General features: G+C 58.2%; 57 protein-coding genes, 3 tRNA genes and 1 pseudogene (1 of these 61 running past the window's edge). 29 read left to right on the top strand and 32 right to left on the bottom strand.

Annotated features, from left to right (window positions below; translation table 11 throughout):
* From HMPREF2692_RS09060 to HMPREF2692_RS09050, 3 genes are all read left to right on the top strand, one after another.
* Nucleotides 1-734 carry the 3' portion of a sensor histidine kinase gene (locus tag HMPREF2692_RS09060; protein ID WP_061925605.1) on the top strand. It extends 355 nt beyond the left edge of the window, so only the last 734 of its 1,089 coding nucleotides appear in the window; its start codon lies off the left edge, out of view; it ends in the stop codon at nt 732-734.
* Nucleotides 735-796: 62 nt separating this feature from the next.
* Complete coding sequence (locus HMPREF2692_RS09055; protein ID WP_061925602.1) at nt 797-1,033, top strand: hypothetical protein; 237 nt, start codon at nt 797-799, stop codon at nt 1,031-1,033.
* Nucleotides 1,034-1,039: 6 nt separating this feature from the next.
* Nucleotides 1,040-1,690 (top strand): response regulator, encoded by a 651-nt coding sequence (locus HMPREF2692_RS09050; protein WP_061925599.1) that lies wholly within the window; start codon nt 1,040-1,042, stop codon nt 1,688-1,690.
* A gap of 21 nt (nt 1,691-1,711) precedes the next feature.
* On the opposite strand, the gene HMPREF2692_RS09045 is transcribed toward HMPREF2692_RS09050, so the two are convergent.
* The 5 genes from HMPREF2692_RS09045 to HMPREF2692_RS09025 form a co-directional block, all read right to left on the bottom strand.
* Entirely contained in the window at nt 1,712-2,290 is a 579-nt protein-coding gene (locus HMPREF2692_RS09045) for a hypothetical protein (protein ID WP_070823423.1), read from the bottom strand.
* An 11-nt stretch (nt 2,291-2,301) separates the two neighbouring features.
* Nucleotides 2,302-2,871 carry a hypothetical protein gene (locus tag HMPREF2692_RS09040; protein ID WP_062036461.1) on the bottom strand — a complete coding sequence of 190 codons (570 nt, stop codon included), beginning with the start codon at nt 2,869-2,871 and terminating at the stop codon, nt 2,302-2,304.
* A 56-nt stretch (nt 2,872-2,927) separates the two neighbouring features.
* Nucleotides 2,928-4,214: a hypothetical protein gene (locus HMPREF2692_RS09035; protein WP_070823420.1), complete on the bottom strand. Its 1,287-nt coding sequence runs from the start codon at nt 4,212-4,214 to the stop codon at nt 2,928-2,930.
* 516 nt (nt 4,215-4,730) lie between these two features.
* Nucleotides 4,731-5,387: a rhomboid family intramembrane serine protease gene (locus HMPREF2692_RS09030; protein ID WP_201057343.1), complete on the bottom strand. Its 657-nt coding sequence runs from the start codon at nt 5,385-5,387 to the stop codon at nt 4,731-4,733.
* Nucleotides 5,388-5,460: 73 nt separating this feature from the next.
* Nucleotides 5,461-5,982: a peptidylprolyl isomerase gene (locus tag HMPREF2692_RS09025; RefSeq protein WP_061925588.1), complete on the bottom strand. Its 522-nt coding sequence runs from the start codon at nt 5,980-5,982 to the stop codon at nt 5,461-5,463.
* Nucleotides 5,983-6,059: 77 nt separating this feature from the next.
* On the opposite strand from HMPREF2692_RS09025, the gene HMPREF2692_RS09020 reads away from it, so the two are divergent.
* On the top strand, nt 6,060-6,698 hold the full coding sequence (locus HMPREF2692_RS09020; protein WP_070823477.1) for an HAD family hydrolase: 639 nt from the start codon (nt 6,060-6,062) through the stop codon (nt 6,696-6,698).
* Here the strand turns inward: HMPREF2692_RS09020 and metE are convergent.
* Together metE and HMPREF2692_RS09010 are read right to left on the bottom strand one after the other, a co-directional pair.
* The gene (gene metE / locus HMPREF2692_RS09015) at nt 6,695-8,959 is read right to left on the bottom strand and encodes a 5-methyltetrahydropteroyltriglutamate--homocysteine S-methyltransferase (protein ID WP_070823418.1); all 2,265 of its coding nucleotides are present in this window, start codon (nt 8,957-8,959) and stop codon (nt 6,695-6,697) included. The genes HMPREF2692_RS09020 and metE overlap by 4 nt on opposite strands.
* A complete protein-coding gene (locus tag HMPREF2692_RS09010) occupies nt 8,956-9,879 on the bottom strand; it encodes a methylenetetrahydrofolate reductase (protein ID WP_070455750.1) in 924 nt (307 codons plus the stop codon). The genes metE and HMPREF2692_RS09010 overlap by 4 nt, the downstream gene beginning before the upstream one ends.
* A 309-nt stretch (nt 9,880-10,188) precedes the next feature.
* Between HMPREF2692_RS09010 and HMPREF2692_RS09005 the strand changes: the two genes are divergently transcribed.
* From HMPREF2692_RS09005 to HMPREF2692_RS08985, 5 genes are all read left to right on the top strand, one after another.
* Nucleotides 10,189-11,064 (top strand): GDSL-type esterase/lipase family protein, encoded by an 876-nt coding sequence (locus HMPREF2692_RS09005; RefSeq protein ID WP_168168030.1) that lies wholly within the window; start codon nt 10,189-10,191, stop codon nt 11,062-11,064.
* A 99-nt stretch (nt 11,065-11,163) separates the two neighbouring features.
* Nucleotides 11,164-11,973 (top strand): hypothetical protein, encoded by an 810-nt coding sequence (locus tag HMPREF2692_RS09000; RefSeq protein ID WP_070823416.1) that lies wholly within the window; start codon nt 11,164-11,166, stop codon nt 11,971-11,973.
* Between the two features lie 116 nt (nt 11,974-12,089).
* A complete protein-coding gene (locus HMPREF2692_RS08995) occupies nt 12,090-12,293 on the top strand; it encodes a hypothetical protein (RefSeq protein ID WP_061925575.1) in 204 nt (67 codons plus the stop codon).
* Nucleotides 12,294-12,384: 91 nt separating this feature from the next.
* Nucleotides 12,385-13,959: an ABC transporter transmembrane domain-containing protein gene (locus HMPREF2692_RS08990; protein WP_070823414.1), complete on the top strand. Its 1,575-nt coding sequence runs from the start codon at nt 12,385-12,387 to the stop codon at nt 13,957-13,959.
* Nucleotides 13,956-15,737 (top strand): ABC transporter ATP-binding protein, encoded by a 1,782-nt coding sequence (locus HMPREF2692_RS08985; RefSeq protein WP_070823412.1) that lies wholly within the window; start codon nt 13,956-13,958, stop codon nt 15,735-15,737. Before HMPREF2692_RS08990 ends, HMPREF2692_RS08985 begins: the two co-directional genes overlap by 4 nt.
* A gap of 200 nt (nt 15,738-15,937) precedes the next feature.
* On the opposite strand, the gene HMPREF2692_RS08980 is transcribed toward HMPREF2692_RS08985, so the two are convergent.
* A tRNA-Ala gene (locus HMPREF2692_RS08980) sits at nt 15,938-16,010 on the bottom strand.
* 176 nt (nt 16,011-16,186) lie between these two features.
* Between HMPREF2692_RS08980 and HMPREF2692_RS08975 the strand changes: the two genes are divergently transcribed.
* Together HMPREF2692_RS08975 and HMPREF2692_RS08970 are read left to right on the top strand one after the other, a co-directional pair.
* Nucleotides 16,187-17,035 carry a polysaccharide deacetylase family protein gene (locus HMPREF2692_RS08975; RefSeq protein WP_070823410.1) on the top strand — a complete coding sequence of 283 codons (849 nt, stop codon included), beginning with the start codon at nt 16,187-16,189 and terminating at the stop codon, nt 17,033-17,035.
* On the top strand, nt 17,035-17,583 hold the full coding sequence (locus tag HMPREF2692_RS08970) for a DNA-3-methyladenine glycosylase (RefSeq protein ID WP_070433319.1): 549 nt from the start codon (nt 17,035-17,037) through the stop codon (nt 17,581-17,583). The genes HMPREF2692_RS08975 and HMPREF2692_RS08970 overlap by 1 nt, the downstream gene beginning before the upstream one ends.
* 6 nt (nt 17,584-17,589) lie before the next feature.
* Here HMPREF2692_RS08970 and HMPREF2692_RS08965 read toward each other — a convergent pair whose 3' ends face one another.
* The 8 genes and pseudogenes from HMPREF2692_RS08965 to gyrA all read right to left on the bottom strand — a co-directional run bounded on the left by HMPREF2692_RS08965 (nt 17,590) and on the right by gyrA (nt 22,830).
* Nucleotides 17,590-18,075, bottom strand: a complete 486-nt coding sequence (locus HMPREF2692_RS08965; RefSeq protein WP_061925562.1) for a MarR family winged helix-turn-helix transcriptional regulator — start codon at nt 18,073-18,075, stop codon at nt 17,590-17,592.
* Nucleotides 18,076-18,156: 81 nt separating this feature from the next.
* Nucleotides 18,157-18,390, bottom strand: a pseudogene (locus tag HMPREF2692_RS08960) (succinate--CoA ligase subunit alpha); the annotation flags it as partial.
* Between the two features lie 310 nt (nt 18,391-18,700).
* Complete coding sequence (locus tag HMPREF2692_RS08955) at nt 18,701-19,081, bottom strand: hypothetical protein (protein WP_061925555.1); 381 nt, start codon at nt 19,079-19,081, stop codon at nt 18,701-18,703.
* Entirely contained in the window at nt 19,081-19,290 is a 210-nt protein-coding gene (locus tag HMPREF2692_RS08950; RefSeq protein WP_005325312.1) for a hypothetical protein, read from the bottom strand. Before HMPREF2692_RS08950 ends, HMPREF2692_RS08955 begins: the two co-directional genes overlap by 1 nt.
* Nucleotides 19,291-19,592: 302 nt before the next feature.
* A tRNA-Ala gene (locus tag HMPREF2692_RS08945) sits at nt 19,593-19,665 on the bottom strand.
* 9 nt (nt 19,666-19,674) lie between these two features.
* A tRNA-Ile gene (locus HMPREF2692_RS08940) sits at nt 19,675-19,751 on the bottom strand.
* Between the two features lie 166 nt (nt 19,752-19,917).
* Entirely contained in the window at nt 19,918-20,262 is a 345-nt protein-coding gene (locus HMPREF2692_RS08935) for a DUF3566 domain-containing protein (protein ID WP_062036487.1), read from the bottom strand.
* Nucleotides 20,263-20,265: 3 nt separating this feature from the next.
* Nucleotides 20,266-22,830 carry a DNA gyrase subunit A gene (gyrA, locus tag HMPREF2692_RS08930; RefSeq protein ID WP_070823408.1) on the bottom strand — a complete coding sequence of 855 codons (2,565 nt, stop codon included), beginning with the start codon at nt 22,828-22,830 and terminating at the stop codon, nt 20,266-20,268.
* A 78-nt stretch (nt 22,831-22,908) separates the two neighbouring features.
* Here gyrA and HMPREF2692_RS08925 point away from each other — a divergent pair, with 78 nt between their 5' ends.
* The 5 genes from HMPREF2692_RS08925 (at nt 22,909) to HMPREF2692_RS08905 (ending at nt 25,060) form a co-directional block, all read left to right on the top strand.
* A complete protein-coding gene (locus HMPREF2692_RS08925) occupies nt 22,909-23,121 on the top strand; it encodes a hypothetical protein (RefSeq protein WP_061925542.1) in 213 nt (70 codons plus the stop codon).
* Entirely contained in the window at nt 23,118-23,387 is a 270-nt protein-coding gene (locus tag HMPREF2692_RS08920; RefSeq protein ID WP_061925539.1) for a hypothetical protein, read from the top strand. The genes HMPREF2692_RS08925 and HMPREF2692_RS08920 overlap by 4 nt, the downstream gene beginning before the upstream one ends.
* Nucleotides 23,388-23,513: 126 nt before the next feature.
* Nucleotides 23,514-23,870, top strand: a complete 357-nt coding sequence (locus HMPREF2692_RS08915) for a hypothetical protein (RefSeq protein ID WP_070823406.1) — start codon at nt 23,514-23,516, stop codon at nt 23,868-23,870.
* Between the two features lie 33 nt (nt 23,871-23,903).
* Nucleotides 23,904-24,341, top strand: coding sequence for a DUF6918 family protein (locus HMPREF2692_RS08910; protein ID WP_070518405.1), 438 nt, complete (start codon nt 23,904-23,906; stop codon nt 24,339-24,341).
* Nucleotides 24,342-24,373: 32 nt separating this feature from the next.
* Nucleotides 24,374-25,060: a nitroreductase gene (locus HMPREF2692_RS08905; protein WP_083281222.1), complete on the top strand. Its 687-nt coding sequence runs from the start codon at nt 24,374-24,376 to the stop codon at nt 25,058-25,060.
* An 84-nt stretch (nt 25,061-25,144) separates the two neighbouring features.
* Here HMPREF2692_RS08905 and gyrB read toward each other — a convergent pair whose 3' ends face one another.
* From gyrB to dnaA, 5 genes are all read right to left on the bottom strand, one after another.
* The gene (gyrB, locus tag HMPREF2692_RS08900; RefSeq protein ID WP_070432485.1) at nt 25,145-27,199 is read right to left on the bottom strand and encodes a DNA topoisomerase (ATP-hydrolyzing) subunit B; all 2,055 of its coding nucleotides are present in this window, start codon (nt 27,197-27,199) and stop codon (nt 25,145-25,147) included.
* Between the two features lie 142 nt (nt 27,200-27,341).
* Nucleotides 27,342-27,863 carry a DciA family protein gene (locus HMPREF2692_RS08895; RefSeq protein ID WP_061925529.1) on the bottom strand — a complete coding sequence of 174 codons (522 nt, stop codon included), beginning with the start codon at nt 27,861-27,863 and terminating at the stop codon, nt 27,342-27,344.
* A complete protein-coding gene (gene recF / locus HMPREF2692_RS08890; RefSeq protein ID WP_070518408.1) occupies nt 27,856-29,022 on the bottom strand; it encodes a DNA replication/repair protein RecF in 1,167 nt (388 codons plus the stop codon). Before recF ends, HMPREF2692_RS08895 begins: the two co-directional genes overlap by 8 nt.
* Nucleotides 29,022-30,203: a DNA polymerase III subunit beta gene (gene dnaN, locus HMPREF2692_RS08885; protein WP_082778674.1), complete on the bottom strand. Its 1,182-nt coding sequence runs from the start codon at nt 30,201-30,203 to the stop codon at nt 29,022-29,024. The genes recF and dnaN overlap by 1 nt, the downstream gene beginning before the upstream one ends.
* A 545-nt stretch (nt 30,204-30,748) precedes the next feature.
* A complete protein-coding gene (gene dnaA / locus HMPREF2692_RS08880) occupies nt 30,749-32,293 on the bottom strand; it encodes a chromosomal replication initiator protein DnaA (protein WP_070823404.1) in 1,545 nt (514 codons plus the stop codon).
* A gap of 617 nt (nt 32,294-32,910) precedes the next feature.
* Here dnaA and rpmH point away from each other — a divergent pair.
* Genes rpmH through HMPREF2692_RS08850 form a run of 8 tightly spaced genes read left to right on the top strand, consistent with a single transcriptional unit; the run spans nt 32,911 to nt 37,751 of the window.
* Nucleotides 32,911-33,054: a 50S ribosomal protein L34 gene (rpmH, locus tag HMPREF2692_RS08875; protein ID WP_005530694.1), complete on the top strand. Its 144-nt coding sequence runs from the start codon at nt 32,911-32,913 to the stop codon at nt 33,052-33,054.
* A gap of 2 nt (nt 33,055-33,056) precedes the next feature.
* Complete coding sequence (gene rnpA, locus HMPREF2692_RS12755; RefSeq protein ID WP_062042802.1) at nt 33,057-33,416, top strand: ribonuclease P protein component; 360 nt, start codon at nt 33,057-33,059, stop codon at nt 33,414-33,416.
* Nucleotides 33,404-33,679: a membrane protein insertion efficiency factor YidD gene (yidD, locus tag HMPREF2692_RS12750; protein ID WP_235591096.1), complete on the top strand. Its 276-nt coding sequence runs from the start codon at nt 33,404-33,406 to the stop codon at nt 33,677-33,679. The genes rnpA and yidD overlap by 13 nt, the downstream gene beginning before the upstream one ends.
* A 9-nt stretch (nt 33,680-33,688) precedes the next feature.
* On the top strand, nt 33,689-34,675 hold the full coding sequence (gene yidC / locus HMPREF2692_RS08870) for a membrane protein insertase YidC (RefSeq protein WP_083323826.1): 987 nt from the start codon (nt 33,689-33,691) through the stop codon (nt 34,673-34,675).
* A gap of 14 nt (nt 34,676-34,689) precedes the next feature.
* On the top strand, nt 34,690-35,298 hold the full coding sequence (rsmG, locus tag HMPREF2692_RS08865) for a 16S rRNA (guanine(527)-N(7))-methyltransferase RsmG (protein WP_070823402.1): 609 nt from the start codon (nt 34,690-34,692) through the stop codon (nt 35,296-35,298).
* A 10-nt stretch (nt 35,299-35,308) separates the two neighbouring features.
* The gene (locus HMPREF2692_RS08860) at nt 35,309-36,157 is read left to right on the top strand and encodes a ParA family protein (RefSeq protein WP_061925513.1); all 849 of its coding nucleotides are present in this window, start codon (nt 35,309-35,311) and stop codon (nt 36,155-36,157) included.
* A gap of 8 nt (nt 36,158-36,165) precedes the next feature.
* Nucleotides 36,166-37,176 (top strand): ParB/RepB/Spo0J family partition protein, encoded by a 1,011-nt coding sequence (locus HMPREF2692_RS08855; RefSeq protein WP_061925510.1) that lies wholly within the window; start codon nt 36,166-36,168, stop codon nt 37,174-37,176.
* Complete coding sequence (locus HMPREF2692_RS08850) at nt 37,176-37,751, top strand: hypothetical protein (protein WP_061925507.1); 576 nt, start codon at nt 37,176-37,178, stop codon at nt 37,749-37,751. Before HMPREF2692_RS08855 ends, HMPREF2692_RS08850 begins: the two co-directional genes overlap by 1 nt.
* On the opposite strand, the gene HMPREF2692_RS08845 is transcribed toward HMPREF2692_RS08850, so the two are convergent.
* From HMPREF2692_RS08845 to HMPREF2692_RS08805, 9 genes are all read right to left on the bottom strand, one after another.
* Nucleotides 37,748-38,929, bottom strand: a complete 1,182-nt coding sequence (locus tag HMPREF2692_RS08845; protein ID WP_061925505.1) for an N-acetylmuramoyl-L-alanine amidase — start codon at nt 38,927-38,929, stop codon at nt 37,748-37,750. The two genes, HMPREF2692_RS08850 and HMPREF2692_RS08845, sit on opposite strands and share 4 nt — an antisense overlap.
* 62 nt (nt 38,930-38,991) lie before the next feature.
* Nucleotides 38,992-39,321, bottom strand: a complete 330-nt coding sequence (trxA, locus tag HMPREF2692_RS08840) for a thioredoxin (RefSeq protein ID WP_061925502.1) — start codon at nt 39,319-39,321, stop codon at nt 38,992-38,994.
* A 5-nt stretch (nt 39,322-39,326) separates the two neighbouring features.
* Nucleotides 39,327-40,253, bottom strand: a complete 927-nt coding sequence (gene trxB, locus HMPREF2692_RS08835; protein ID WP_061925499.1) for a thioredoxin-disulfide reductase — start codon at nt 40,251-40,253, stop codon at nt 39,327-39,329.
* Between the two features lie 142 nt (nt 40,254-40,395).
* Complete coding sequence (locus HMPREF2692_RS08830) at nt 40,396-40,935, bottom strand: sigma-70 family RNA polymerase sigma factor (protein ID WP_062036523.1); 540 nt, start codon at nt 40,933-40,935, stop codon at nt 40,396-40,398.
* An 81-nt stretch (nt 40,936-41,016) separates the two neighbouring features.
* On the bottom strand, nt 41,017-43,500 hold the full coding sequence (gene pepN / locus HMPREF2692_RS08825) for an aminopeptidase N (RefSeq protein WP_070823400.1): 2,484 nt from the start codon (nt 43,498-43,500) through the stop codon (nt 41,017-41,019).
* Nucleotides 43,501-43,727: 227 nt separating this feature from the next.
* Nucleotides 43,728-44,255: a YceI family protein gene (locus tag HMPREF2692_RS08820; protein WP_070432476.1), complete on the bottom strand. Its 528-nt coding sequence runs from the start codon at nt 44,253-44,255 to the stop codon at nt 43,728-43,730.
* A 157-nt stretch (nt 44,256-44,412) separates the two neighbouring features.
* Nucleotides 44,413-47,589: a murein biosynthesis integral membrane protein MurJ gene (gene murJ, locus HMPREF2692_RS08815; RefSeq protein WP_070587002.1), complete on the bottom strand. Its 3,177-nt coding sequence runs from the start codon at nt 47,587-47,589 to the stop codon at nt 44,413-44,415.
* An 8-nt stretch (nt 47,590-47,597) separates the two neighbouring features.
* Entirely contained in the window at nt 47,598-49,607 is a 2,010-nt protein-coding gene (locus tag HMPREF2692_RS08810) for a DUF6049 family protein (protein ID WP_070823398.1), read from the bottom strand.
* A complete protein-coding gene (locus HMPREF2692_RS08805) occupies nt 49,604-50,188 on the bottom strand; it encodes an NUDIX hydrolase (RefSeq protein WP_061925480.1) in 585 nt (194 codons plus the stop codon). Before HMPREF2692_RS08805 ends, HMPREF2692_RS08810 begins: the two co-directional genes overlap by 4 nt.
* Nucleotides 50,189-50,216: 28 nt before the next feature.
* Here HMPREF2692_RS08805 and HMPREF2692_RS08800 point away from each other — a divergent pair, with 28 nt between their 5' ends.
* Genes HMPREF2692_RS08800 through HMPREF2692_RS08785 form a run of 4 tightly spaced genes read left to right on the top strand, consistent with a single transcriptional unit; the run spans nt 50,217 to nt 53,274 of the window.
* Nucleotides 50,217-51,620, top strand: coding sequence for a CCA tRNA nucleotidyltransferase (locus tag HMPREF2692_RS08800; protein WP_061925477.1), 1,404 nt, complete (start codon nt 50,217-50,219; stop codon nt 51,618-51,620).
* Between the two features lie 3 nt (nt 51,621-51,623).
* Nucleotides 51,624-52,220 (top strand): YqgE/AlgH family protein, encoded by a 597-nt coding sequence (locus HMPREF2692_RS08795; protein WP_061925474.1) that lies wholly within the window; start codon nt 51,624-51,626, stop codon nt 52,218-52,220.
* A gap of 17 nt (nt 52,221-52,237) precedes the next feature.
* Nucleotides 52,238-52,942 (top strand): AzlC family ABC transporter permease, encoded by a 705-nt coding sequence (locus HMPREF2692_RS08790; RefSeq protein WP_061925471.1) that lies wholly within the window; start codon nt 52,238-52,240, stop codon nt 52,940-52,942.
* Nucleotides 52,942-53,274 carry a branched-chain amino acid transporter permease gene (locus HMPREF2692_RS08785; RefSeq protein ID WP_061925468.1) on the top strand — a complete coding sequence of 111 codons (333 nt, stop codon included), beginning with the start codon at nt 52,942-52,944 and terminating at the stop codon, nt 53,272-53,274. Before HMPREF2692_RS08790 ends, HMPREF2692_RS08785 begins: the two co-directional genes overlap by 1 nt.
* A 20-nt stretch (nt 53,275-53,294) precedes the next feature.
* Here HMPREF2692_RS08785 and HMPREF2692_RS08780 read toward each other — a convergent pair whose 3' ends face one another.
* Both HMPREF2692_RS08780 and HMPREF2692_RS08775 read right to left on the bottom strand, forming a co-directional pair.
* On the bottom strand, nt 53,295-53,606 hold the full coding sequence (locus HMPREF2692_RS08780) for a hypothetical protein (protein ID WP_061925465.1): 312 nt from the start codon (nt 53,604-53,606) through the stop codon (nt 53,295-53,297).
* Entirely contained in the window at nt 53,603-54,562 is a 960-nt protein-coding gene (locus tag HMPREF2692_RS08775; RefSeq protein WP_061925461.1) for a bile acid:sodium symporter family protein, read from the bottom strand. Before HMPREF2692_RS08775 ends, HMPREF2692_RS08780 begins: the two co-directional genes overlap by 4 nt.
* Nucleotides 54,563-54,590: 28 nt before the next feature.
* On the opposite strand from HMPREF2692_RS08775, the gene HMPREF2692_RS08770 reads away from it, so the two are divergent.
* A complete protein-coding gene (locus HMPREF2692_RS08770) occupies nt 54,591-55,655 on the top strand; it encodes an NADH:flavin oxidoreductase/NADH oxidase (RefSeq protein WP_070432497.1) in 1,065 nt (354 codons plus the stop codon).
* Nucleotides 55,656-55,719 lie beyond the last annotated feature (64 nt).

Genomic DNA, 55,719 nt, shown 5'->3' with positions numbered 1-55,719 from the left:
TCGACCTCTTTAGCTTTGTTCTGGTGTCCGCGATCAATTTGCTGGGTATCATTTTCGGCGTTTGGCTAAAAAAGGCGCGCCAACGCAGGCTCGCCGCTGAGCAGAGGAACCAGGAATACCGACACGCGCTGATGACCACGCTGCATGATTCCGTGGCAACGACGTTAACCTCGGTGGTCATGCGCTCAGAAACACTCGGCCTTCTAGAAACCAACCCGAAGGTGGCTGAGAACTCCACAGCCATCGCGGATGACGCACGCAAGGCAATGGGTGAGGTCCGCGATCTGCTGCGCCTTATGAAAAACGAGGACCTTCCAACGTTAAAGAAAGCACGCTCGACCATCGCAGAAGAACTGGAAGAGATGCAGAGCTTCCTGAGAAGCCATGGTTTCGAATGCACTGTGAAAGGAAAGCTCGGGAAATTGGCGCGTTCCATGGCTTTGCCCAACGATCTGCATTTGGTCTTTTCAGAACTTAGCGCCAACTTGATCAAATATGCCGAAGCAGGTTCCGAAATCACCATCCGACTACGACGCAATTACCGCGGTCTCGATATAGAAGTCCATTCACTCATCGCTGAAGCCCAGGCAGATCAACATATGACGACTAGACTGGGTCTTTCAGAAATCGAAAAAAGAGTTGCTGCAGCAAACGGCACTTTCAGCAGCGGCCCCCACAATGGTAAGTGGGTAAGTGCGCTTTATATCCCAATTTCCAACATGGTGCGCAGATAAACTTACCTTGTAGTAGGCTAAGGCCTATCGTCTTTATTTCTCTCCCCAATAGGAGTATCCACATGCGTTTTCGTTCTGCTGCAGCCGCTGCCGGCGCCGTACTGTGCCTTACCAGCACCCCATTTGCTAGCGCTGCTTCTTCCTTCGGTTCTTCCAGTGCCGCTGAGTCTGCTACTCAGACTGAGACCGCCTACACCGGCGGATTTACCTACTACACCTCTCAGGCGGAAGACTTTGCAAACGCTTTGCGTTGCTCCACCAGCCCGCAGCGCTGGTGGTGCGCAAAATACCGCCACTAAGCCTCGATGTCCATAAGAGTCTTTCTCGTTGATGATGACCCGCTGGTCCGCTCGTCACTGCGGCTTTATTTCGAAACCACCGATGACATCGAGGTGGTAGCTGAGGCAGCTAATGGCGCAGAATGCCTCTCGATGCTGGACAACGTTGATGCCGACATCGTCTTGGCAGATATTCATATGCCCACGATGGACGGCATCACTTTGCTGCGCAAAATCAAGGAAAGGCCCTACCCGCCAGTTTTCTTGGCGGTGACATCCTTTGACTCCGATGACACCATGCTCAAGATTCTGCAAGAGGGCGGCGCTGGTTACATTCTGAAAAATCAGCGACCGCAATCCATCATCGATGCTGTCCGGGAGGCCATCCACGGCGGCACCGTCGTTGCACCCGTAGCGATGCACCGCCTGGTGGGATACATCGGGGATGCGCCCCGTAAGGATCCGGTCGCCACCGCCATCGAGACGCATCACCTCAGCACCAACGAGATCAATGTGCTCAAACTGCTGCTACAGGGCAATTCGAATTCCGAGATCGCAGCAGCGCTGGAGATCTCAGAATCTTCGGTGAAAAAGCACGTCTCCAGCCTCATCATCACCTTTAACGCAAGCACCCGCCTAAATCTTGTAACCAAGATTTTAGGCGGGGCAGGTAGCTAGGCACTGAGGCTAGAACACGGCTTAATACACCGGGGCGTCGTCAATGCGTAGCTCCGAATAGCGCGAGTACGGTACGCTGACAAAGTACGGCGCACCCTTTTCTACCCACTGCTGATCCTCAGAACAACGTACATCCTGCGAATCCGCGTCGAGCATCATAAAGCCCCACACGAGCTTGCCTTGCTGATTGGCTTCCAAATCGTAGGGGCCAATCTTTTGACCGAGGCTCCAATGGATCTGGTGGACGAAGTTAAAGCCAAACGTGTTCGACATGTACTTTTCAATGTCACCGATTGGCTTCACCGAAACGCTGACCTCAGTGGTCTGCGTACGCTTATCAGTCACGGTGTGGCTAACTGGAACAGTGTAGTCGTTGCGATTAGCCACGCTGGCAGCGTCAGTCTGCTTAAACCACATGCGCTCCGCCGTGACATAGGTGCCCTGTGCGCCCGGTGTTGCACAGTGCGTGCCCGGCTTGTAGTCATCGTTCCAGCGCTGCGGCAGGCGGTAGGAAGCCGCGCCGTCGACAGCCTGCGCAGCCGGAGTGGCCGTGCTTACTGCCACCAGCAATGCTGCGGCGATGCGTGCAAACTTGCGCACAGTTGCCTCCCTTAGTTGAACTTCATGTTGTCGCGAGTGGAGACCTCAACGTGGCGCTCTGCTGGCAGAGACGCGGTGAAGGTCTCGCCGGTGCCCTGCCAGGTTCCGTCCTGGCCGCACACGGTCTTCTCACCTTCAAAGTCGGAGACAACCCAGCCCGCGCGCATGACGGCGGTCTTGCCAGGTGCAACGTTGTACGGACCGACGGTCTCGCCTACCTCGTAGGTCTGGGAATCGGTGTAGCCAGCGTTGAACTTGATGTTGACCAGCTTCAGGATGTCGAAGTCAACGCCTACGGAAACGTTCCAGGTCTTGGTCTTGGTCTCCTTGATGGCGCGGGTCAGCGGCAGTGGCTCCGCGTTGTAGTTGGAGACGGTCCAGGTGCCTGCGGAACCATCAAAGTAGGTGCGGACAATCTCAACGGTCTGGCCGGTATCGCCTGGGTTGACGCACTTTTCACCGATGGTGGTCGGGTTAGCAGCGCCGTGGTTAACGGCAGGCAGTGCCATTGCTGGTGCAGCGGCGATGGAAGTTGCAGCAATTGCGGATGCTGCCAGTGCGAGAGTGCGGTTAAAGCGCATGGTGTTACTCCTATTTAGTGAGAAAGAAAGTGGGGTTGGTAGGCGGTGTCGTGGTGCTAATAAGCGGTCTGGGTCGCAACTGGTAGGTCACGCCACTCATCTGGGGTGACGTCAACCTTGCGGGTCGAGCCATCCTTGCCGGTGACGGTGGCTTCTGCCCAGAAACCTGCCGGCGCAGAGGCCTGCTTGAAGTCGTGAACGAGGCTGTACTTTCCGTCGCGGCCACAGTGCAGCTCGCTGTAGTTCACGCGCATCATGGTGGTGCCGTATTCGATGCGTGCGCGCTCACCTGGCTTAAGGTCGAGCGGCGCCAGCGCGGTACCCACCGGCATGTAGGCACGCTGTGCGGCACCGATGGAGCCGAGCCAGCCCTCCGGCAAGCGGCCTTTATTGCCCAGCCAATTCATCTGGCCGTTGTACTGCGCGCCCACCAGGTGGTCGGTGATGCCACGATAGGTGTAGTCAGCCTCAGTCCAGTTCATGAAGTCCTGGGAAAAGCCCGGCTTTCGGAAAGTAGGAGCTACGCCCTCAATGGTGTTCGGGTACCACTGCATATCGCCAGCGGTGCACTCTTCACCTTCGCTCGGCCAATTCTCGCGCTGCAGGTCGGTCGCAGGGTTGACCACATGGTCCTGCTTTTCATCGGCAATCTTCTCCAGGCTTGGGCCGGAGACGGCATTGTAGCCACCGTCAACAACCTTGCTGTTCGCACCCGGCGCGCGGGAAGGAATCTCAAGCGCTTGGTCATCAACGGTGCCGTCGGCGTGGATTACGGTTGCCCAGGCATAACGCTCGGCCGGTGCGGTACCACGGATGACATTTGCACCCTGGATATTGGTATAGATGCCATCCTTGCAGTCCACGAACATGGAAATGAAGTCTTTTTCCACGGTGCCGTATTCCACGCGGAAGGAATCGCCAGGCGCAAGCTTGATCGGCCCGATGGTTTCCCCCTCTATCCAGCCGTTGGACAGAGTCAGACCGATGTCTGCCTTTGCGGTGGTGTTCCAGTTGGAAGGCCACTTGGCGGCAGAGTTTGCTTCGATCTCGTGATTAGTACCGGATTCGACGGTGGCGGTGTACGGAACCGTCTGCTTGGTGGTGTTGGTGAACTGGATGGTGCCATCCGAAAGGTAACGGCGGCCAGTTTCACCAAAGTGCCAATCTGGATAGCCCGCTGCATTAGCTTCTGCTGGGCTGCACTCCTGGTAGAGATTCTCAATCGGATAACCCTGTGGCATGGCGGGGATCTCTGCGTGCGCCGCAGCGGGGGCAACGAGGCTTGCCGCAGACAGTGCGGCGGCTGCTACGTAGTAGCTGAGATGGAGGCGGGGAATGCGCATCGCTACGTTTCCTTTTATTCACTATTTTTTGAAGTTTGAGGTTCACAGCGGCGCGGTCTCTCCCTCCACGCGCTGTGAACTACTCACATGACGCTAATCGGCCACCATCGCATCCTTCAATACCTCAGATACTTTCGGATAATTGCCACTTGAGCTTGCATTTTCCAGAATTTTCCCAGCTATTTTTGACTCCGCGCGCAGCCAGAATTGTCCTTTCGTACACACCCGCTTCTGCCCCCTTCCCGAGTTGCCAACAAGATGGGAGGAAAGTTATCCACAGGCTGGGGATAACTCTGTGAAAATCAAATTCCCCAGCTTTCTTCCACAGCTTGTGGATAACTGTTTTCACCCACTTCCACAAGGGCTAAATTACAAGGATGTAAGTTTTCTTGCCTGCGTGATCAGGCAAAACTCCGGCCATGCGTTCGAGAAATTACAAAAATGTAGTTATCCACATTGTGGATAACTACTGTGGAATTCTTTCGCACAAGCGTTTTGGTGAATAACTCGCCGGAGTTATCCCCAAAACCCTGCTTGAAGGCCTAAAAAGAAACTTAAAGCCAAGAAAACCGTGAAAATTCCCGTCCATCGCACTCCCCGACGGCTGTTAAAAACAAAAAATGCGAGAATCACGCCTGTGAACAAACCGCCCAAATGACCCCATAGGGATACGCCGGACATCAAAAACGTGTAAGCCACGTTGGCCGCTACAAGAACAATGGGTGCCCGCAGATCCATACCGCGAGAGTTGTAGAGCCCTACCAGCAAAGCCAGCAGTGCATATATAGCTCCCGAGGCCCCCACCGTCGGTGTTTGATAATCCATCCCCAGCACGGCCGCTGAGGCGCCCAGCAAAGAGAGCAGATATACACAGGCATACAACACTCCGCCTAAGGCCTGTTCGATTTCGCGGCCTACGAGCAAAAGCAGAAACATGTTCACCGCTAGGTGTCCGAGATCGATATGCATAAACCCGGCACTTAGCGCCGTCAACGGCGCAGCCTCAAAGTCCGGGCCCCACAGCGTCCAGTCATAGGCCAGCGAAGAGCCGTAGTAGGACGCAGTAAGCGAATGCGACTGGATGGCGGTAACTGTCCAAACCAGCGTGCACAGGGCGATGACCCCGGCGGTGACCGGCGCTTGTTTTAGGTAGTTGCGCAATGTCTTTTCCATATTTTCCCAAAAAACTTCAATGAGCCCACCGCCACTTTTAATAAGTGGTGGTGGGCTCAGTTGTTAAGAGCTCTTAGGCGATCTCGATGGACTCGATGATGACGTCCTCACGTGGGCGGTCCATGCGGTCCGTATCAACCTTGGCGATCTTGGACACGACTTCCTGGGATGCCGGGTCGGTGACCTCACCAAAGATGGTGTGGTGGTTGTTCAGGTGCGGGGTCGCAGCCACGGTGATGAAGAACTGGGAGCCGTTGGTGCCTGGGCCAGCATTTGCCATAGCCAGCAGGAATGGACGGTCGAACTGCAGCTCTGGGTGGAACTCATCCTGGAACTGGTAGCCAGGGCCGCCACGGCCGGTGCCGGTTGGATCGCCACCCTGGATCATGAAGTTATCAATGATGCGGTGGAAAATTGCGCCATCGTAGAACGGTCCGGACTGCTCGCCCTTTGCGTTCTGGGTGGAGTAGTCCTTCTCGCCCTTTGCCAGGCCGATGAAGTTCTCCACGGTTACCGGTGCATGGTTACCGAACAGGTCGATAACGATATCACCGTGATTGGTGTGCATCGTTGCAGTTGCGGTCTTCTGAGTCATGCCGACTATTGTATGGAATTTCTCGCCCGCGCGCCGCAGATGACATAACGCCCTAAGCGATCACTATGCTTAAGTCCATGATTCGCGCCGTGCTCTTCGACCTCGATGACACTTTGATGGACCATACCTCCGCTATGCGCGAAGGTCTCGACGAATGGTGCCGCGAGCTAGGACTTCCCACTGGCCAACATGAACGCTTTGCCGCCATCGAGCGCAAGTGGTTCGCCGCCTATGAGCGCGGCGAGGTCACCCATCATGGCCAGCGCATCGCCCGCTGCCGCGAGTTTCTAGAAAAAGACCTTTCGGAGCACGACGCATTGCAGGCCTATTCGGGTTATCTTGCCGCCTACCAGCGCAATTGGCGCGCTTTTGCCGACGCCCTGCCCGCCCTGCAGCGAGCCCTGCAAGCAGGTCTTCGCGTTGGCGTCCTCACCAACGGCGCCCGCGAGATGCAAGAAGCAAAGCTGCGCGCCGGCAAGTTAGATCTGCCAGAGGTGCATCTCATCGCCACGGTGGATCTGGGAATCCCCAAACCGCAGGCCACCGCCTACCTGGCAGGCTGCCAGGTGGTGGGTTCTACTCCCGCGGAAACGCTGATGGTGGGTGACTCGCTGGCTAACGACGTCGAGGGCGCCCGCGCCGCCGGGCTGCAAGCGGTGTACCTGCAACGCGACGGCTCGGGCGAGATTTCGAGCTTGGACGAGCTGAGCTTCTAGGCGGGGACGAGTGAGCTGAGCACCTCTTCGCGGGCCAAGACCATGTTGCGCAACGAGGCCTCGGTCTCGGCGTAGCCGCGGGTCTTAAGACCGCAGTCTGGGTTAATCCACAGCCGCTCCGCCGGCACGTGGCGTAGTGCTGCCCGGATGAGCTCGGCCATCTCCGCCACCGAAGGCACGCGCGGCGAGTGGATGTCATAGATGCCAGGGCCGATCTCCGAGTGGAACTTCTCATCGATGTCTTGCAGCAGCTCCATGCGTGAGCGCGCCGCCTCGATGGAGGTGACATCGGCATCGAGGCCTGCCACCGCATCAATGATCTGCCCGAACTCGGAGTAACACAGGTGCGTATGAATCTGGGTGGTCGGTTGCGCCTCGAGGGCAACCAAACGGAAGGCACGCACTGCCCAATCAAGGTAAGCTTGGCGTTCTTCTTGACGCAGCGGCAGCAGCTCCCGCAGTGCGGGTTCGTCGATCTGGATGATGCTGATGCCGGCGTCTTCGAGGTCACGTACCTCGTCAGCCAGCGCCACGCCCAACTGATCCGCGGAGACTGATTGATGCACGTCATCGCGGGTAAAGGACCACGCGAGGATGGTCACCGGGCCGGTTAGCATTCCCTTGACATGCTTTGCAGATAGCGACTGCGCGTACTTGGCCCACTCCACCGTCATCGGCTGCGGGCGGGAGATGTCACCGACAACGATTGGCGGACGAGTACAGCGCGAGCCATAAGACTGCACCCAGCCATTTTCGGTGACCACGAAGCCGTCGAGCAGCTCCGCGAAGTACTGCACCATGTCATTGCGTTCCGGCTCGCCGTGCACGAGTACGTCCAGCCCTAGGCGTTCTTGCAGGTCGATGACCTGCGCGACCTCCTTGCGCAGCGCCTTTTCATAATCGGCGTCGGAAAGCTCGCCCTTGCGGTGCGCGGCGCGCGCGGCACGAATCTCCTGGGTCTGTGGGAAGGAACCGATCGTGGTGGTCGGAAGCTGCGGCAGGTCCAGGGACTTCTGCGCCTCGACGCGCTCGGCAAACAGCGGCTGACGTTGGACCTGCCCTTCCGGCAGCCCGGCCGTGCGCTTGGCGACGTCCCGGTTATGCGTGCGCGCCGATTCCGCCCGGGTACGCACCGCGCGATCGGCCTGGGCATAAGCCTCTGGGGCGTCGAGCGGGCCGGCGAAAAGGGCCACGACCTCGCGTACCTTTTCATCAGCGAAGGAGAACCACGTCGCGACGTCAACTGGCAATGTGGTTTCGGCAGCGACGGTATGCGGAACGTGCTGCAAAGATACCGAGGTAGTAACCGAGGCGCCCGGAAGCTGCTCCAGCTTGGCACGCAGATCGCGCAGGTTCGCCGCCCACACATTGCGGCCATCAACCAGGCCCGCGCTCACGTGCACCGGCAACTGCGCTACGCGCTCCAAATAATCCGGTTCCAGCGCCAGGGTTCCCACGCTCAAGTCCACCTGGACTGCTTCCGGGCGTAGCTTCGCAATCGCGTCCAATCCCCTGCGGGCTGCGCCATAAGGCGTGGTCAAGTAGATCTGTGGGCGTTTCGCAGTGCCGAGGATGCGTTCGTAGGCCTGAATAAGGGCGTCGGCAAGCGTAGCGTCATCTGCTGACTGCAGATCAGCCACCAGCGCTGGCTCGTTGAGCTGAATCCACTCCACGCCCGCCGCATGCAGGTACCCAAGCACCTCGATATAGGAATCCACCAGCTTGCCCAGGTGCTCGAGAGGCTGGGTGTGGGAACCTTCCGCCGGCTTAGACAACGCAAGCAGCGTCACAGGCCCCACCAGCACTGGGCGCACCTTGTGGCCTGCTTGCCGGGCTTCCTCCACCAGCTTCAACACGCGTTGCGGACGCGCCTTAAACTCCTGCTCGTCAGCAATTTCTGGGACGATGTAGTGATAGTTGGTGTCAAACCACTTGGTCATCTCCAGTGGTGCTGCCTGTGCATTTCCGCGCGCTAGACGGAACTCATCGGCAAGGGTTTCGCCCTCGACTGCGCCCACCGTCAGCGCGGTTTCGAGGACGTGATCGTAATAGGCCACGTCCGCCGGGATGGCATAATCCTCACGCAGGCCGAGGTCATGTAGGCGGGCATAGGTATCAAGGCGCAGCGAGTGCGTGGCCGATTCGAAGGTCTCCTCATCGATCTTGTCGGCCCAGAAGGCCTCGAGTGCGCGCTTTAGCTCGCGGTTCGCGCCGACGCGCGGATAGCCTTCGATGGTTGTGTGAGGAAATGGTGCGTTCATCGATTTACTCCGATTCTGCTCAGTAGGTCGTGGGTGATGGCTGAGTTGTTATGCGTATATATATGGAGGCCCTCCGCGCCCGCGCGCAGAACGCCGCGCGCGAGTTCGGCCGTGAGCTCCATACCGATTTCTTGTTCTTCTTCTGGGGTTTCCGCTGCCGCGAGCGCTGCCCGCACTTTTGGCGGGACGTCGAGCCCGGACAGCCCCGCCATTCGCTCAAGGCGGGCCACGCTGGTCATCGGCATGATTCCGGGGATAAGCGGGATGCGCACGCCGGCGAGCCGGGCGCGTTGATAGAAGCGCGCATAGTCTTCTGGGTCGAAGAAGAGCTGCGTTATGGCGAAGTTCGCGCCCAAGCGCTGTTTGGCCAGCAGGACATCGATGTCCTCATCAGCATTGGCTGATTCCGCATGGCCATTGGGATAGCACGCCACGCCGACGGCCAGGTTGCCTGCGGCGAAACGTGCCGCTTGCGCTGCTTCCCGACGCCGAATGAGACGGATCAGCTCATCAGCATGCTGCAGGTAGCCCACGGGCATGCCGTCTTCCGGAAGATCCCCGCGCAGTGCGAGGAATCCGCGGACGCCAGAATCGACGAGTACATCGACCCACTCGCTAAGTTCCTCCGGGCTACCGGCAGTGCAAGCAAGATGCGCCAGGGGACGCATCGAGGTAGTGCGCGCAATCTGCTCAATGAATGCGGCCGTGCCACGCAACCATCCGGAGCGCTGCGAGCTGGTTACTGCGATGTAATCAGGGTGATAGCTCTGCAACACTGCAAGCAGTTCAGATGTCTTGCTCGCATCAGCGTCGTTGCGCGGCGGAATCACTTCGAAGGAAAGCGCGGTGCGCTGACGCACCCGAGCCGTCCATTCATTGATTTGGTCTAAAGGCGCAGAGGCCGAGAGTCGCGGAGTCATGCCCACCTCCTTCGCTGGTCACTTCGATTTCGTTGAGATGAAATGTACCAAGCGGTCTATTAAGAAAGGAGGGCTAAATTTTAGGTACCATCTTTAAAACGGTTCTGCCTGCGGGGTTAACGTTTATTAGCGCGAATAAAAATCGCCCAAAATGAACCAAGCTGTCTACCTAGAAGGCGTGGCGGCGGGGGTAACTGGCCTGAAAAAGCAGTAAAATCAAGGCCAATTCCCAATGTCAGACTTGTCTATACCACCTCTCTTAAACAAGTTGCGACCAGCTCCAAACGCAAACGACATCGAGGCTCTCTCTTGAAAAAACATAAGATTTTGACCAAGCTCTCTGCTGTCTGCGCTGCAGTAGTAACCACCGCAGCTCTTGGAACGGCAGCCGCATCGGCTCAGCAATCTGAGACAATCCTCTTCGGCGACTCTATTTTTGCCAACCCCACCTTCGATCAAATCGGCTCCCCCATTGCCGAGCTGTCTAGCGCCATGAAGATCGGCAGCGACCCAGGCGCTCCGAGCCCACAGGGCTGCCCGCAGGGCGCATCCAACGTTGGCCGCGAGCTCGGCCGCGCCTCGGGCCAGCGCGTCATCAACTACGCTTGCTCCGGCGCTACCGCTGCCGGCAGCACGCCGCGTTCGGACTTTGTCCAGCAGGTAGGCCACGCGGTTGATACCCACACCCTCAACCCGGGCACGCGCAACGTGCTGATCCAGTTCGGTTTCAATGACGTCGTCAACACGAACTTCATCATTGACCCGAACCGCACGGCTTATAAGAACGCCATGCGCAATCAGATAAACCACATCCGCGCTGCCGCCCCGAACGCCAAGATCACCCTGGTGGGCTACCCAGCCTTCTCTGCGGCAAACGGCTCCATTTGCCCAATCCGCATCAAGGAGAACCCAGGCCTAGGCGCTAACCTCTCCGCGCTGGGCAGCGTACGCACCATCGAAGACAACGTTAACCATGCGATGTTCCAGGCCGCCCAGGAAAATCATGTGGACTATTTTGACCTACGTTCGGCCACCATCGAGCACAATATGTGTGCGCCGACCGGCATGCGCTGGATGGGAGGCGTCTACGAGTTTGCGGAGCCGCATAACTTCTTCAACCACCTGACCCACTCCGGCAACGTTGGCGTGGCGCGCATCCTTTCGGATCGCGTCCTCGTACGCTAGGAAATTCACATAAGGATTAAACGCTATAGTGGCGGGGCCCTCGCGCCGTCACTACGCTGGGGTGAAGCGCACCATAAACTAATTTAAGGAGCATCTGGGATGAACCCCACCGCAATTTCCGCCTCCATCGGTCTAGCGAACAATCTGTGGAGCCGTTTCAAGGATTACCGCGAGGAAAAAGAACTCGAAGCTTATGCCGCCCTTGAAGGCGCCGCCGCACGTGCGGAAAGCCGCAGCAAGGATCTCTTCCCAGAGGCACGCCGCAACGCCGGTGCTGTAACCCAGGCTGCCCACGAGCGTCTCGAGCGCACCATCGCCGAGCTCAAGGAGCGCGGCCAGGAAGCTGGCAAGCAGGCATCTGAACGCTTCGAAGAGGCTCGCAAGGATGCCAAGAAGGCGCAGAAGAAGACCAAGAAGCAGGCAAAGAAGCAATCCAAGGCTGCACGTAAGGCCGCAAACAAGGCGCAGAAGCAGAGCGCAAAGAAACTGAAAAAGGCAAAGAAGGTCAACTTCCGCAAGGAAGACAAGGGCTCCAAGTTCTGGCCATTCGCCCTTATCCTGACTCTTGTCTCCGCAGTTGCCGGCGGCGCTTACTACTTCTTCAAGATCCGCAAGGAAGCTCCCTCCGAGGTTCCACCTCGCGTTGAGGACTTCGGTGGCGGCGCAGACGCAGCGGCTGAGGGCTCCACCTTGGTCTACACCTCCACCTCCGAGCAGGACCTCAAGAAGGATTCCAACCTCGCTGAAGAGGGCGTCGTCGAGCGCGATGAGGAGCTGCTGGGCTCCATCGATGAGCAGCTGGCAAAGCACAAGGAAGAAGCTGCGGCCGCTGAGGCCGATACCTCCCGCATCACTGATGACCGCGAGGATGAGGGCAAGCACCGCCTGCAGACTGACGAGCAGGAGTAGTAATATCCCCCGAGCAAGGGGGTAGCACTCAAGTTGTCTTGATCTCAATTCTTTGATTAAGAGACCTAGAGCTGATTGAATTCTTGAGTATTTCGAACCTATCTCAAGGAGAGTAAATGAGCTTCGAGTCTCTCATTGTCAAGCTCAAAAGCGGAGCGACCTACTACTTCCCAGCCGGCTCCGTCAGCGGGGATCCTTCACATCGTGTTGACAATCTCCGCTTTGCAATTGAGAACGGCACTATCTTCCGTTCTGTTGATGACAACGGTATCGAACGCGAGTTCTCTGGATACGACGTATCGAATTACCACCTTGCATAAAACCTGCAGAGCATAAAACCTGCTAAGGCTGCCTTTCTTTCCGGATAATCCGAGCAAAGGAAGGCAGCCTTTTCTTATAGGATAAGCAGCTATGACTGTCTATCCTCGCATGAAAACCTGGTCTTGGTACCTGCCAAGCCAGCCACCCGCCGGGGAGACCTCTCTCACCGAAACCACCAATTGGTCTAAACCCCGCAGCGCAACCCGGCGCCTGCTCTTTGCGCAGCCGGTGGGCGTGGCCGGCATTCTCATCTCCGCCGCCATCAACGCGCCATTGGGCGCGCTTGTCTCCGTGGTCATTGGCCAAGCCACGCAATACGCATTCAGCGACCCTTCCTGGCGCACACTCGCCATTCCAGTGGCGTTGACCGCACTGCTGCTTTTCATCGTCTATCTCGCCGAAGCCACCGCGGATGCCTTCACCGATCTCAGCCAGGCCCGCACCACGCATACGCTGCGGCTCGGGCTGCTGGAGAAGCTGCTCGGCGCTTCTACCTCCGGACTTAACCCAGGCCGCCTGCTCAACACGATGGACGAGGATTCCCATTACATCGGCCAGCTCAAGCAGGTGCTCAACTTTCCGCTGACCATGGTGGGCTATCTGCTGGGCGCGATTTTCAGCCTAGCGCCGATCTCGCCCGTGGTTTCCATCGTGCTTTTGATAGGTGCCGTCGTCACCGCGGCGGTATCTTGGGCCACCGCAAAACCGTTGACGAGTGTGGCGGCAGCTCGCCGCCAAAAGGAAAACACGGCGCTTTCGCTCGCAACGGACTACGCGCAGGGCTCCCGCGTTATTAAAGGTCTAGGTGCTAACGAGGTGGCCAAGCAACGCTTTGGCACCGCTGCACACACCGCCCTCGACGCCATGCTGCGCGAGCTGCGTCTTAGTGCTTGCCTGAACTGGTTGCGTCAGATGGTACCCACCGCATTTACCATCGGTCTGCTCGCATGGACCTCGTGGCAGATGTACCTGGGCAATATTTCCCCAGGTGGGATGATGAGTATCACGATGCTCGCCCCACCGGCGCTCAACGTCCTTGGGATCGCGCTGGGCCATCTCACCGAGGCGTGGGCGCGAGCTCAGGCCTCCGTGGAGCGCATCGGTGAGTTGCTGGAGGACCTGGATAAAAGCGACGTCGCAAAGCACGGCGATGCGCTTTCCTTAAGCCCTGGCTTGCAGGTCTGGGTACCGGAGACCACCAAAGGACGCGCGCTTGTCGACGCCACCATATCCCGCCTTTCTGCCCACGGCGCCCTGTGCCCGCCGCACCGGATTTCCGTGCTGGAGGGGACGCTGGCCGATAACATCAATCCGCTCGGCAATATCCCGGCATCGCAGGTTCGCACGGCGCTTGAGGCCGCGGCCTGCGAGGACATCGTCGCTCGTCTCGGCGGTTTTGATGACTCTGGCGCCTTGCCGGATGCCCCCATTGGGGAGGCTGGACTGAACCTGTCGGGCGGTCAACGCCAACGCGTTGCGCTTGCCCGCGCGCTTGCCGTGGACCCAGAAATCTTGGTGCTTGACAACCCCACCACGGGCTTGGATTCGCTAACACTCGCGACGGTAGCTGAGCGCGTGGCGCGCTTGCGCAAGGACCAGATCACCGTCGTAATCAGCGGCGCGTCGACGTGGGCGGCTAACGCGAAGGAGGTGCTAGAACTATGAGTAAACCCGCAGCAGATGCCCTAGCTCCTGCCTCCGCCCGTGAGTCCTGGCAGTTCCTTCGCACGCTGCCTTCCGCGCCGTCGAAGGCGAAGCTGGCGCTGGTATTCGGCATCTTCACTCTGACCATCCTGCTGATGAACCTGGGCTCGCAAGTACTCGGCCGCCTCGTGGATATCATCCAGGGTGGCGAAGTCCCTGTGATTGGCTCTGGACGCAAGGCGATGATTACTGCACTATGGATCATCGCAGCCTGCCTCATCGTTGAGGTCAGCGGCCGGGCGCTCGGCGGCTATCTCATCAACGCCCGCACGCGCCGACTGGCTGTGGATATGCGTACCGCAGCTCTCGACTCGGTGCTGCGCGCTCCCGTGCCGCGCGTGATGGAGCTGGGAACCGGCAACGTGATAACGCGCTTGTCTAAGGACATCGACACCGTGGTCACGGCGGTGGCCATGATGGGCGAGCGTCTCGCCGTCACCATCTTCATTCTGCCGCTTACTTTCCTGACCATGGCTTTCATTCACCCGGCTTACCTTTTACTGTGCATGCTCGCAGTCGCCGTGATGTATCCGTTTATCAAGGGAACGATTCGCGATATCCCCGCCGTGGCTAACGCCGTCTCCACCGTAGAGGCCCGCCGCAACAACGTATTGCTCGATACCATTCGCGCCTTGGAGACCCTCCGGATTTTCCGCCTCGACGGCTGGGCCACGCGCCGCATGGAGAACTATTCTTGGAATACCGTGCAGGCCTGGGGCGATAAGGTGCCGCTTATCAACCGCATCATCGGCCAAGGCAGCATTGCTTTCGGCGTGCTGCTCCTCGGTTCACTCTCCATGTCAGTGCCCATGGTGGCCTGGGGTTGGCTCACACAAGGCCAGGCCACGGCCGCGGTCTTGCTGGTCATGCGCCTAGAGATGCACGTTTTCAACATCTTGTTCTTCGCTGGGGAAATTCAGCATTCGGCAACTTCCTTGGGCCGCGCTGTGGCGCTGGCTCTGCTGGGCGCTGACGTGCCAACCAAGGAAGTAGCGCTGCTTGGGCAAGCCCCCGCGGTGCATATCGACGCCGTGAGCTACTCCTACCCCGGCGGCGCCAAGGTCTTAGACAGCATTAGCCTCACGCTGGCGGCCGGCACCACGACCGCGCTGGTGGGCACCTCAGGCGCAGGTAAATCCACCTTGGCCGCACTTGTGGCCGGGCTGCAATACCCCACTGCGGGCAGCATCCGCCTTGACAACGTCGACACCGCAACAGTGCCCAATACCTGGGTGACCGAGCACGTCGCGCTGATTACGCAGGAAGTCCACCTCTTCTCCGGCACGCTGCGCGAGGATCTTCTGCTCGCCCGGCCACATGCTAGCGATGCGGAACTATGGGCAGCCCTACACGAGGTGGGATTGACGGAAGACTCGCGCTGGCTGCCTGACGGCCTCGATACCCGCATCGGCGCCGGCAACGAAGAGATGGGCGCCGAAGCCGCCCAGCAGATCTCGCTGGCGCGCATGGTGCTGCGCCAGCCACCGGTACTCATCATGGATGAGGCCACCTCAGAGGCCGGCTCTGAACACGCCGCCGTGCTTGAGGAAGCTGCCCGGGCCGTCACCCGCGGGCGTACCTGCCTAGTGGTGGCGCACCGCTTGGACCAGGCTCGTGAGGCGGACCGCATCATCGTGATGGAGCAAGGAGAAATCGTCGAAGACGGCGACCACGCCTCACTCATGGCGCGCGGTGGGCGCTACGCCAAGGCTTATGCGCAGTGGGAGCACGGCCACTAAGCCAAACTTGGCCCGGCTAAACTTCCTCCCCTCCCCTCCTCTCCTTCACTTCTCCTCTCTTCGAGGATGGTCCCTTTCCTTGGCTCCCCTTGCAGGGGAGCCGTTGTGGGGGACGCAGAAACGAGTCCCGGAAGCGGCGGGCCGAGGGAAACGCAGGAACGACGAAACCCGGCACCGAATGGTGCCGGGTTTCTGGGCTGTGGAGCATAGGAGAATCGAACTCCTGACCTTCTGCTTGCAAAGCAGATGCTCTACCAATTGAGCTAATGCCCCAGTGCGTTTAATGCTACCCCAGGGGTATCGCAGAAAGAAAATCGCTGGCCCGGCCGGGAGTCCCATCAGTCACAGTAATTAACTCTTTTCACTCTGGTTGCGTGTCACTACGGCTTTTAGAAACGGCGGCGACCATAATCAAGGAACAAAAACACCCTCGTTAGAAAGGCTTTTGCATGCGCCGCCTCGCTGCCGCTACCGCTGCACTCTTACTTACCGCTGCACTTCCAGTCTCAGCCCACGCAGCGCCGGCAGCGCCCTTCCCGGTCCCCAACTTGCCGCAGATGCAGCTGCCGAACCTCCAGCAAGAAGCCGAGAAGCTCAACAATGACTTCCTAAACTCCTTGCCACCAGAGCTCGGTTCATCGAGGCCGGCACCACAAAAGCGCACCCCGAGTCCAGCACCTGCACCGACGCAAAAGTCTGACTGCTCCAACTGCGTCGCCATCACCTACGACGACGGCCCCAGCACCCTCACCAACCAACTGCTCGACACCTTGCGCGAAAAACACGCACACGCCAGCTTCATGGTGCTTGCCCCTAACGCCACAGCCCACCCAGAGCTGCTGCGCCGCATGCAGGCAGAGGGGCATACCATCGGCAACCACACCAACACGCACCGCGAGCTAAACAAGCTCGCCGCCGGCGACGTCGACGGGGAAATCAAGGCAGGTGCCGGCGCCATCAAGGCGGCAACCGGCCAGAGCCCTCGTTGGCTGCGCCCACCGTACGGCGCCACCAACGGCACTGTCGACGCCGCGGCCAAAACCAACGGCCAAGCCGAGGCCATGTGGTCCGTGGACACGCTGGACTGGAAGGACCGCAACTCCGAGCACGTATGCAGCGCTGCAGTCAGCGGCGCGCAGCCGGGCGGCATCATCCTCATGCATGACATCCACGCCACCACGGTTAATGCTGCCAACTGCGTCATCGACGGCCTGCGCGCCAAGGGGCTCGAGCCGGTTAGCCTCGATACTCTTATCCCCACCCCACAGCCGGGGAAGCAGTACTACTCTCGGGGCTAATGATTGATTTCTCGGCTCCCGCAGACGTGGTGGCGCCTCAGCTTTTGGGTGCCACGCTCACCTTCAATGGCGTCAGCATCCGCCTGACGGAAGTCGAGGCCTACCTTGGCGCCGAGGACCCCGCCGCGCACACGTACAACGGCCCGACCCCGCGCAACGCCACGATGTTCGGCCCGCCCGGGCGCCTTTACGTCTATGCCTCCTATGGCATCCACCGCAACGGCAACATCGTGTGCGCCCCGGAGGGCACGGGCCAGGGTTGCCTGCTACGCGGCGGCGAGGTCATCGAAGGTACCGAGCTCGCTTTCCGACGCCGCGGCACCACCGACTTCCATAACCTCGCCCGTGGGCCGGGGAACCTCGGTAAGGCGTTAGGACTCGACCTCACAGACAACGACACTATCCCCACGATCAAGGAAAGGGCCTCCGAACCGGAATGGGTTCGAGGCCCTCGCATTGGTATCAGTAAGAACAAAGACGCACCACTGCGCTTTTGGATTCCTTTCGACAAGACCGTCTCGGCGCGCAGAGGCCTGCCGCCAAGCTAATGAGACCTAGTAACGCCCGCCGTAGCGTTCATCGCTCTCGATGGCCGCGAGGATGCGATCGTTGATCTGGTTGAGCTGGCGCACCTGCGTGCGAGTGAGGTTGTCCATCACGGAACGACGCGCCTGGGCGGCGTGCCCTGGCGCGGTGGCGACAACCTTGTCCCAGCCGGCGTCGGTAAGCTGCGCCAGCGTGGTGCGGCCATCATTCGGATCTGGACGGCGCGTAACCCAACCTTGCTTCTCCAAGCGCGTGACCACCTGGCTAAGCCGTGAGAGCGAGCCGTTCGCCGTGTACGCAAGGTCGCGCATGCGCATCTCACGATTCTCCGACTCAGAAAGACGAGACAGAACGGTGTACTCGAAGAAGCTCAAGCCGGCGTCGTCACGCAGCTGGGCATCCAGAATGTTGGTTAAGCGGATGGTGACTCCCATGAGGGATACAAAGGAAGCGAGTTCCTCCTCATCGAGCCACTTCTTATCCTTCTCGGTCATGAAATTAATTCTAGCAATGAAGCTTTATTTGTTAAGCATCTGCTAGGCAGATTTCAGCGCTTCCCGGAGAAGCTGCGCCGCCTAGCTCGGAGTCTTGCCGACCTTCACGCCGGCCTCCTCTAACGCAGCCTTCTTGCCCTCTGCGGTTCCGGATCCTCCAGAGACAATCGCTCCTGCGTGCCCCATGGTTTTGCCCTCCGGCGCGGTAAAACCAGCAATGTTGGCCACCACCGGTTTGGTCACGTACTCCTTGATGTAGCGTGCGGCATGTTCTTCGGCGTCGCCGCCGATCTCGCCGATCATGATGATGGCCTCGTAGAAAGAAACTTAAGTACTGCCACCCGCGCAGTTTTTACCGCCAGCACACGTATCTTGCGCGAGACCACGCTGCAAAAATACGCCCGGACTGGACTTTTCGGACACGAAGCGGCCAAGATTAGACGCCAGATCCTCGACCAGGCCGAGCCGTTTAACGCTGCCCACACCACCAACTGGGGACTACCTTGAAAGCCCACCGTCACGCGCGGCTAACGCACACGAGTCCACCGGCCGATAAAAACGCCCAGTACGCGTGTGTATCATGCGCGTGCTGGGCAACTTTCGCTTTCAGTGCGATGTCCTCCTTTTAGGATGCTGCGAGCTTTTGGGCGCGCTGGTAAGACACGCCGAGGACTGTTCCCATATCTCGTACGGTCATTCCAGCGTTTCTCATTGCAACAGCGAGGTCATGAGTGCTTGCCTGTGCCGCAGCGGCCAGTCGTGCCGCTTCTTCGCGTTCTTTTTCGGCGCGAGCTTTCATTTCCGCAAGGTCCGGTGGAAGAACAACATCAACAATAATGTTGAGTTCGTCTGGGTCTAGGCCTGCCTGGTAGGCCAGTGCTTCGCGCATCTCGTCGGCAGCATTAGCCAGCCGCTTAGTTTGGGACACTGCCCCTAGTTCGGCGCATTCGAGCACCCATACTCCGCTGGTTCCGCGTTCTGCGGTTACTGTGTATGTCGTGGTCATTACCTCCACCAGCCTTTCCCTAATTCTTGGGCGTATTGGTCGAAAAACTTCTTGACTGTCACATCGTCAATCTCACGGTGCCTACCTAAGGTTCGGGTTGTGCTGCCTACCCGATAAGCGTCATGGCGCGATAGGGCGATTTCCTCAAATTCAAGACCACGCCGCTTAGCTTCCGCTTTCAATTTCTTGATGACGGCGTTTCGCTTCATAACGGTAGTCTACCGACAGGAGACTAAACAAGTCAACCATGGGTTGATAGCCAAACTTCGCTGTTGCGTTCGCAACGTTGAGGACTCCGCTCACCACGTTAAGGATTCCAACTCCTGAGGTGGCGGGGTCTTTTTTCTTGCGACCGGGCGTTTCCAATGAGTGTCTACCCATTAGTCACCTCGGGCAAAGTAGCAGAAGGGCATGCGGACGAAATTTTGCTACTTAGCCCCGTGTCAGGAACGGTGCACGCCCCGAAGCAACAAAGGAACCCGACACCATTACGGTGCCGGGTTCCGGGCTGTGGAGCATAGGAGAATCGAACTCCTGACCTTCTGCTTGCAAAGCAGATGCTCTACCAATTGAGCTAATGCCCCATTGTTCCGTGGTGGGCCTAGCAAGAATCGAACTTGCGACCTCATCGTTATCAGCGATGCGCTCTAACCGACTGAGCTATAGGCCCCTGTGCGGAACGAGATGTAACTTTACATACCGATCCGGCAAATACACAAATCGCCAGCGCAGCCAAGGTTTTAGAAGGTTGTTTAAAAAGCGAAACCGGCACCGTCTCTTAAGAATTTAAACCTAAAAGACGATGCCGGTTAGATGTGGGCTAGCGGGCTCGGGCTTTAGCCATGACCAGACTGGATACCCAGCTTGAAACCACCGAAGACGTCCACGATGGCGTTATAAAGTACCGCGAGCAGCGGCGCCAGCAGCATGTTGAACACCGCCACGATTGCGCCGAAGAGAGCAGAGATAGACAAGACCACACCGAAGGTCACTTCGAAGGCGCCGCCCACTCCGCCGACTAGGCTGTTGAGTGAATCCCAGATTCCCGCCTGATCGAGGCCGAAGTAGAGCAGGCACACGGCAAGCAGCCATGCGATAAGCCCGACGAGGGACATCGCCAAGCCCACGCGGAAGGCCGAAATCGGTGAGATCCGCGTAAGGGTTACGTCTCGTCTTGCCATGGATTACTCCTCGCTATCTGCTGTGTTCTTGGAATCCGCAACCTTGAGGTGTTCCTGCTGAACGTCCTCAACGGATTTCTCGCCCTTGGCCACAGCCTGTGCATCTTCCTCACCATCGTCCTCAACGTTGCGGTCGATTGCAAGCAATTCGACGTCGTCGGAGAGATTGACCAGGCGCACTCCCATGGTGGCGCGGGAGGAAGGACGAATCTGGCCTACCTCGGTGCGGATGACGCCCCCAGCGGAGGTGATAGCGAAGATCTCGTCTTCCTCATCGACGGAGATAGCGCCGATGAGCTTGCCGCGCTTCGGGGTGTACTTGAAGGTCATAACGCCCAAGCCACCGCGGCCCTGTGGCGTGTACTCCTCGATAGCGGTGCGCTTGCCGTAGCCGCCGGAGGTGGCAACCAGCAGGTACTCGCCATCGTGAACCACGGACATGGACAAAAGCTGGTCATCGTCGCGGAAGCGCATGCCCTTCACACCGGCGGTAGCACGGCCCATCGGGCGCAGCTGGTCGTCGTCAGCGGTGAAGCGGATGGCCTGGCCCTGCTCAGAGGTCAGCAGGATGTCATCGCCTTCGTCGACGAGGGACGCGCCGATGAGCGCATCACCCTCGTTGAGGTTGATGGCGATTAGACCGGCAGAACGTGCGGACTCGTAATCGGTGAGGCGGGACTTTTTGACGCGGCCCTGCTTGGTGGCCAAGACGAGGTAAGGAGCGTCCTCGTAGGACTGAATCTGAATGACCTGTGCGATCTTCTCCTCCGGCTGGAACTCCAGCAGGTTAGCCACGTGCTGACCACGTGCGGTACGGCCTGCCTCCGGCAGCTCATAAGCCTTGAGGCGGTAAACACGGCCAAAGTTGGTGAAGAAGAGGATCCAGTCGTGTGTGGAACAGACAAAGAAGTTCTTGACGATGTCGTCCTGCTTGAGTTCCGCACCGCGCACGCCCTTGCCGCCGCGCTTCTGCGCCTTGTAGGCATCAACCTTGGTGCGCTTTGCGTAGCCAGTGGAGGTGATCGTGACGACCACGTTCTCGCGGGCGATAAGATCCTCGTCGGTGACGTCGCCAGAAGCGGCCACGATCTGGGTACGGCGCTCATCGCCGTACTTTTCAACGATCTCAGCGAGCTCGTCGTGGACAATCTGACGCTGGCGTTCCTCGCGGGCGAGGATGTCCTTGAGGTCAGCAATGATCTCTTCGATCTCAGCCAACTCGTCAATGATCTTCTGGCGCTCCAGGGCTGCCAGCTTACGCAGCTGCATCGCGAGGATGGCGTCTGCCTGTACGTCATCGACGTCGAGAAGCTCTTTCAACCCTTCTCGCGCTTCGTCGACCGTTGGGGAACGGCGGATAAGCGCGATGACCTCGTCGAGCATATCGAGGGCCTTAACCAAACCACGCAGGATGTGGGCGCGCTTTTCGGCCTCATCCAGGCGGTACTGGGTACGGCGAACGATGACCTCGATCTGGTGCGCAACGTAGTAGCGCAGCATCTGGTCCAGGCGCAGGGTGCGCGGCACGCCATCGACGATGGAGAGCATGTTTGCGCCGAAGGAGGTCTGCAGCTGGGAGTGCTTGTAGAGGTTGTTGAGCACGACGCGAGCGACGGCATCGCGCTTCAGGGTGACCACGATGCGCATGCCGACGCGGTCGGAGGACTCGTCCTCAATCTTGGAGATGCCAGCGATCTTGCCATTGGCAACAGACTCCGCGATGTTGGAGATCATGTTATCCGGGTTGACCTGGTACGGCAGCTCGGTGATGACGATGGTCTGGCGGGAGCCAGACTCCTCGATGGAGGTCACACCGCGCATACGGATAGAGCCGCGGCCGGTGGTGTAGGCATCCTTGATGCCTTGGTCACCAACGATGAGGCCGGCGGTTGGGAAGTCCGGACCCTTCACGCGCTCCATGCAGGCTGCCAGCGCTTCTTCGTCGGAGGCCTCTGGGTTATCCAGCAACCAGAAGATAGCCTCAGCCAGCTCGTTCAGGTTGTGCGGCGGGATGTTGGTGGCCATACCAACGGCGATGCCGCCGGAGCCGTTCATCAGCAGGTTTGGAACGCGGGAAGGCAGGATGTCCGGTTCCTGGGTCTTACCGTCATAGTTCGGGGAGAAGTCGACGGTGTTTTCGCGAATGTCACGGACCATTTCCATGGCCAGCGGGGTCATGCGGCACTCGGTGTAACGCATTGCCGCTGGGCCGTCGTTGCCGCGGGAGCCGAAGTTACCCTGGCCGTCGACCAGCGGGTAGCGCATGTTCCAGGACTGCGCCAGACGCACCAACGTGTCATAAATTGCGGAGTCACCGTGCGGGTGGAATTGACCCATGGTGTCCGAGACCGGGCGGGCGGACTTCACGTAGCCGCGATCGGGGCGGTAGCCGGAGTCGAACATCGCGTACAGGATGCGGCGGTGCACCGGCTTCAGGCCGTCGCGTACCTCTGGCAGAGCACGGCCGACGATGACGGACATGGCGTAGTCGATGTAACTCGACTCCATCTCCTCGTTGATATCAATCGGTTGAATACGATCAAAGAGATCGTCATTTTGGTCACTCATAACGGCAAATTCTACCCTCTGCGCCCCTCTCCCGCCGGCTGCGCCGCACTAGTGATACCACGGTGATACCATCGGGCCATGGCTATGACTCTTCGTCTTACAGCAGAACAGGATCACGCGCTGACCCTTCTGGCTTCCGCGCAAGGCACCTCCAAGCACGAGGCGGTGGTGCGTGCAGTTGTGGCGGCTGCGGCGCGCACGCTTTCCGACGCCGCGGTCCAAGACGCCGCACGCCAGCTCCTGCCCGGCCGCGCCGAGCTCGAGGCAGAAATCCGTAGGGCTCGATCATGACCGCAGAGCAGCTCCTTCTCGTCGCGCGCGAGTTCTGCGCGCAACACAAAACCACGGTGACTAACTTTGGCGCGTTAGTTGCCGCCGCGAGCGTCTCAAGTGCCCGAATTGATGGCATCCCCGTCCATGCAAACCGGCAGCAAGCAGCACAAGCAATGCAGCAGATATTGGTGGCTTATCCTGCGCTTAACAAGCACAACCGCACCTTCGCAGCTCTTAGCGCCCGAGTATTCATGGAGACGGAATCACGTCTTAGCCTGCGCTGACCTATCCTTTGTTGCCCGAGTTATGTAAGTTATAGCTGGTAATACTTAACTATTCCCTCGATAACCCGCGCGGCTTGGCCTTGAGGAATGACTGAAGCGTCAATGCAACGCGTAGGAAAGGAAGACATGTCTCTGAAGAAAGCCATCGCTGCGGGCGTAGTAGCAGTATCCCTAAGCCCCGCTGTCACCCCAGCCGCAACCGCCGCCTCCAGCACCCCTGAGACCACCAACACCTGGGAAAAACAGGTCAATCCTAATTTCAAGCAAGGCGAGGAAACTTCCTCTCTCACCGGCTCTTCCCCACTCGATTTGGGCATCATCATCGGCGGTTCCGTCGCTGGCGCCGCGCTTATTTTCAAACTGGTGACCGATTTCGCTCCGGCACTTCTCACCCAGGGCGTCCCGAACCTCAACCTCGAGCGTCTTGCTCGCGACAATGGCTTAACCCAACTTGCAGATCAGATTGCTGCTCTGAAGGGCTAATTGCCGCATTCGGGTTTCAGTAAGATTACTGCCATGTCTAATCTTTCCCAGCTCCTGGAAGAGCCAACCCGCACCAGCGTTGTCACCGCGCTTGTTTCCTTGGTCGATAACACTGTCTCCGAACAATCCGGCATCACCGGCATGGCCATCAAGGGCGCGGTGGCCGCGGCGAAGAAGGTCGACGCCGACATCGTCTCAAAAGGTATCAACCGCGCCCTGCCGGATCTCCTCGGCGAGATGGAATCCTACTGGCAGGAGTTCGAGACCTCCCCGCAGGAGAATTTCGGCACCTACCTGGCCGGAAACGACAAAGAGGTGGCAGATTCCATCTTGGGTGTGGCTGATCGTAATGCAGACCAGGTAAATAATCCGGCGCTGGTGAAGACCTATAACTCCCTACGCAGCAAGATCGCCAAAATTATTGAGCCCCAGATTCCGGAGCTCGCTCGCATTTTGCAAAAGCATATGTAACCCCATATGTAAGAAGGTGTAGTCTGGCGCGCATGACTTCAAGCAATAACTATTCTGAATTCATCCGCAGCCGCCACTCCGCCCGCGCCTACCTGCCAGAACCAGTTCCGGCAGAGGTTATTAAGCAGGTGCTTATCGACGCCCAGTCTGCACCATCTAATTCCAATACGCAGCCATGGGACGTGCACGTGGTTAGCGGTGAGAAGCTCCACGAACTTTCTGATGCGCTCATCGCCGAGTTCAATGAAAACGGCATCAACCCGGATTTCACCTTGGACTACGGCGAGGGCGTGCACCCTTCCCGTTCCGTTGAGCTGGCAAAGAAAATGTACGGCATCCTAGGAATCGCCCGTGAGGATAAGGAGGGCCGCACCGAGTTCGTGCGCGAAAACCTCCGCTTCTTTGGCGCCCCGCACGCAGCACTTCTTTATATCCCGCCAATGGGCGATCGCATTCGTGCTGCCTTCGATCAGGGCACTTATGCAGAAAACTTCCTGCTTTCCCTACGAGCCCACGGCTATAACGGAACCCCGCTGGGCATGATTTCGCTCATGGCACCGACCACCCGCGAGTTCCTCGGCATTGATGAGGAGCAGAAGATGGTCGTCGCCATCGCCTTCGGTAAGGCGGACGAAGACAGCCCCGTGTTCAACGTAGAGCCGGGCCGCGCCGATCTTTCTGAGACGGTCACCCTGCACGGCATCGATTTGGACATCTAAGGCCAAATTACAGAAAGCGCCCTGCTCTCCCATTCGAGGAAGAGCAGGGCGCAAGTTTTTCTGGCTCGTGTAAAGCCTTTGGCTTTACACGTCCAGGAAGCGAACGTCCTTCGCGCGGCGGGTAATGAAGGAACGGCGAGCCGAGACATCGTCACCCATCAGGATGGAGAAGAGCTCGTCGGCGCGTTGTGCGTCTTCCAGATCCACGCGGCGCAGGATACGGGTGGTTGGGTCGAGTGTGGTCTCCCACAGCTCGGATGCGTTCATCTCACCCAGGCCCTTGTAGCGCTGGATGCCATCGTCCTTGTTGATCTTGCGATTAGCTTCGAGGCCTTCTGCCAGCAGCTTGTCGCGCTCGGCGTCGGAGAAGGCATAGCCCGGCTGGCCCTTTGCCCACTTGAGCTTGTACAGCGGCGGATTAGCCAGGTAGACGTGGCCATCCTCAACCAGCTGCGGCATGAAGCGGAAGAGCAGGGTCAACAGCAACGTCGCGATGTGCTGGCCGTCAACGTCAGCGTCGGCCATCAGCACGATCTTGTTGTAGCGCAGCTTGGAGATGTCGAATTCTTCGTGGATACCGGTGCCCAAAGCGGTGATGATCGCCTGGACCTCGGCGTTTTTTAGAACCTTATCCATGCGTGCCTTCTCCACGTTCAGGATCTTGCCGCGCAGCGGCAGGATTGCCTGGAACATGGAGTCACGGCCGGCCTTTGCGGAGCCGCCTGCGGAGTCACCCTCCACGATGTAAAGCTCGGAGATCTTCGGATCCTTAGAACGGCAATCGGCAAGCTTGCCGGGCAGGCCGCCCAAGTCGGTGGCGGACTTACGGCGCACCATCTCGCGGGCCTTACGCGCTGCGACGCGTGCGTGCGCGGAGGAAACGGCCTTGTTGATAATCGCTTTTGCCTCTGCCGGGTTGGCATCGAACCAGTCGTTGACGTGCTCGTTGACGGCGCGCTGGACGAAGCCCTTAATCTCAGAGTTGCCGAGCTTGGTCTTGGTCTGGCCCTCGAACTGTGGGTCACTGACCTTGACGGAAATGACGGCAGAAAGACCCTCACGGCAGTCATCGCCGGAGAGGTTGCCGTCCTTCTCCTTGACCAGCTTGTGCTCCTTGGCGTAGCGGTTCATCAAGGAGGTCAGCGCTGCACGGAAGCCCTCTTCGTGGGTACCACCCTCATGGGTGTTGATGGTGTTGGCGAAGGTGTGGACGGACTCCTTATAGCCCTGGTTCCACTGCAGAGCGACCTCGACTTCGTGATCCTCGCCCTTGACGTCGAAAGCGACGATGGTGGGGTGGATGGCGGTCTTGGTCTTGTTGAGGTGCTTGACGTAGTCAATCAGGCCGTCTGGGTAGTGGTAGACAACCTTCTTCTGCAGTTTCTTTGCCGGCTTGTCCTCGCTCGGGCCGTCTGCTTCGGAATCGACGTCGACGTCGTCGAAGGACTCAGCGTCCAGGGCGGTCTCGCCGGATTCGGCGTCGGCAATCGCCTCGAGCTCAAGCTGCTCCTCGGTAACGCGCTCGTCGATAAGCTCGATGGTCAGGCCCTTGTTCAGGAAGGCCATCTCCTGCAGGCGACGTGCGATGGTCTGGTAGTCATAATCCGTGGTCTCGAAGATCTCTGGATCGGCCCAGAAACGGATCGTGGTACCGGTACCGCGCGCATTGCCGCCTTCGACCAGCTCATCTGGGATGGCGTTAGAAAAGTTCTGATACCAGTGCTTGCCGTTGCGCTTGATCTCTGCCTCAACGCGAGTAGACAAAGCATTCACAACGGAGATACCGACGCCGTGCAGACCACCGGAGACTGCGTAGGAATCGGAATCGAACTTACCACCGGCGTGCAGCTGGGTCATGACAACCTGGACGGTCGGCGCACCGGAGGCGTGCATCTCCACAGGGATGCCGCGGCCATCATCGATGACCTCAACGCCGCCGTCGGCGAGCAGCTTGACGACGACCTTGGAGGCATAACCAGCCATGGCCTCATCGACCGAGTTATCCACGACCTCCCAAATCAGGTGGTGGAGACCGCGTACGCCGGTGGAACCGATGTACATACCCGGACGCTTGCGGACGGCTTCGAGGCCCTCCAGGATGGTAATGGAACTAGCACCATATGCGTGTTCTTCAGCCACGGAAACGTGTACTCCTTTTGGCTATAGCAAAATCTAAGACTTTAGCTATTCTACACGGTGTCCCCCTACTAGAGAGCACTCCACACCAGTGAGAGGGCGGAATTTAGCCCGATTTTTCGATCTGGGTTTTCTCCCGCAGTGGCTATCCGTAGGTATCTTGTGAGCCTTGTGGCTTCACCCACTGCCGGCCCTGATAATTGCGGTGTTGCTTGGGGCCTTGAATACGCAGTTCAACGATGACGTCGGGCCCGAGGCGGTCCGCGATCTTGCGCAAGATCTGGCGTTGCAGATAACGCAGCTCGGTGGCCCACACGGAGGCGTCGCAAGAAATATAGACGACCTTGTCCTTAATTCGCTCGGGCTTCGTGTGCGCGGCGATGCGCTCGCCCACCAGGTTGGTCCAATTGCCCATGACCCAACCATCAGCAAGCTCGTTTTCCCAACCGCGGCGGACAATCTCCTTGTTCAGCGTGGCACCGAGACTGGGGATATCCAGGCTGCGACGCTGCCTCCTGCCATCGGGGCCGGTGGGCCTGCCCACGCGGTATTTCTTCGCTGGTGCATCGTGACTGATCTTCATCTTCGGCGCTGGCTTATCCAGTTTGGGAGCGTTCTTGGAATTTGAACGCACACGATCAAAGAAATCCTGAATAGGATCAGTCATCGTCGCTCACCTTTGCAATTTCAGAAATTCGCCCCTGTTGAGTATCCCGGACGGAGACTTCATAGCGAACGATGGGCTCTAAGTTGCCGGGCAGGTCCTTGTCCACGGCGGCGGTGATCAGCACTTGCTCGGCTTCGGTAGCCAGGTGCACGAGCTTCTCCCGGCGCTTGGCGTCGAGTTCGGCGAAAACATCGTCGAGAATCAAAATCGGATCAGTGCCTTCCTCGCGCAAGAGGTTGAACTCGGCAAGGCGCAAAGAAATGGCATATGACCAGGTCTCACCGTGACTAGCAAAGCCTTTTGCCGGCTGCGTTCCGAGGTTGAGCACGAGATCATCGCGGTGCGGGCCCACCAGGGAGATGCCGCGCTCGATCTCGCGCTGCCGCTTAGCGGCAAGCTCGGTGAGCATCACGGCTTCCAGTACGTCGCGGTCAGAGACGTCGATCGTAGATTTGTACTCGATGTGGGCTGGCCGCGATTCCGGGGCCAGGCCTGAATAGGCGGATGGGATCAACTCGCTTAAGGCGTCGACAAGCGCGAGGCGTGCCTGAATCACCTGCGCGCCTAGATGTGCCAGCTGGGCGTCCCATACATCCAACGTGGCCAAAGCCGAGGCACCATCGGCGTCATCGTAGCCGCGGCGCAGGCTTGACGACGCCGACTTTAAAAGCGCATTGCGTTGCTTTAAGACCTTGTCATAATCCGCCTTTACCCCAGCTAAGCGCGGGGTACGTGAGGCGATGATGGCATCCATGTAGGTGCGCCGCTCAGCCGGCTCACCACGCACGAGCGCGAGATCCTCAGGCGAGAACAACACGCTTTTGACCACGCCCAATAACTCGCGCGGGCTTTTCAGCCGCGTGCGATTGATCTGGGCTTGGTTAGCCGCGTGCGGTTTGATGAGCAGATGCGCGGTAAGCTCGCGGCCCTGATTGACGGCAGTGGTGGAGATTCTGGCATTAGCGGCACTTTGACGTACCAACGGCGCGTCGTGGCTAACACGGTGCGAGGACAGGTGGGCTACGTACCCGATCGCCTCGACGATGTTGGTCTTGCCAAAACCGTTGCGTCCGACGAACAAAGTGATCCCCGGGCCGAGCTCAATATGCAGCTCAGGCCACGAGCGAAAATCCCGGACGTCGAGTTCGCGAATGAACATTAACCTGGCAGACGGACCGGCATCAGAAGGTAGGTGAAATTGGTCTCGGGGGTTGGGAAGACTCCATCCTCATCTGCCATCGGCATCTCCTCTGGCTCCGGAATCATAATTGCTGGGCGGGAAGGCTCAGTGAATCCGAAGACCACGCGGTCAGTGTGGACCACTGCCAGGCCATCCTTGAGGTAGCCCGGGTTAAAGGCGATGGTGAATTCATCGCGGCCGGTAAATGCACAAGGCAAAGTCTCGTCTGCCTTACCGGAATCCGCGCCAGCGGCCAGGGTGACCTGACCTTCAGAAAAGTCCATGCGGATCTGGGCGTTGCGATCAGTCAGCAGGGAAACGCGGCGGATGGCTTCCTGCAGCGGAGCAACTTCGATGCTGGCCATCGCGGTATGCGTCTTAGGCAGCAGCGGAGAGACGTTTGGGAAGTCTGCATCCAGCATGCGGGTGGTGGTCTCACGGTTATCCGCGTGCAGACCAAACAGGCCCTCTGCGCCAATGTTTTCGCCGGTGCCTACCGCGATCTCCACTGGGATGTTGAGGTGAGTATCAAGGGAGCGGCCGGTGTCTTGCAAGGTCTTCGCAGGAACTAGCAGCTTTGCCTTTACGTCAGGGGATACCGGATCCCACTCGAAGGTGCGCATAGCCAAGCGGAAACGGTCGGTAGCAGTCATTTCAACGTGGGAACCGTTGATTTCCATATGCACGCCGGTCAGCATCGGCAGAGTGTCATCCTTGCCGGCAGCGGATGCGACCTGGCTGATGGCCTCAACGAAAAGCTGTGGGTTGATGGTGCCGGTGACCTCCGGCAGAACCGGCAGCTGCGGGTAATCATCGAGTGGAATGATGGGCAGCTCGAAGCGGGAGGAACCGCAGGTGAGCAGGACCTTGGAATCCTGCTGGGTCATCTCAACTTCCTTGTTCGGAAGGGTAGCAACGATGTCTGCGAGCAGCTTACCGGCGACGGCGATGCGGCCTGGTTCGTCGATCATTGCCGCGATGCGTACGCGAGTAGAAACTTCGTAGTCGAAGCCGGTGAATTCCAAACCATTGTCATCGGCGGTGATAAGCATCGCGCGAAGAACAGGCTGCGTCACCTTGGAAGGCAAACTACGGGCTACCCAAGCAACTGCGTTGGCCAGATCATCTTTGGCAACACGAAATGACACAGATTGGTCCATGGTCTCGATGAGCTCCTTGCTGGGTTCTAGCTGGGTTGATTTTTGTAAGTAACAAAAGCTGTTTCCAACTTACCGCATAGGCGCCGTGCGACAGACTTTTGTAATTCACTCGCGGCCTGGCGCCTCGGGCCGAGGCGAGGGCGAGAATTACACACATCCCCTTTTTACTTAAGGGATCAGGAAAAATAGTTAGTAGTAGTAATAACCGTTGTGGGATCTGTGGATAACGTCCTAAACGACAAGGTGGTGGGCCCGATCCGCGCTGTGATCGTGGCTGTGGGATCAGTGTGATCAAATTACATAAATTGTGAGTAACTAGAGGGGTGCCGGTTTTATCCACAATCTATCCCCAGGATTGTGGAATTTGATCACAGCATTGATCACAAGCTCCTGATCAGGGCGAATGCTTTGTGAAAAACAAAAATGTGTCGAAGATCTATGAATTACAACAATGAAATTACACAGATGTGAATAACGCTGTGGATAAAAATAACCCGCCACCTAAGTGCAGGTGGCGGGTTATATTTCTAGCTGCAGAAAGCGTTTTAAGAACGGCTGTGGTTCTTGATCCTTTGCGTCAGCGCCTGGATCTCATCGTAGGTATTGCGGTTTTCTGTCATTTCCTTACGGATCTTGCGATCGGCATAAATGACAGTCGTATGATCCTTGCCTCCGAACTGATCACCAATCTTCGGCAAGGAAAGCTCAGTCAGCTCGCGGCAGAGATACATAGCCAACTGGCGGGCATGAGCGACGGCGCGCTTCTTGCCCGCACCACGCAGGGTCTCGACGTCGATGTCGAAGAACTCTGCTGTTACTTCCATGATCGCGGTTGCCGTAATTTCACGTCCCGCTGCATCGGGCGCGAGATCGTGCAATGCGATCTCCGCCATCTCTAAGCTGATCGGTTCGTTAACCAAAGAGGAATAAGCAGAAACGCGAATCAGCGCGCCTTCAAGCTCGCGAATAGAAGACTCGAAGCGCGAAGCGATGAGCTCTAGAACAGATCGATCTACTTCGGTGCCGTCCGCAGCTGCCTTCTTCATCAAGATGGCTATGCGGGTCTCGAGATCTGGCGGCTGAATATCCGTGATCAAACCACCTTCGAAGCGAGTTCGCAGGCGATCCTCCAGGGTGGTCAGCTGCTTCGGCGGACGGTCAGAAGATAAGATGATTTGCTTATTGGCTTGATGCAGTGCATTAAAGGTATGGAAGAACTCCTCCTGAGTCGATTCCTTACCCTCCAAGAACTGAATGTCATCAACCATCAAGATGTCCAGATTGCGATAACGCCGCTTGAAGGACTCCTGGCGGTCATCGCGCAAAGAATTGATGTAGTCGTTAGTAAATTCCTCGGATGAAACGTACTTCACGCGCAGCCCCGGATGCAGAACCTGCGCGTAGTTGCCCGCGGCGTGCAACAGGTGGGTTTTGCCTAGGCCGGAGCCGCCCCAAATAAACAGTGGGTTATAAGCACGCGCTGGATTTTCCGCTACGGCCACCGCCGCGCCGTTGGCAAAGCGGTTGGAGGAACCGATAACGAAGTTTTCAAACGTGTGCTTTGGGTTCAGCGACTCTTCCCTATTGGGATCGTGCGCCGGCTGCTCACGCGGAATGCGGGCATCTGCATTGTGCTGGGGCTGGTATTGCTGCTGTTGCTGGTTGTAGTGATCAGCCAGTTCATCCAAGCTCGCCGGGGCATGGCTGGTCTGCCAAGCCTGCTGTGGCGGCTGGTACTGCTGCGGTGACGGCGCCTGCGGTGCTTGAGCCGGGGCGTCGTTAAGCGGTGCTTCTTCTTCCACCGGATTGGCCAGAGTTACAGCAAGCGTGCACGGCCTGCCCAGGTGCCGGGTAAGGGCACGCGAGATGTGTGGGCCGAGATCGGTTTCGATGACTGCCTTGGCCTTTTCATTGTGTGCTGCCAGCAGTGCGTAGCCATCCATCATCATGATGGGTCGCGCGAGCTGCAGATACAGTCGCTGCGTGTGGTTGAAGTTGGGTACCTCTGAGTTGGGTTTCTCAGATTGGGCGAGCAGATCTTCTACTACTGCTCGCCAGTTGGCGTTAAGTACCGCTTGTTGATCAGTCAACGCGCCTACCTTGTGCGGCCTTCCCAGAAGATGGCCATAGTTCGGACGGAGAAAAATTTACAGTGAATTTCACGGACGTATCCACATCGAAAATTGCGGCACGACCTTGATCTCCACAGAGTTATCCACAGATGTGGAACAAATGTTTATCCACAGCCTAGTCGATGGCTGTGGATAACTATCAATCGGGTACTTTAGGCTATTTACCTGCTGGAATACAAAAAGTCTAAAGCTGAGATTTAGAGTTATTCACACCTTGTGGACGGCTGTGGAATTCGATTCTTTAGTTTTACCGTCGAGTTAGCGGGGCTGTCTAACGCTTTTCGGCACATGCATGGCGTGAACTTAAAATGCAAGCCGCCACATGTGCTCTGACCCCGCAAAGTAGCCTTTTAGCTGCAGATAAAAACATCTTTGTAATTTTGGGTACACCCGGGTGTCGATTTGTTCAAGGCTGCATTCGTCACGTAATCTGTCATGGTCTATCGCAACAGAAGACGTTGCGCGTGAGTGCGAACCCACTCCCAAGGGTTGCTAACTACTCACATATCCATTCATCAGTGGAGCTGGGGGAATGACTTTCCCTGGGCTCCGCGCACAACTTCAAGGAGATAATCGTGGCAAAGGGTAAGCGTACCTTCCAGCCCAACAACCGTCGTCGCGCTCGTAAGCACGGCTTCCGCACCCGCATGAGCACCCGTGCAGGTCGCGCTATCGTCGCAGCTCGTCGTAAGAAGGGCCGCGCAAAGCTGTCGGCATAATCGTGCTTCCAGCCCAGCATAAGCTCACCTCGCCAGCGGAATTCCGCAGGACGATCAAGGGTGGCAAGCGGGCCGGTACACGTACGGTTGTTGTGCACTTTCGTAACAACACCAGCCAAGACACCAAATTCGATATTGCGGCCGCCGGCCCAAGGTTCGGATTGGTTGTTTCAAAAGCCGTCGGGAATGCAGTGGTTCGCCACCGCACCTCCCGGCGGCTTCGGCATGTGTGCAGGTCCCTCTTTCCGGATCTCCCACCGACCGCAGATCTGGTTATCCGTGCGCTTCCCGCAAGCGCCACAGCGAGCAGTGAGCAATTAGAAAAAGACATCCGCAAGGCTCTGCGTAAATGCGGTATGTAAATTCTTCCGGTGCCGAAATCCCGGAAGCTAAGGGTGTGGCAAAACCGATGGTAAAAGCGGTGCGCTTCTACCAAAAGTATTTCTCACCCCTTAAGATGGTTTCCACCTGTCGTTTTGAACCGACTTGCAGTGCCTACGCCCTCGAAGCACTCTCCGTTCATGGAGCTTTCAAAGGCGCCGGCATGGCCATCGCTAGGGTTTGCAAATGCGGCCCTTGGCATCCGGGCGGGTTTGATCCCGTACCCGGCACGAACAACAACTGAGGACTATCCTTGCTTAATATCATTTATTGGCCGATCTCGGCCGTCTTGTGGTTCTGGCACTGGCTTTTGAGCTTCGTGATGGATCCTTCTTTGGGTATCACGTGGATTCTCTCGATTGTCCTGCTGACGTGGACGCTCAAGGCCATCATGGTCAAGCCGACCATCACCCAGCTGCGCTCATCCCGCAAGATGCAGGAGATCCAGCCGCAAATCCAGGAGCTGCGTACCAAGTACGCGAATGACCAAACCAAGGCTGCGCAAGAGATGCAGCGCATCTACAAGGAATCTGGCGTTCGCCCGATGGCAGGCTGCCTGCCGATTTTCGCTCAGATTCCAATGTTTATTGGTCTGTTCCATGTTCTGCGCGCCTTCGACCGCACCATTCAGACTGTGGGTGGCTTCGGTCACCCAGCTGATGAGCCAATGTCGGTGGAGGCTAACGCGAACACTGCGAACTACATCTTCAAGCCGGAATTGGTGCAGCAGTTCCTGGACGCCAAGATCTTTGGCGTTCCGCTGATTACCAACTTGCGCGTGAACTCGCCGATTCTGGATCAGCAGGGCATCACGACGTCGCAGGCAGCGGTCATCATCGTTCCGTTGATTGCCATCATTGCGGTTTTGACCCACTTCAATGCCCGTGTGTCGCTCAACCGCCAGGAGGCACGCCGTGCTTCCGGTAAGACTCCGACCCCGCAGGGCCAGAACGCTGAGATGATGCAGCAGCAGATGGCAATCATGAACAAGATGATGCTGTGGGTCATGCCAGGCATGCTGGTCTTCTCCGGTGCTATTTGGCCTATTGGCTTGCTGTTCTACATGTTGGCTAACACCGTCTGGACCTTCTTCCAGACTCGCATCGTGTACAAGAAGATGGACGAGGAAGAGGAGCGAGAGGCAGCTGCCAAGGCAGAACTCAAGCGCACTTCCGCACCGAAGCCAGGTGTGCGCAAGAAGGACAACCGCACCAAGAAACAGCGTAAAAACAACAACTAAAACAGGAGTTTCTAGTGTCCGATTTGGACCCGTCTGAAGTATTTGGCTCCCGTCTGCCACTCGCGCAGGCTTACCACGATTCGCTCGCTACAGACGGGTCCATTCGTGGTTTTATAGGCCCGCGCGAAGTCCCGCGCCTGTGGGAGCGCCATCTTCTCAACTGTGCCGTGATCGGCGATGTTATGCCGGAAGGAGCCCGCGTAATCGACGTCGGCAGTGGCGCAGGCCTCCCAGGCATCCCGTTGGCCATTGCGCGCCCAGATCTTGATATCACCCTGATCGAGCCGCTCCTAAAGCGCTCTAATTACCTGTCTGAGGTCAAGGAGCTGCTGGGCCTAGATAACGTCACCATCATCCGCGGCCGCGCCGAAGTAGGCCCCGTGAAAAAGGCCGTGAAGGGTGCAGACATCGTGACCTCTCGCGCCGTCGCGCCCTTGGGCAAGCTTGCCAAGTGGTCGCTGCCATTGGTCAAGGTGGGCGGCGAGATGATCGCTTTGAAGGGCGAGTCCGTGTATGAGGAGCTGGAGCGCGACGCAGCTGAGCTAAAGCGTGCTGGCGCAGGTAAAGCCGAGGTCACCACCATCAAGGGCACGACTATCATCCGTGTCCCCCGCGTGAACTAAAGTAGACGGCATGACTAATCCACGTCTTATCACCATCGCGAACCAGAAAGGCGGCGTCGGCAAGACCACGTCGGCTGTCAATCTAGCCGCGGCGCTCGCTGAGGCCGGCAAAAAAGTGTTGGTGATCGACCTGGACCCGCAGGGCAATGCCTCAACTGCGGTGGGCGCTGCCCATACCTCGGGCACTGATTCGAGCTACGAGGTCTTGCTGGGAGACCGCACTGCGGAGCAAGCAATGCAGCCGTCTCCTTCTAGCGCCAATCTCTTCTGTATTCCCGCCACCATTGATCTGGCTGGCGCGGAGATCGAAATGGTCTCGCTGGTACGCCGTGAGTTCCGCCTTTATGACGCACTCCATAACGGCTTCCTTGAAGAGCACGGCTTCGAGTACGTCTTCATTGATTGCCCGCCTTCGCTGGGCCTTTTGACCATCAATGCCATGACCTGTGCCGAAGAGGTCATCATTCCTATCCAGTGCGAGTACTACGCACTGGAGGGCGTGGGCCAGCTGCTTGGCAACATCTCCATGATTCGTGAGCACCTCAACGAGGAACTACATATTTCCGCCGTTTTGCTCACCATGTATGACGCCCGCACCAAATTGGCAGAGCAAGTTGCCCATGAAGTGCGCGAACAATTCGGCGCCGTAGTTCTTGGTAATGTAATTCCGCGTTCGGTGCGCGTGTCTGAGGCGCCGGGTTACGGCAAGACTGTTATCTCCTATGATCCTTCTTCCACCGGTGCTAGGGCTTATTCGGCGGCGGCCCGCGAGCTCGATTCGCGCGGTGACTACCGCCCGCACCCCACCACTGGCGCCATCGGCGTTAGCCCAGAGATTTTCGCTGAATTGGAAGGATAAGTTTTAGCATGACGGAACAAAAGCAAGGTGGCCTCGGCAAGGGTCTTGCAGCACTTATCCCTTCTGGCCCCGATGCCCCATCCCGCAAGCCGCGCCTTGGTAACGATGCAGCAGATATCATCCTTGGCGCTGCTACCGGCGGTCCAACTGGTGATAAGCCCCGCGTGAAGGGCGCGCCAACCATTCCACAGGGCGCTAATAAGAAGCGTCAGGCAAAGCCTTCCGTGATCGGCGCTACCTACCGTGAGATCGCGGTCGGTGACATCATCCCTAACCCAAAGCAGCCGCGTACCGTCTTCGACGAAGAAGGCCTCGCAGAACTCGTTCACTCCATCAAGGAGTTCGGCCTGCTCCAGCCGGTCGTCGTGCGCCCGGCAGATGAGGGCGGCTTTGAGCTCATCATGGGTGAACGTCGTTGGCGAGCTTCCTCCAAGGCGGGGCTTGCCACCATTCCGGCCATCGTCCGCGATACCAAGGATGACAACCTCCTGCGCGATGCCTTGCTGGAGAACATCCACCGCGTGCAGCTTAATCCATTGGAAGAGGCACACGCCTACCAGCAGTTGCTGGAGGAATTCGGCGTCACCCAGAACGAGCTGGCTGACCGCCTCGGCCGTTCCCGCCCGCAGGTGACCAACATGATTCGCCTACTCAAGCTCCCGGTGAACGTGCAAAAGCGCGTCGCTGCTGGCACCTTATCCGGCGGCCATGCGCGTGCCCTGCTGGGCCTGCCCGATGCTGAGGCCATGGAGCTCATCGCCAACCGCATCATCGCAGAAGGCCTGTCCGTCCGTGCCACCGAGGAAGCGGTTACGCTGTACAAGAGGGGCGATAAGCCACAGGAGAAGAAGCCTGCTGCCCCGCAGCCACAGTACTTCACCGATTCCGCAGAGCGCCTGTCTGACCGCTTCGACACCAAGGTCACCGTCACCATGGGCAAGCGCAAGGGCAAGATGGTCGTCGAATTTGGCGATCAGGAAGATTTCGAGCGCATCCTTGGTCTCATCGAGGGCAAGTAATGCTCGTCGAGTCAGTCAAGGAAGGGGTAGAAATCAACCCCTTGGCGGCTCGTTCCATCTTTTGGGAGCTTGATACTGAGGTAACTGATCCCGCCTTCGAGAAAGAGGCGTGGATTTCCGCTGTGCTCCTAAGCGCCGGCGACTGTGGCCTAACGGTGGGCAACGAGGCTACGGTCTTCTTCTGCCCCGCTGATTATGCCCCTGGGGCGTCCAAGCTGCCTACCGCTCCCGTGAGCCAGGACGCAGCTTTGCTGTCCTCATTGTTTGTGAAATCCCATCGCGCGGCACGTGGCTTGGAAGCGGTGCTTCTCGACGCCGCGATTATGAACCTTTCCTCGCGTGAGTTCAGCGCGGTAGAAGCCTTTGGCTACCGCGACGCAAAAGAGGCAGAGTTTCTATTACGCGAAAAACCCGCCTTCATCGGGCTTCTGTCAGTAGAAACCTTAGAATCGGCGGGTTTTATGGTGGTCCAAGACCACCCCGTTACTCCACGGCTGCGCCTGGATCTCCCACCAGCCTTCGACCTACTCTCGGCCGCTGCGGTAGAAGATCTGCTAGCAAAAGCTTTGGCTTAAGCCTCCTCGGCGCGCAGCAGCTCCGAGAACTTATAGGTGCCGGTGACAGCATCGTCATCATCGAGCAGGTAGAGGCGCTTTACAGAAACCACGATTGCTTCTGCAATATCATCGCGCTTGGCCGACGTAGTAAGCACTTCTACGTCACCAGGGTTGGTGAGATAGCCCAAGACAACCTGGACTACTGGCATCTGCGTCAGACGCAAAAGATCCCAGGTGCGGCCGTGGTTCCAGCAGTTCTGCAGTGGCGTGCGAGCCACGATCTCGCGCTGGATGAAACCAGAAAGAGTCTCACCAATGAGCGAGGAGCTGCCGATCTCCGAACCAAAGTAGAAGGTGGCAATGCCATTGGCCTTCTCGTTTGGATAGCGGTCACAAGCCAAAGAGATAACCAGATCGGCGTCGAAGGCGTTTGCCAGATCCGCACGGTCCTTGACAGAAGGATTATCGGTACGTGGACGCGAGATGATGGTTTCCATGCCCGCTGCAATCATGCGTCCGGCCACGCGCTCTGCCAAGTCCCACAGAAGCTCTTCTTCGGTGACGTCACCAAAGCGGCCCTTGACCTTGATGCCCTTCTCGGCACCGCCTAAGGCAGGGTCGATGACCACGCGCTTGCCTGCAAGCTGTGGGCCGGCGTTGCGGACACGCTCGCGCTCTTGGATGTTGTGTGCGGAACCGCCGGTGATGCGGCGGCCCAGCAGATTAAGAGCGTTGATCGTGGTCGGACCACACACACCGTCTTTCTGGAGACCGCTGTTGAGCTGGTATTCCATGAGTGCGGCGTGAGTATCGGGACCGAAGTGGCCGTCCACTCGGTTCTGGTAGAAACCGAGTTCTTGAAGTTGCTGCTGAAGTTGTGCGACATCGTCGCCAACTAAAACGTTGCCCGGCTCGTACGTGAGTACGCGCGCGCCCAAGCTATAAGAAGCCTGGCGCAGCTCACGAAGGGTAAGGTCATCGATTACGCCGGTGGGCACAATGCCGCGGGACTGCTGAAAGGCCTTGATGACCTCAGAGAGTTCGGCGTCGAATACTTTTTCCGTCTCGGAATACTTTTGTTGCTTCCAATCGGACAGTGCGCCCCGGTAATCCTTCATGAGGCCGAGACGGGCGAGGGTTGCACGTGCTTCGGCGACGCGGACACTTTGGTCACCGACCTGCAAAACGCGATTCACACCTACCCCTTTTCTCGTGTTAAAACTGTGCGCCCTGTGACGCATGTGAATAAGGCTACCAGTTAGAGCTGCTTTTGAATTTGTGCCACGATGTCTGACTTGGAACGCAGGCCGACAAATTCGTCGACCTTCTCGCCGTTGCGGAAGATCAGCACAGAAGGAATCGACATGATCTGGAACATGCCGCCCAGAGTGCGCTCTTCGTCGACATTAACCTTTACGACGGAAACATCCTCGCCCAACTCGCTGGCAACTTCATCCAAAATCGGGGAAAGCTTCTTGCATGGACCGCACCATTCAGCCCAGAAGTCCACGACGACAGGCTTGGAAGCCGAAGCCTCAACGACGTCAGTACGGAAGGTATCCGTGGTTACGCTTTTTACGTTGCTCATGATTATTAAACGCTTTCTGCGAGGAAGTGTTCCGCATCGATTGCTGCGCGGCAGCCGGAGCCTGCCGCGGTAATAGCCTGCTGGTAATGGTCATCAACCAAGTCGCCGCAGGCGAAGACGCCCGGCAGGTTGGTCTTGGTGGAAGGCTGCTCAACGACGACGTAGCCGCCCTCGTTGAGCTCAACCTGGCCTTCCAGGAAGGCGGAGCGTGGATCGTGGCCGATGGCAACGAACATCGCGGTGACGTCCAGTGTGGAGACCTCACCGGTGATGGCGTCCTTGATCTCCAGGCCGGCAACCTTGCCCTCACCCTCGAGAACGCGCTCTACGGTCTTGTTGGTAGCCCACTTGATCTGTGGATTGGCCTTTGCACGCTCCAGCATGATCTTGGAAGCTCGGAAGTTCTCGGAGCGGTGAATGATGGTTACGGTCTCTGCGAACTTGGTGAGGAAGGTTGCCTCTTCCATTGCAGAGTCACCACCGCCAACGACGGCGATGTTGTGGCCCTTGAAGAAGAAGCCGTCACAGGTAGCGCAGGCAGAAACGCCGCGGCCAGCCAGCTCGGCCTCACCCGGGATGCCCAGGTAACGCGGTGCTGCGCCGGTGGCAAGAATGACGGTTCGAGCTTCGAAGACCTCGTCTCCAACGTGCAGCTTCTTGATATCCCCTGCCAGCTCGACAGAGTCAACAACTTCCATGCGCAGGTCCGCGCCGAAGCGGATGGCCTGGGAACGCATTTCTTCCATGAGCTCTGGGCCCATGATGCCCTTCTGGAAGCCTGGGTAGTTCTCCACCTCGGTGGTGTTCATGAGTTCGCCGCCGTACTCGAAGCCTTCGAAGACGATCGGCTTCAGTTCAGCGCGTGCGGCGTAAAGCGCCGCGGTGTAACCGGCAGGGCCGGAGCCTACGATGGCGACATCGTGGACGGTCATTAAAAACTCCCTTGCAATGTTTTGCTGGATTAACCCCACAAATCCTACCCGCGCCATGGTTAAATTCGGGTATCAGAAACGGGGTTGATGCTTAAACGTGACCTGTCCTGCAACGCTAAATATCGCAAGCTTATTTCCTTATTTAGGCCATGGCCTTGCGTAACACGCTACGTGCGCGGGCTCTTCGGGATTTGATAGTACCTGGCGCTACTCCCTGCGCTGCGGCGACTTCGGCGATGCCATAGCCTTCAATGTCGGTCCAATACAGGGCGTCGCGCTGGTCTTGGCGCAGCAGCTCTAGGGCTTCGCGGACTGCCAGTTTGTCATCCAAGAACTCGTTCGGGTTATGTGCAAGCAGATGGTTGCGGTCATCATCGATGAAGTCCACATCGAGAGAAGAATTTTGCTGGTTGGAGCGATGCTTAACGTAGTCATAACCACAATTCATGACCAGTCGATGCAGCCAAGTAGAAAGCGCTGACTTGCGCCGGTACTTGTGCAGATTGCAGCTGGCGCGAAGCAGGGCTTCCTGGACGACGTCCTGCGCATCGGTGTCGTTGTGCGTATAACGGCGCGCCACAGTTGTAAGGCGGGCGCGGTGCCTTTCTACTATGACGGAAAAGGCTTTGTTATCCCCCTCGATGAAAGCCTCAACCAATTCATGATCACTGCGTTCAGACATGTAGATTCCCCCCGGATCAACAAGTATGTGAACCTGTTTTAACCGAGGGGAATCTAGTCGCGCTAGCGAACTGTGTCTTTCCTATTGACCACTTTTGACCCGCAGCGTGCGGCGCAAGTGATCCTGGCATTCGAGCAGCACGCGGCGCAGGGCACGTGGGCGCTCAATGCGCAGGAACTCGTCTGTCGCGGCGTCTGCCATAGGCAGCTCTGGGTAGAGCCCACGGACGAGACGGTTCGCGATTTCGATCGGATGCTCCTGCCAGATCTTGTCCAAGACCGTGAAGAACTCTTCGGCGAAAGGCTCGGTGAGCTGCTTCGAACGTGGCGCGTTGAAAGCGGCAAGCAGGGAATCGACCTCGGCATTCGAGTAAGCGCCAGGTCGCAGGACCATATCAAAGACCTCGTGCTTGTCCCCTGGGAAGGAACGGGATACGCCGAGGTACGCCGCTGCACCGGTCAGCGTGTTATCGCGCTGCTTTTCTGCTTCCAGCTCCTCCTTCGTCACTGCCTCACGGGCTGCGAGCGCACGCAGCGCGGCCCAGCGAATATCGGGATCCGTGGCGTCGTCAAGCACTGCACGCAGGCGCTCGTTGGTGTCCTCCGGGCTGTCACCGAGCGCCGCGATGGCCGCGCGCGTGAGCAGCAGGTGGGTATCGGTACCTTTTTCTGCGTCTTGCAGCAGCTGCCAAATGTGGTTGGCAAAGTCGGGTGATTCCGGCAGATAATGGCTAACGGCGTATTGCGCATTGTTCAGGGCCGTGGCTAGCAGTGACGGCGACTCCCCTACTGCGTGCCGCAGTACGGTATCGACGTAGTTTTGAGCCGGCCATTCGCCATCGCGCGTGAGGTTCCACAGGGAGGTCCAGATGACGGCGCGGGAAAGCTCATCCTCAATCGCAGAGAGCTTGTCTTGGATGGTGGCAAGTGAGGTTTCGTCGAAGCGCACCTTGGCATAGGTGTGGTCGCCATCGTTAAGCAGTAGCAATGCGGGCGCTGCCAGGCCAGAGGCGGCATCGACAATCGTGCGCGGGCCGGCGACATCGACGTCGAGGACCCCGTACTTGTTGAGATCGGCGTCGAAAAGCGCGGCGTTGAGGCGGTGCGGGCGTGTCTCATCCTCGGCCTCGGCGAGCACGGCCAACTTCGTGATCTTTTCTCCTTCTACGTGCAGCTGCGGGGTCAGGGTATCTGGACCCCAGGTCTTGAGCCATGCTGCAGACCACGCGTCGAGATCGCGCTCGGTGTGGTTTTTCAGCCCGTCCAGGAGATCATCGAAGGTCGCAGCGCCGAAAGCATGGGCCTGGAAGTAGTCCTGCGCGCCCGCATAGAAGTTCTCACGGCCGACGTAGTGCACCAATTGCTTGAGTACGGAAGCGCCCTTGGCATAGGTGATGCCGTCGAAGTTCTGGCGCGCGGCATCCACGTCTGGGATATCGGCCTTGATGGGGTGCGTGGTGGGCAGCTGATCCTGCAGGTAAGCCCAGTTCTTGCGCTGGCCTGCGAAGTTCGCCCACGCCTCGGTGTACTCGGTGGCCTCGACGGAGGAATCCGCGCCCATGAATTCCGCGAATGACTCTTTGAGCCAGAGATCATCCCACCACTTCGGTGTCACGAGATCGCCGAACCACATGTGCGACATCTCGTGCAGGATCGTGTTGGTGCGACCCGCTTGCTGGGCACGGGTGGCCTGGGAGCGGAAGAGGTAGGTCTCGGTGAAGGTCACCAGGCCCGGGTTCTCCATCGCACCCAGGTTGTACTCCGGCACAAAGATGGAATCGTACTTGCCCCACGGATACGGGAACTTGTACGCCTGGTGGAAGAAATCCATGCCTTGTGCAGTGATTTCTAGGATCTCATCGTCGAGGTACTGTTCCATCGACGCACGTGCGAAGGCGCGCAGCTGCGCGCTTAGGGTGCCATCCGGCGCGTTCCAGGTGCGCTGCTTGGACACGTAGGGCCCAGCGGCAAAGGAGGTCAGGTAGGTAGAAAGCAGCGGAGTGGATGCGAAGGTGACGCTCACGGAATCGCCGGACTCGCTGCGGTTTTCCTCCGGCTGGTTCGAAAGCAGCTGCCAGCCTGTTGGGCCGCTCAACGTTACCGTGAAATTCGCCTTGAGATCCGGCTGATCGAAGCATGGGAAGATGCGGCGGGCGTCGGAAGGCTCAAGGTGCGAGTAAAGGTAGGTATTCCCATCGGCCTGATCCTGCATGCGGTGCAGGCCCTGTCCGGTGCGCGAATAGCGTGAGGAGCCCGCGATCTCCACGCTGATCTCCTCGCCTACCGGAAGATCGCGCAGGTAGATGCGCCCACCATCAAAGGTATTTTCCACCTCCGTGCCGTTTAGCCGCACGGAATGGACCTTTTCGCCTAAGTAGTCCACGAAGGTCTCAGGTGCGTTAGTAGTAAAGGTGATGCGGGAAGTTACCTCAAATGTCTCCGCCGAGGTAGGCGCGCTGTTGACATCAAGGTGCAAGTGATAAGCGGAAATCTGCAGCGCCGCACTGCGGGCCTGTGCTTCAGCCTGTGTGAGGTTCGCGGTTTTGCGGGAAGTCGTGTTAGCCATGTCGCTTATTTTAGGGATTGCTGTGCCCCGCGACGCCGTTTTTATCTGCTTGGTCTGATTGTTTCGGCTTGGCGGGTGCAAGGACCTTGTGGGAGAACTTTGTGGGAGAACCTTGCGGGAGAGCATTGTGGGCGCATGACTAAACCCCAACATCGACCGCACTTTGGGCGCGTTATCGGTGATGGGGTTTATGGCTGCTAGCCGGGCCAAATTTGGCCGCAAATTTCTTACTGCTTGATGGCGGAGATCTCGAGCTCGATCTTGATCTCCTCGGAGACCAGCACGCCGCCGGTCTTCAGCGGTGCGTTGAAGTCGATGCCGAAGTCGGTGCGGTTGATCTTGGTGGTTGCCTCGAAGCCGAAGCGGGTGTTGCCGAATGGATCCTCTGCCAGGCCCTCTGCCTCGACGTTCAGGGTGACCGGCTTGGTGGTGCCCTTGATGGTGAGGTCACCTGTAACGGTGCCGTTGCCAGTTTCGTCAACGTCAAAGGAGGTAGCGCTAAAGGTCAGCTCTGGGTACTGCTCGGCGCTGAAGAAGTCATCGCCTTTAACGTGTGCGTCGCGGTCCTCGTTGCCGGTGTTGATGGAAGCGGCCTTGATGGTGGCCTCCGCCTTGGAATCAGCGATGTTCTCAGCGACGGTGATGGTGCCCTCGAACTCGTCGAACTTGCCGCAGGTCTTGGTGACCATTGCGTGGCGAGCTACGAAGCCGATGGTGGAGTGTGCTGGGTCGATTGCGTAAGTGCCTGCGAACATGGTGTTCTCCTAAAAAGTTTCGCTTTTGTTGATGTGACAACATTGATTCTAGTTGTCGTCTTGAAATAGTCAACGGTTTAAGTAAAACTACTATTTTCAAAGACAAACGCCACCATGCCTAAGCAGGCATGATGGCGCTATTGAATCGTGAATAGAATTATGGCAATCCAACGACTTGCATCTCTGAGACGGCCGTCTTGCCGTCAAACATGATGAGCACGCCGTCGAAGCCCTCCTGGACCTTCTCTAATTCGATGTCCTGCTTGGAAGAGCTCAGCTTACCTTCGGCCAGCTCGGTGCCCTCCGGGTCCTGCGGATCGAAGTCGGCCATGTCGACGCCATAAATCGTGAACTTGTTTCCCGTGGCGCCGTACTGGCTCAGCTGCAGCACGTGCAACTGCGTTTTCTTCTCAAGGGTGACCAGCGCGCCTTCCTCCACGTTGACGCGGTCAGCTGTCTTGCCATCAATGAGCGCCTTCTGCGGCTTATTATCCGGAACCGTGAAGGCTTCCTTTTCCTTCAGCAACACGGGCGGCGTATTCGGGAAGCTCGTTACCGAAGTCGAAGGCTTCGACACTGGCGAGTCATCGCCCACCAGGGACATGATCCACGCCGTCAGCGCCGCCATCAACACCACGAAGACCGTGGCAAAGACGCCCAGCACAATCGCGCCCGATCCCGAGTAGCCGCGGCCGCCGAAGCCTGGGATGGCCTCTGGTTGTTCAACCTTTTCTTCCGGAACGTCGAGCTTGTGGACCTCAGGTGCTTCGCCCTCGCCTTCGAGCTCCGCGTCCTCCTTGGCGAACTCCTCAAGCTTCTGCGCGCGCTCGGCCAGTCCGTCTTCGGAATCGGCAATTTCTTGCAGCTCGCTGGAACCCGCGGCCTCGGTCAACAACGTGATCGTGGAGTTGATTCCATCGAGGTCGGTTTCTTCCGTGTTGCGCTCCAGCACAGCGGGGAAAGCCAGCTTTGCGACGCCGTCGGTACCGATCTGCACGCGGCTGCGGTTATCCAGACCCAACACCAAGCCGTTTTCGTGGGCCGTAGCGATATCAGCAACCAGCGGAGCCAGAGCACGTGCGACGGCCTTTGGATCCAGGTTGTGGTCTTCTGCAACCGTCTTCAACGGCGTGCCCTCAATCCAGTCAGCCACTACGAGGCAGCCCTGACGATAGGACAGGATCTTGATGTTTGATGCAATCGCCGAAAGATGAAGCTCGCTGAGCTTGCGGGTATTGCGGGAGATCTCAGCCGAGCGGCGGGCAGCTACCGCCGGGGTGGCCGGTGCCAGCGGAGCCTCACCAGTGGTGTCCACGAAAGTCAGAGAGACGAGCCTGCCAGAGGACTGTTCGCGGGCCTTCCAGAAGCGGGCACCGGGGACGGAGCCGTAGTCTTTCAACAAGCGGAAGCGGCCATCAGAGACCGGAGCGCCCGGCACCAGGCTCGGGCCGCGGACAATGCCAGCAGACATCGGTGGCGGAACCGGCGAGGAGTTGAATGCGTCTGCCGTGTAGACCGGCTGAATCTCTCGCACCTCCGGTTCTTCGATCTCGATGGCTTCGGCGTGCTCGATCTTGATGATCTTCGACATGCCCGGAATGCGCTGCAGCTGGCGGCCCAAGTTGATGACTTCTGGCAAGCCGGAACGCGAAAGCACGATGCCGGCCACGACCACGAATACAACGCCCAGAAACGCTACTTCGAGCAAGTAGACGATGGAAGGAATGCTGTCCGGCAAGACGCGGTTGAAGCACCAGTGGAGGGCGGTTGCTGCGAGCAAGCCAATGCCACCGGCCAGGGTGGACCAGATGACGGTGGTGCGCAGTTCGCGGCCGCCCAGGCTGCCCAGCTTGCGCTTAAGCAGGAAGCCGCCGATAACCGCACCGGAGAGGAAGCCGAAGCCGTTCGCGGTACCCAGCAGGATGACCACGCGGTCGGTGGAGTCAGCGACCATCGGAGCAAGCAGGGTCAGCGCAATCTTGGTGGCCGTAATGCCGGCGATGATGAAGGTCGGCGTCCAGGTTTCCTCACGGGCGTAGAAGACGCGCAGGTGCAACAGCACGAGCGCATAAGGAATGAGCGTGAACGCGGAGAAGCTAATAGTCAGGCCGAGCTGCTCTGCGCTCGATGCGCCATAAGCGCCGTATTGGAACAGCGCGCGGGCGATTGGAATACCGAAGCCGGTCATGAAGATGACGATCGGAATAAGAGCGATAAGCGTCAGCTTCGAACCCAGCGTGAGATCGCGCACCACGGCTTCGACATCGCCGTTCGCTGCGTTGCGCGAAAGCCGCGGCATGATGGCGGTCAGCAGCGTGACGCCGATGACGCCATAAGGCACCTGCAGCATTAGCCATGCGTTCTGATAGACCAACATCGCGCCGTGGTCGGCGTAGGAAGCCACCTGGGAAGTGACAATGTAGCCGGCCTGGGAAATGGCAACGTAGACAATAATCGCCAACGCCATTCCGCCGAACTGCTTGATGCGATGATCGATTCCCCACTTCGGGCGCAGATCGATCTTGGCCTTAACCAGATAGGGAACCAAGATGAGGCACTGGACTACCACGCCCAACGTGGTGCCCAAGCCAAGCAAGATGACGTGCTTATCTGTCACGGGGGAAGCTGCCGTCGGATCCAGCTCGCCCGGCAGCAAGCGGTACATCAACAGCACCGTAATGGAAATGACGTTGTTGATAACCGGCGCCCAAGCGCCCGGCCCGAATACATTTTTCGTATTCAGGATCGCCTGGAAGAGCGCGAATAGACCATAGAAGAGGATCTGTGGAAGCAACAGATACGCCATCGACGTGGCCTGGAAGGCATTAACTTTACTGTCTTCCGGGACCATCAATCTGGTAATCAGTGGCGCGAAAACGATCGACAAAATCGTCACCACCGCAAGTATCGACATCGCCAGGGTAAACAGCCTTCTCACGAAGGTTCTGCCGTTATCCGAGTCTTCCTTTTCGGCTCGAACCAAAACTGGAACCACCAAAGAAGTCAGCACGGCGCCCAGGACAATCTCAGTAATGAGGTTAGGGATCTGGTTTGCCGTACCGAAGGCAGTTCCGACTACTTCGCCGAGGGTTGCGCCAATGAGCATCTGACGCAGGAAGCCAGTGATGCGCGAAAATAGCGTGGCAATCGCCATGGTGCCTGTCGCGCGGACAATCGAGCTATTGGAGTCTGCCTCCTGCTCGTGGTGAGAGCCACGCAGCGTCGACTTGTCTTCTTCCGGAACGACCTGGACGGGTTCGATCCGTTTCTCCGGCACAGGTGCCGGTGGCGTCGGCGTCACGATGCGACGGCGGGAGCCATATTCATTAGTCATAAAAGGAACTAACTATCTCTTTTTCGAACTTTTCTTTTTCTACGGCCCAGCCGAAAGAGCAGGGTCAAAATGAGAGCAAGAGCGGCAATGGCGCCGACTCCGTACACGCTTACGATACCGGCACGAGTCTGAACAGCGATATTTATCGGCTCGGAGATGGTCTGCTGGTTAGGCGTGGCCAACCACAAGCTGATGTCTGTTCGGTCGACGTCCGGCATATCTGCGGTCATGGTTACCGTAATGGAACCCTTTGCTGGGATGCGCACGCGCGACGGAGTGTTGAGAGATGCGTCGTCGGACTCATAGATAAGCGAGGCGTCGACAGGCAGCGGCAGTCCATTTTCCGCCACGATGAGCAGCGGCGATGAATCCGAGACGCGGGTATAGACGTTGCCCGGTGGGATCAGCGACACCGAAGAACGCAGAGTGCGCAGCATCTCAGATTGCTTGGACAGGCGGTAATCAAAGTCCCGGGTCAGCGCCAACAGCAGGTCGCGGCGCAGCGGCAGCGTAAACCCATAGCGCGTCATTGCAATCGCCGGGTCGTTGACCATGATGTTGGTCAGCTCATCCGTATAACGCGCCTGCTGCTCCACGCGCACGATATCCGTGTCGCTGTAGGCATTTTCATCTTCATAAGGCGAGCCCAACGGGCGTTCAGTCTCCTCCAACGGCAGCTGCGTCACTGGGCGCGGCTGCACCTTGTCATGCTCGATGAGCCGCGCCGCGGTCTCGAGCACCTTCTGGCCTTTTTCCGGGCTCAGGTTATTGGGCAGCTTGGCCACCACATCTTCTTCAGTTGCCGCAATGCTTAGCGATGCCGCGCTGCTCAGCGCCTCAGCCAGCGCAGAGTTCTCTGCCTCATCGTGGCGCAGATACGGGTTGCCGTAGCCCGCCTTCGGATCCAGAAGCGCTCCCAGCGAGGCGTTGAAAGTTGCAGCTTTACCAGACCAGCCGGTGTTATCGGCCACCAGAGCCGGGCGTGAAAACTCCTGGGTGACATACCCGGCGTCGGGAAGCAGCAGCGTCGACGTCGGCTTGCCCAGCAGATCATCGAAGTGGCGGTCGATCGCCTCATTAGTCAAGAACTGATTATTAATGTGGGCTACCGCATTGATATCGGTGTTGCCCCACGGCAGCGCCATCGTGCAATCGATCTGCTTGAGGCGCTCAATCCACGCCTTCGCATCCGCGGAACCGCTGCCCTTCTCGCCGCGCTCTTCGGATTTATCCCTAAACCAAGAGTCGCGCAGGCGTTTGGGGCGCTCCGCAATTGAAGGACGCGTGGAATTGACCGTATAACCATCGGCCATGCGGTTCACCGTATCCACCAGCGCAGGATCCAAAGCCACGCAGCCCGCACCCTTTAAATCATGATCCAGGTAGGAGTCCAGCAACTTATCCAGCCGGCCGCCCTCACGCAGCTCTTCGGCCAGATGATCATCGCTCAAGATGAGGGACTCTCCCCCGGTCTCACCAGGCACGATGTTTATGTCCGCGGTGATCGGGTAGATCAGCGTCAGGGCGTGACGATTTTCCACCGGCGCATTGAAATCAAAGATCATGCGCTCCTCGGCAAAGCTATTGGCTTGCCCATCCTGGGTACCCGTCAGCGTGAAAAGCAGCGGGTAATTGCCCGGCTCCGTCATTGCGAGCGTGGGCTCCTGCCCCAAAGAAAGCGGTGCTTTGATCGTCACTTCCTTGGTATCCCCTGGGCCAATGCTGCCTGCGCTTGTCGACGCCCCGTAGTACGGGTAGGTGCCCGCCGCCAGCTCTTCCTGGGCCTGCGCAGTGGTCGAAATGGCATCGCTGCGCCGACTCGTTATCTGCAGATCCTCGATCTCTTCTTCCGTCGGATTATGGATCCGGAAGGTCGCGGACATGACTCCGTCTTCGGTTGACTCGGTGAGCATGTCGAAGTCGAGCGTGCCCGACGACGTGGTCTGCGTGGTCTGCGCCTGCGCAGGAATCGGGGCAGCCAATGCTCCCGCGAGGATCAGTGCTGCCAGCCGCTTCACCGTGGGGTCGCCTTTCCTGCGGCGGCTTCCTTTCGGGCCAGATCCGGCAGCAGATCGTGCGCGATGCGCGCCAGCTTGCGTTCATCGGCATAAGCCAGGTGCTCGATGAGCTCCGAGACCGGGATCCAGGAGACCTCGGTGACTTCTGGGTCCTCGTCGTTCAAGACGCCGTCGACAAAGCGCAGCAGGTGGTGATGCACCGTCTTGTGGATGCGCACGCCCTCAGAGACGAACCAGTAATCAATCATTCCAAGATCCGCGAAGACCTTGCCGTGAATACCCGTTTCTTCCCAGACCTCACGCTCAGCGGTGACGTTTTTGTCCTCGCCGTTTTCCACGTGCCCCTTCGGCATGGACCACAGCAGGCGGCCGCGGCGGTCGAGGCGCCCGATGAGCGCCACATAGATACGGGACAGATCTACCTGGTCCCCATCGACGGCTTCGGCGAGTCCGGACACGACAAGTCCGCCTGCGGAAGTCTCGTCACGCGTGGTCATGTGCGTGGCGGAGCTGCGCTGGGGGCGTCTTTCCGGACGGCGGCGGCGACGCCGTCTGCCCGAGCCTTGTTCGTGCTTAGTCATCCTGGTTAATCGTAGTAGACTCACACCCGTGAATTTTCAGGACACTCAGCTAAACGGCGTTGAAAAGACTCTAGCCTCGCTCAGTGGCCTCGCAGAGCAATTTCGTGTTCGCGGAAACCGGCTCTATCTAGTCGGCGGCTCTGTGCGTGACGCGTTGTTGTCGCGCCTCGGCCACGATCTTGACTTCACCACGGATGCGCGTCCCGAGGTGGTCCAGGAGATCTTGGAAGGCTGGGCCGAAAAGGTCTGGGATACCGGCATCGACTTCGGCACTGTATCGGCCGTCTATAAAGGCCAGCAGATCGAGATCACCACTTTCCGCTCCGATTCCTATGATGGGGATTCCCGTAACCCCGAGGTAGTCTTCGGCGACACCCTCGAAGGCGATCTGGTCCGCCGCGACTTCAAGGTCAACGCTATGGCCATCGAGCTCAAGGAAGATGGATTTGAGTTCCACGACCCGATGGGTGGCCTAAGCGATCTGCAAAACAAGATCCTCGATACTCCTGATAAACCGGAGATCTCTTTCCACGATGACCCGCTGCGGATGCTGCGTGCTGCGCGCTTTGCCTCGCAGCTGGAATTCCAGGTGGCAGATCGCGTCAAGGCCGCGATGGAAGAAATGGCCGGCGAGATCCGCCGTATCACCGTCGAACGCGTGCAGGTAGAGCTGGATAAGCTGATCCTGGGCAAGCGCCCGGAAACGGGCATTGACCTGCTCGTTGATACCGGAATCCTAGATCATGTTTTCCCCGAGATCCCGGCGTTGCGTATGGCGCCCGATGAGCATGCACAGCACAAGGACGTCTATGTCCACTCGCTGACCGTGCTGCGGCAGGCCATCGATCAGGAGGAAGAGCCGGACCTTATCCTGCGCTGGGCAGCCTTGCTTCACGACGTCGGCAAGCCCGATACCCGAGATACCACCAACGGCAAGGTGACCTTCCATCACCACGAGGTCGTCGGCGCGAAGCTGGTGCGCAAGCGCCTGCGCAAGTTGAAGTACCCCAAGGCCACCACCGAGGCCATCGGCCAGCTGGTCTACCTGCACATGCGCTTCCATGGCTTTGGTGAAGGCCAATGGACCGACTCCGCCGTGCGCCGCTACGTCACCGACGCGGGCGATCTCCTTCCTCGCCTGCACAAGATCGTGCGCGCCGATTGCACTACCCGCAACGAAAAGAAGGCTCGCCGCCTGCAGCGCACTTACGATCACTTGGAAGAACGCATCGCGGAGATCGCTAAGAAGGAAGATCTGGCCAAGGTGCGTCCGGATCTCGACGGCAACGAGATCATGGAGATCCTCGGCCTGCAGCCCGGGCCGGAGGTTGGCCAAGCTTGGTCTTATCTTAAGGAATTGCGCTTGGAGGAAGGCCCGCTGGGGCGCGAGGTTGCTATTGCGAAGCTGCGTCAGTGGTGGGAGTCTAGGTAAGTAATGTATGCCGATAGACTTTTCAACGCCCTAGAGCGCAACGAGCCCGCCCCCGGCCAGCTTTTGATCGCTGCACCGGGCATGCTTTCTCCTGAATTCGCTCGCTCGGTGATCTTGGTGATCGAGCACAACGACGTGATGACCTTCGGCGTCGATCTGACCAAGCGCTCCGAAGTGGCCGTGTTCAACGTGCTTCCTGAGTGGCTGCCCCTCGTGGCTAAGCCGCAGGCGCTCTACATCGGTGGCCCGATGAATCAGCAATCCGTCATAGCGCTTGGCATGACTAAGCAGGGCGTGCGCATCGAGCAGGAGCCACAGCTCAATAAGCTTGCCCCGCGCCTGGTGCACGTGGATCTGCGTGCCGAGCCCGAGGAGATCGCTGAGCTTGTCGACGGCGCGCGTTTCTTCGCCGGCTACGCGGAGTGGGGCCCTGGCCAATTATCGGAAGAAATTGATCGCGGCGACTGGTATGTTGCTCCGGCGCTTGCGCAAGACGTGCTCACTCCCGGTGCCGCTGACCTGTGGGGCGATGTTATGAAGCGTCAGCCTATGCCGCTGCCTTTGTATTCCACATACCCGGCGAATATTAATGACAACTAATGATCTAGTATTTGCGCATGCGTGAGGAGATTCTTAAAGGTCTGAAAGATACTGCGCCGGTAGCCTTAGGACTCGTACCGCTTGGACTCGCGTTCGGAATCCTGATTGTGCAAACCGGCTACGACTGGTGGTGGGCTCCCATCTTTTCCACCGTTATTTATGCGGGTTCGATGGAGTTCCTCGCCATCAATATGGTTACGGCAGGCACTAGTGCAATTGCCTCGTTGGTCACTGGTTTCATGGTTAACTTCCGCCATATTTTCTACGGGCTTACATTCCCACGAGATAACATCCACAGTCGTCTGGGCCGCGCCTATGCCACTTATGCGCTAACCGACGAAGCCTATGCCATCGTTTCCTCCAAGCCCAAGGATGAGGAAGTTAGCGGCCCACACATCCTTACTATTCAGGGCCTGATTCAGTCCTCCTGGGTGTGCAGCGGAATCGTTGGCGCTCTTGCCGGCCAGGTTATCCCCGCGGATATCAAGGGCCTCGAATTCGCCCTCGTGGCGCTCTTCGTCGTCCTGACCATGGATGCCTTCCAAAACAACAAGGATTACTCTCTGCCGCTTTCCGCAGCAGTGTGTGGCATTCTTTCCGCGGTGCTGTTTCCTGGGCAGGTTCTCATGGTCGCACTGGCAGCCTATTTCTTGCTGCTGTTGATGCGTCACTTCTCTCCGCGTCTGGATACCGCAATGATTCTGCGAAGGGGTGAGCGTTAATGCCAGCAGGCGTAAGTCTGTCCATGGTAGCGGCGGTGTTGTTGCCAATCTGCGTCGTTACTCTGCTGTTGCGTGAGCTGCCCTTTTCCTTCATCAAGGCGCTGAAAGGCAGTCAGTTCATCGGCCTACTCGGTATGACCATGCCGGTGGGCGTTATGACCGTGCTGGTGGTTTATACCGTCTACGGACAAAAAGAAGCGCCCGGCGGAATCCTCGCCGCCTTGATTGGTGTGGCGATTACTGCCGGGCTGCACTGGTGGCGAAAGAGCTCCGCTTTCTCGATCTTCGGCGGAACTGCCGCTTACGTGCTTTTAGTTAACTTCGTCTTCTAACGCTTCCACGCCGAAGCGTCCTATAGGTCTCCGTAGAGCGCCAAGGCCTCGGTCCACAGTGCCGTGAAATCCTCTTCGGAGACATGCTCCGCGCTGATATTCGGGTAATTGTCGTAGGTGTTTGGGTGCGGCACCGTGGATTGCGGGATGTCGGCGTTTCCCACCGATTTATTTGGGGTGGCGGCGCCTGCCACGGCGTCGTTTGGCGCGAGCGCAATCATGCGCAGCATGGTGCAGGTCTCGGCGTCTACTTCTTCCATTTCCGCTACGTGAATGGCGGAACCGACGCCCGGGACCTCCATGGTGGTGCGGATGTACATCAGGGTGCTCATGACTGCCCAGCATACCGGGCAGCCAGCCAGGAGCAGATCATCAGCTGAACCTGGTGGTAGATCATCAGCGGCAGGATCAAAAGCCCCAGTGAGGTCCCACCTGCCGCGAAGATAACTGACGCCATGGGCAGCCCGGTGGCGAGAGACTTCTTGGAACCACAGAATTCGATGGCGATGACGTCCTCGCGCCCGAACCCGATGTGGGAGCTTATTATGCGCGTTAGCCACAGCATGAAGGCCACCATCGCGATGGAAAGCGCCACGAGGAACACCAGCTCCCAGATCTTGATTGAGCCCCAGATGCCGTCGACCACTCCCTTGGAGAAGGCGCCATAAACCACCATCGTGATCGAACCACGGTCGACGATCTTTGTGCCTTTGTTAGCGGCAAAGTCCTTTACCCAGCGACGCGTGAGTTGACCTAAAACGAAAGGTGCAAGCAGAAGCAGACTGATCTCCAGGAAGACTCCCCCGTCTACCGATATGCCATCTCCCGCGCCCATCAGCGCCATGACTAACAAAGGAGTTAGGACGACTCCGACTAGGTTTGAGGCCGAGGCAGACACGATGGCTCCCGCGACATTTCCTTTCGCCACCGAGGTAAAGGCCACCGAGGATTGCACTGTTGATGGCACCAGCGTCAGGAACAGGATGCCCAGATACATGTCCTGTGAAATGAATGCCGTAAGTGGGCGAAGTGCTAATCCCAGCAACGGATAGGCCACGAAAGTAAAAGCCAAGATCGTTAAATGTAAGCGCCAATTCTTCAGGCCTGCCAGTGCCTCCGCAGTAGAAAGACGAGCACCATAGAGGAAGAATAGCAGCGCAATAACGATGTTCGTTAACGAGTCGAAGACTGCGGCAAATCCTCCCCTGGCTGGGAAAATAATAGCGACTATTACCGCGGAGACGATGAGCAAGATGAGCGGATCTATCTTCTTGAGGCGCGAAGTCATGAACAAATCCTATCGGTAGCATGTGATCATGACTAAGCTATTTACTCCGCTAACCTTGCGCGGCGTCGAGTTTCCCAACCGCGTGTGGATGCCGCCGATGTGCCAGTATCAGGCAGTACAAGGCGTACCTCAGCCCTGGCATATGGTTCACTATGGCTCACATGCTGTTGGCGGCTTTGGCCTCAGCATCGTAGAGGCCACCGCCGTCTCCCCAGAAGGCCGCATCTCCCCGCAGTGCGCCGGTATCTGGACTGATGAGCAGCGCGATAAGTGGAAGGAAATCGTCGACTTCGCGCATAGCGTTAATGCTCGCATCGGCATTCAGCTGGGCCATGCCGGGCGCAAGGCTTCCACCTATCCGATGTTGCCCGGCTATGCACGCGGCTCCGTCCCCGTCTCCGAAGGTGGCTGGGAAACTCTAGGCCCCTCGCCCATCGCTTATCCCAACTATGCGGTTCCACGGGAGATGGCTCCTGCCGACATCGCGCGCGTGGTGGAAGACTTTGCCGCCGCGGCAAAGCGCAGCGTCGAGGCTGGCTTCGACACAATCGAGCTCCATATGGCGCATGGCTACTTGCTGCACAACTTCTTGAGCCCGTTAAGCAATCAGCGTACTGACGCTTATGGCGGCAGCCTAGAAAGCCGTTTGCGCCTTCCCCTTGAGGTTGTCGACGCAGTGCGTGCCGTCATCCCTGAGGAGATGCCGCTTATCGCGCGTGTCTCTGCCACCGATTGGATCTTTGATCGTCCAGCCTGGGATGTCGAGGACACCGTCACCCTTGCTGTGCAGCTGCGTGAACGTGGGGTCGACCTGATTGACGTATCTACCGGCGGCAACGTGCATGCCGACATTCCGGTTGGACCTGAATATCAGGTGGACTATGCCACTAAGGTTCGTGAAGCGGGCCTGCCGGTTTCGGCGGTTGGCCTCATTACTGAGCCGCAGCACGCCGAAGAAATTCTTGCTGCCCATCGTGCCGATGTCATTGAGGTTGGCCGTGCCGCTCTGAAGGATCCCTATTGGCCGCGACGCGCTGCTGAAGAACTCGGTTCACCGTTGGAGGCGCTCCCCTCCTATAGCCGCGCTCGGTGATTGTGTCTTAATGTTTTGGCGCTATTAATCAAAAGAGCGAGTGTTTCACGTGAAACACTCGCTC

The sequence above is a fragment of the Corynebacterium sp. HMSC036D03 genome (assembly GCF_001836185.1).
GTDB classification, from domain to species: domain Bacteria; phylum Actinomycetota; class Actinomycetes; order Mycobacteriales; family Mycobacteriaceae; genus Corynebacterium; species Corynebacterium simulans.
This window is presented reverse-complemented; position numbering and strand designations above follow the sequence as displayed.

Coding starts and splice junctions, on each gene's coding strand:
- HMPREF2692_RS09055 (WP_061925602.1), top strand. CDS start 797: ATGCGTTTTCGTTCTGCTGCAGCCGCTGCCGGCGCCGTACTGTGCCTT.
- HMPREF2692_RS09050 (WP_061925599.1), top strand. CDS start 1,040: ATGTCCATAAGAGTCTTTCTCGTTGATGATGACCCGCTGGTCCGCTCG.
- HMPREF2692_RS09040 (WP_062036461.1), bottom strand. CDS start 2,871: ATGCGCTTTAACCGCACTCTCGCACTGGCAGCATCCGCAATTGCTGCA.
- HMPREF2692_RS09035 (WP_070823420.1), bottom strand. CDS start 4,214: ATGCGCATTCCCCGCCTCCATCTCAGCTACTACGTAGCAGCCGCCGCA.
- HMPREF2692_RS09030 (WP_201057343.1), bottom strand. CDS start 5,387: ATGGAAAAGACATTGCGCAACTACCTAAAACAAGCGCCGGTCACCGCC.
- HMPREF2692_RS09025 (WP_061925588.1), bottom strand. CDS start 5,982: ATGACTCAGAAGACCGCAACTGCAACGATGCACACCAATCACGGTGAT.
- HMPREF2692_RS09020 (WP_070823477.1), top strand. CDS start 6,060: ATGATTCGCGCCGTGCTCTTCGACCTCGATGACACTTTGATGGACCAT.
- metE (WP_070823418.1), bottom strand. CDS start 8,959: ATGAACGCACCATTTCCTCACACAACCATCGAAGGCTATCCGCGCGTC.
- HMPREF2692_RS09010 (WP_070455750.1), bottom strand. CDS start 9,879: ATGACTCCGCGACTCTCGGCCTCTGCGCCTTTAGACCAAATCAATGAA.
- HMPREF2692_RS09000 (WP_070823416.1), top strand. CDS start 11,164: ATGAACCCCACCGCAATTTCCGCCTCCATCGGTCTAGCGAACAATCTG.
- HMPREF2692_RS08995 (WP_061925575.1), top strand. CDS start 12,090: ATGAGCTTCGAGTCTCTCATTGTCAAGCTCAAAAGCGGAGCGACCTAC.
- HMPREF2692_RS08990 (WP_070823414.1), top strand. CDS start 12,385: ATGACTGTCTATCCTCGCATGAAAACCTGGTCTTGGTACCTGCCAAGC.
- HMPREF2692_RS08985 (WP_070823412.1), top strand. CDS start 13,956: ATGAGTAAACCCGCAGCAGATGCCCTAGCTCCTGCCTCCGCCCGTGAG.
- HMPREF2692_RS08975 (WP_070823410.1), top strand. CDS start 16,187: ATGCGCCGCCTCGCTGCCGCTACCGCTGCACTCTTACTTACCGCTGCA.
- HMPREF2692_RS08970 (WP_070433319.1), top strand. CDS start 17,035: ATGATTGATTTCTCGGCTCCCGCAGACGTGGTGGCGCCTCAGCTTTTG.
- HMPREF2692_RS08965 (WP_061925562.1), bottom strand. CDS start 18,075: ATGACCGAGAAGGATAAGAAGTGGCTCGATGAGGAGGAACTCGCTTCC.
- HMPREF2692_RS08955 (WP_061925555.1), bottom strand. CDS start 19,081: ATGACCACGACATACACAGTAACCGCAGAACGCGGAACCAGCGGAGTA.
- HMPREF2692_RS08950 (WP_005325312.1), bottom strand. CDS start 19,290: ATGAAGCGAAACGCCGTCATCAAGAAATTGAAAGCGGAAGCTAAGCGG.
- HMPREF2692_RS08935 (WP_062036487.1), bottom strand. CDS start 20,262: ATGGCAAGACGAGACGTAACCCTTACGCGGATCTCACCGATTTCGGCC.
- gyrA (WP_070823408.1), bottom strand. CDS start 22,830: ATGAGTGACCAAAATGACGATCTCTTTGATCGTATTCAACCGATTGAT.
- HMPREF2692_RS08925 (WP_061925542.1), top strand. CDS start 22,909: ATGGCTATGACTCTTCGTCTTACAGCAGAACAGGATCACGCGCTGACC.
- HMPREF2692_RS08920 (WP_061925539.1), top strand. CDS start 23,118: ATGACCGCAGAGCAGCTCCTTCTCGTCGCGCGCGAGTTCTGCGCGCAA.
- HMPREF2692_RS08915 (WP_070823406.1), top strand. CDS start 23,514: ATGTCTCTGAAGAAAGCCATCGCTGCGGGCGTAGTAGCAGTATCCCTA.
- HMPREF2692_RS08910 (WP_070518405.1), top strand. CDS start 23,904: ATGTCTAATCTTTCCCAGCTCCTGGAAGAGCCAACCCGCACCAGCGTT.
- HMPREF2692_RS08905 (WP_083281222.1), top strand. CDS start 24,374: ATGACTTCAAGCAATAACTATTCTGAATTCATCCGCAGCCGCCACTCC.
- HMPREF2692_RS08895 (WP_061925529.1), bottom strand. CDS start 27,863: ATGACTGATCCTATTCAGGATTTCTTTGATCGTGTGCGTTCAAATTCC.
- recF (WP_070518408.1), bottom strand. CDS start 29,022: ATGTTCATTCGCGAACTCGACGTCCGGGATTTTCGCTCGTGGCCTGAG.
- dnaN (WP_082778674.1), bottom strand. CDS start 30,203: ATGGACCAATCTGTGTCATTTCGTGTTGCCAAAGATGATCTGGCCAAC.
- yidD (WP_235591096.1), top strand. CDS start 33,404: ATGCGGTATGTAAATTCTTCCGGTGCCGAAATCCCGGAAGCTAAGGGT.
- HMPREF2692_RS08860 (WP_061925513.1), top strand. CDS start 35,309: ATGACTAATCCACGTCTTATCACCATCGCGAACCAGAAAGGCGGCGTC.
- HMPREF2692_RS08855 (WP_061925510.1), top strand. CDS start 36,166: ATGACGGAACAAAAGCAAGGTGGCCTCGGCAAGGGTCTTGCAGCACTT.
- HMPREF2692_RS08850 (WP_061925507.1), top strand. CDS start 37,176: ATGCTCGTCGAGTCAGTCAAGGAAGGGGTAGAAATCAACCCCTTGGCG.
- trxA (WP_061925502.1), bottom strand. CDS start 39,321: ATGAGCAACGTAAAAAGCGTAACCACGGATACCTTCCGTACTGACGTC.
- trxB (WP_061925499.1), bottom strand. CDS start 40,253: ATGACCGTCCACGATGTCGCCATCGTAGGCTCCGGCCCTGCCGGTTAC.
- HMPREF2692_RS08830 (WP_062036523.1), bottom strand. CDS start 40,935: ATGTCTGAACGCAGTGATCATGAATTGGTTGAGGCTTTCATCGAGGGG.
- pepN (WP_070823400.1), bottom strand. CDS start 43,500: ATGGCTAACACGACTTCCCGCAAAACCGCGAACCTCACACAGGCTGAA.
- HMPREF2692_RS08820 (WP_070432476.1), bottom strand. CDS start 44,255: ATGTTCGCAGGCACTTACGCAATCGACCCAGCACACTCCACCATCGGC.
- murJ (WP_070587002.1), bottom strand. CDS start 47,589: ATGACTAATGAATATGGCTCCCGCCGTCGCATCGTGACGCCGACGCCA.
- HMPREF2692_RS08805 (WP_061925480.1), bottom strand. CDS start 50,188: ATGACTAAGCACGAACAAGGCTCGGGCAGACGGCGTCGCCGCCGCCGT.
- HMPREF2692_RS08795 (WP_061925474.1), top strand. CDS start 51,624: ATGTATGCCGATAGACTTTTCAACGCCCTAGAGCGCAACGAGCCCGCC.
- HMPREF2692_RS08790 (WP_061925471.1), top strand. CDS start 52,238: ATGCGTGAGGAGATTCTTAAAGGTCTGAAAGATACTGCGCCGGTAGCC.
- HMPREF2692_RS08785 (WP_061925468.1), top strand. CDS start 52,942: ATGCCAGCAGGCGTAAGTCTGTCCATGGTAGCGGCGGTGTTGTTGCCA.
- HMPREF2692_RS08780 (WP_061925465.1), bottom strand. CDS start 53,606: ATGAGCACCCTGATGTACATCCGCACCACCATGGAGGTCCCGGGCGTC.
- HMPREF2692_RS08775 (WP_061925461.1), bottom strand. CDS start 54,562: ATGACTTCGCGCCTCAAGAAGATAGATCCGCTCATCTTGCTCATCGTC.
- HMPREF2692_RS08770 (WP_070432497.1), top strand. CDS start 54,591: ATGACTAAGCTATTTACTCCGCTAACCTTGCGCGGCGTCGAGTTTCCC.